The organism is Pseudohongiella sp., assembly GCF_040877505.1.
In the GTDB taxonomy this organism is placed as follows: domain Bacteria; phylum Pseudomonadota; class Gammaproteobacteria; order Pseudomonadales; family Pseudohongiellaceae; genus Pseudohongiella.
Map to the genome: position 1 here is coordinate 57,037 of NZ_JBBDNQ010000013.1, position 57,671 is coordinate 114,707.

47 protein-coding genes and 1 tRNA gene (2 of these 48 only partly in view) are annotated in these 57,671 nt (G+C 55.9%); 19 read left to right on the forward strand and 29 right to left on the reverse strand.

Annotation, left to right across the window (positions count from 1 at the left end):
• A protein-coding gene (locus WD071_RS04220; RefSeq protein ID WP_368047086.1) for a beta-ketoacyl synthase crosses the window boundary here: on the forward strand, window positions 1-1,579 show its 3' portion. 350 nt of this gene lie to the left of the window's left edge; the window shows 1,579 of its 1,929 coding nt (coding positions 351-1,929); its start codon lies off the left edge, out of view; its stop codon occupies window positions 1,577-1,579.
• A gap of 91 nt (window positions 1,580-1,670) precedes the next feature.
• The gene (locus tag WD071_RS04225; protein ID WP_368047087.1) at window positions 1,671-1,886 is read left to right on the forward strand and encodes a dodecin; all 216 of its coding nucleotides are present in this window, start codon (window positions 1,671-1,673) and stop codon (window positions 1,884-1,886) included.
• Window positions 1,887-2,136: 250 nt separating this feature from the next.
• Here WD071_RS04225 and WD071_RS04230 read toward each other — a convergent pair whose 3' ends face one another.
• The 5 genes from WD071_RS04230 to WD071_RS04250 all read right to left on the reverse strand — a co-directional run bounded on the left by WD071_RS04230 (window position 2,137) and on the right by WD071_RS04250 (window position 5,774).
• Window positions 2,137-2,643: a periplasmic heavy metal sensor gene (locus tag WD071_RS04230; protein ID WP_368047088.1), complete on the reverse strand. Its 507-nt coding sequence runs from the start codon at window positions 2,641-2,643 to the stop codon at window positions 2,137-2,139.
• A complete protein-coding gene (locus WD071_RS04235) occupies window positions 2,643-3,107 on the reverse strand; it encodes a hypothetical protein (RefSeq protein ID WP_368047090.1) in 465 nt (154 codons plus the stop codon). Before WD071_RS04235 ends, WD071_RS04230 begins: the two co-directional genes overlap by 1 nt.
• The gene (locus tag WD071_RS04240) at window positions 3,104-3,775 is read right to left on the reverse strand and encodes a sigma-70 family RNA polymerase sigma factor (RefSeq protein ID WP_368047091.1); all 672 of its coding nucleotides are present in this window, start codon (window positions 3,773-3,775) and stop codon (window positions 3,104-3,106) included. The genes WD071_RS04235 and WD071_RS04240 overlap by 4 nt, the downstream gene beginning before the upstream one ends.
• A gap of 23 nt (window positions 3,776-3,798) precedes the next feature.
• Window positions 3,799-4,176, reverse strand: a complete 378-nt coding sequence (locus WD071_RS04245; protein ID WP_368047092.1) for a hypothetical protein — start codon at window positions 4,174-4,176, stop codon at window positions 3,799-3,801.
• 71 nt (window positions 4,177-4,247) lie between these two features.
• Entirely contained in the window at window positions 4,248-5,774 is a 1,527-nt protein-coding gene (locus tag WD071_RS04250) for a fumarate hydratase (RefSeq protein WP_368047093.1), read from the reverse strand.
• An 83-nt stretch (window positions 5,775-5,857) separates the two neighbouring features.
• On the opposite strand from WD071_RS04250, the gene WD071_RS04255 reads away from it, so the two are divergent.
• Window positions 5,858-9,307: a PAS-domain containing protein gene (locus WD071_RS04255; protein WP_368047094.1), complete on the forward strand. Its 3,450-nt coding sequence runs from the start codon at window positions 5,858-5,860 to the stop codon at window positions 9,305-9,307.
• Here the strand turns inward: WD071_RS04255 and WD071_RS04260 are convergent.
• Together WD071_RS04260 and WD071_RS04265 are read right to left on the reverse strand one after the other, a co-directional pair.
• Window positions 9,287-9,994, reverse strand: coding sequence for a response regulator (locus tag WD071_RS04260; RefSeq protein WP_368047145.1), 708 nt, complete (start codon window positions 9,992-9,994; stop codon window positions 9,287-9,289). The two genes, WD071_RS04255 and WD071_RS04260, sit on opposite strands and share 21 nt — an antisense overlap.
• 172 nt (window positions 9,995-10,166) lie before the next feature.
• Complete coding sequence (locus WD071_RS04265; protein WP_368047096.1) at window positions 10,167-12,470, reverse strand: TonB-dependent receptor; 2,304 nt, start codon at window positions 12,468-12,470, stop codon at window positions 10,167-10,169.
• A gap of 149 nt (window positions 12,471-12,619) precedes the next feature.
• Between WD071_RS04265 and WD071_RS04270 the strand changes: the two genes are divergently transcribed.
• Genes WD071_RS04270 through WD071_RS04280 form a run of 3 tightly spaced genes read left to right on the forward strand, consistent with a single transcriptional unit; the run spans window position 12,620 to window position 16,807 of the window.
• Window positions 12,620-13,924, forward strand: a complete 1,305-nt coding sequence (locus WD071_RS04270; protein WP_368047097.1) for a GntP family permease — start codon at window positions 12,620-12,622, stop codon at window positions 13,922-13,924.
• A gap of 40 nt (window positions 13,925-13,964) precedes the next feature.
• Window positions 13,965-15,581 (forward strand): long-chain fatty acid--CoA ligase, encoded by a 1,617-nt coding sequence (locus tag WD071_RS04275; protein ID WP_368047098.1) that lies wholly within the window; start codon window positions 13,965-13,967, stop codon window positions 15,579-15,581.
• 26 nt (window positions 15,582-15,607) lie between these two features.
• On the forward strand, window positions 15,608-16,807 hold the full coding sequence (locus WD071_RS04280) for a homoserine O-acetyltransferase (protein ID WP_368047099.1): 1,200 nt from the start codon (window positions 15,608-15,610) through the stop codon (window positions 16,805-16,807).
• A gap of 433 nt (window positions 16,808-17,240) precedes the next feature.
• Here the strand turns inward: WD071_RS04280 and WD071_RS04285 are convergent, their stop codons facing one another.
• The gene (locus WD071_RS04285) at window positions 17,241-17,408 is read right to left on the reverse strand and encodes a hypothetical protein (RefSeq protein WP_368047100.1); all 168 of its coding nucleotides are present in this window, start codon (window positions 17,406-17,408) and stop codon (window positions 17,241-17,243) included.
• Between the two features lie 13 nt (window positions 17,409-17,421).
• On the reverse strand, window positions 17,422-17,574 hold the full coding sequence (locus tag WD071_RS04290) for a class IIb bacteriocin, lactobin A/cerein 7B family (RefSeq protein WP_368047101.1): 153 nt from the start codon (window positions 17,572-17,574) through the stop codon (window positions 17,422-17,424).
• A gap of 299 nt (window positions 17,575-17,873) precedes the next feature.
• On the opposite strand from WD071_RS04290, the gene WD071_RS04295 reads away from it, so the two are divergent.
• Window positions 17,874-18,641, forward strand: coding sequence for an enoyl-CoA hydratase (locus tag WD071_RS04295; RefSeq protein WP_368047102.1), 768 nt, complete (start codon window positions 17,874-17,876; stop codon window positions 18,639-18,641).
• Here WD071_RS04295 and WD071_RS04300 read toward each other — a convergent pair.
• A complete protein-coding gene (locus WD071_RS04300; protein ID WP_368047103.1) occupies window positions 18,608-19,366 on the reverse strand; it encodes a molecular chaperone DnaJ in 759 nt (252 codons plus the stop codon). The two genes, WD071_RS04295 and WD071_RS04300, sit on opposite strands and share 34 nt — an antisense overlap.
• 11 nt (window positions 19,367-19,377) lie before the next feature.
• The gene (locus WD071_RS04305) at window positions 19,378-20,130 is read right to left on the reverse strand and encodes a VWA domain-containing protein (protein WP_368047104.1); all 753 of its coding nucleotides are present in this window, start codon (window positions 20,128-20,130) and stop codon (window positions 19,378-19,380) included.
• Between the two features lie 167 nt (window positions 20,131-20,297).
• On the opposite strand from WD071_RS04305, the gene WD071_RS04310 reads away from it, so the two are divergent.
• Genes WD071_RS04310 through WD071_RS04320 form a run of 3 tightly spaced genes read left to right on the forward strand, consistent with a single transcriptional unit; the run spans window position 20,298 to window position 24,326 of the window.
• On the forward strand, window positions 20,298-20,888 hold the full coding sequence (locus WD071_RS04310) for a (2Fe-2S)-binding protein (protein WP_368047105.1): 591 nt from the start codon (window positions 20,298-20,300) through the stop codon (window positions 20,886-20,888).
• Entirely contained in the window at window positions 20,885-23,326 is a 2,442-nt protein-coding gene (locus tag WD071_RS04315) for a xanthine dehydrogenase family protein molybdopterin-binding subunit (protein WP_368047106.1), read from the forward strand. The genes WD071_RS04310 and WD071_RS04315 overlap by 4 nt, the downstream gene beginning before the upstream one ends.
• A 10-nt stretch (window positions 23,327-23,336) precedes the next feature.
• A complete protein-coding gene (locus WD071_RS04320) occupies window positions 23,337-24,326 on the forward strand; it encodes a xanthine dehydrogenase family protein subunit M (protein ID WP_368047107.1) in 990 nt (329 codons plus the stop codon).
• Between the two features lie 66 nt (window positions 24,327-24,392).
• On the opposite strand, the gene WD071_RS04325 is transcribed toward WD071_RS04320, so the two are convergent.
• From WD071_RS04325 to WD071_RS04355, 7 genes are all read right to left on the reverse strand, one after another.
• Window positions 24,393-25,928 (reverse strand): DUF4153 domain-containing protein, encoded by a 1,536-nt coding sequence (locus WD071_RS04325; protein WP_368047108.1) that lies wholly within the window; start codon window positions 25,926-25,928, stop codon window positions 24,393-24,395.
• 132 nt (window positions 25,929-26,060) lie between these two features.
• Window positions 26,061-26,441, reverse strand: a complete 381-nt coding sequence (locus tag WD071_RS04330) for a winged helix-turn-helix domain-containing protein (RefSeq protein ID WP_368047109.1) — start codon at window positions 26,439-26,441, stop codon at window positions 26,061-26,063.
• Window positions 26,431-26,949, reverse strand: a complete 519-nt coding sequence (locus tag WD071_RS04335) for a hypothetical protein (RefSeq protein WP_368047110.1) — start codon at window positions 26,947-26,949, stop codon at window positions 26,431-26,433. Before WD071_RS04335 ends, WD071_RS04330 begins: the two co-directional genes overlap by 11 nt.
• Before the next feature lie 225 nt (window positions 26,950-27,174).
• A complete protein-coding gene (gene modC, locus WD071_RS04340) occupies window positions 27,175-28,242 on the reverse strand; it encodes a molybdenum ABC transporter ATP-binding protein (protein WP_368047111.1) in 1,068 nt (355 codons plus the stop codon).
• On the reverse strand, window positions 28,239-28,925 hold the full coding sequence (modB, locus tag WD071_RS04345) for a molybdate ABC transporter permease subunit (protein WP_368047112.1): 687 nt from the start codon (window positions 28,923-28,925) through the stop codon (window positions 28,239-28,241). Before modB ends, modC begins: the two co-directional genes overlap by 4 nt.
• A gap of 29 nt (window positions 28,926-28,954) precedes the next feature.
• Complete coding sequence (gene modA / locus WD071_RS04350) at window positions 28,955-29,755, reverse strand: molybdate ABC transporter substrate-binding protein (RefSeq protein WP_368047113.1); 801 nt, start codon at window positions 29,753-29,755, stop codon at window positions 28,955-28,957.
• On the reverse strand, window positions 29,752-30,564 hold the full coding sequence (locus tag WD071_RS04355; RefSeq protein WP_368047114.1) for a TOBE domain-containing protein: 813 nt from the start codon (window positions 30,562-30,564) through the stop codon (window positions 29,752-29,754). The genes modA and WD071_RS04355 overlap by 4 nt, the downstream gene beginning before the upstream one ends.
• A 183-nt stretch (window positions 30,565-30,747) precedes the next feature.
• Between WD071_RS04355 and WD071_RS04360 the strand changes: the two genes are divergently transcribed.
• From WD071_RS04360 to WD071_RS04380, 5 genes are all read left to right on the forward strand, one after another.
• Window positions 30,748-32,208, forward strand: coding sequence for an NAD-dependent succinate-semialdehyde dehydrogenase (locus WD071_RS04360; RefSeq protein WP_368047115.1), 1,461 nt, complete (start codon window positions 30,748-30,750; stop codon window positions 32,206-32,208).
• Window positions 32,209-32,336: 128 nt separating this feature from the next.
• On the forward strand, window positions 32,337-33,596 hold the full coding sequence (locus WD071_RS04365; RefSeq protein ID WP_368047116.1) for an aspartate aminotransferase family protein: 1,260 nt from the start codon (window positions 32,337-32,339) through the stop codon (window positions 33,594-33,596).
• Window positions 33,593-34,537 carry a D-2-hydroxyacid dehydrogenase gene (locus WD071_RS04370; protein ID WP_368047117.1) on the forward strand — a complete coding sequence of 315 codons (945 nt, stop codon included), beginning with the start codon at window positions 33,593-33,595 and terminating at the stop codon, window positions 34,535-34,537. Before WD071_RS04365 ends, WD071_RS04370 begins: the two co-directional genes overlap by 4 nt.
• Before the next feature lie 37 nt (window positions 34,538-34,574).
• Window positions 34,575-35,981, forward strand: coding sequence for an amidase (locus tag WD071_RS04375; RefSeq protein WP_368047118.1), 1,407 nt, complete (start codon window positions 34,575-34,577; stop codon window positions 35,979-35,981).
• 58 nt (window positions 35,982-36,039) lie between these two features.
• On the forward strand, window positions 36,040-37,245 hold the full coding sequence (locus WD071_RS04380; protein ID WP_368047119.1) for a pyridoxal phosphate-dependent aminotransferase: 1,206 nt from the start codon (window positions 36,040-36,042) through the stop codon (window positions 37,243-37,245).
• A gap of 24 nt (window positions 37,246-37,269) precedes the next feature.
• Here WD071_RS04380 and WD071_RS04385 read toward each other — a convergent pair whose 3' ends face one another.
• The 5 genes from WD071_RS04385 to WD071_RS04405 all read right to left on the reverse strand — a co-directional run bounded on the left by WD071_RS04385 (window position 37,270) and on the right by WD071_RS04405 (window position 46,073).
• Window positions 37,270-39,318: an acetyl-CoA hydrolase/transferase C-terminal domain-containing protein gene (locus WD071_RS04385; RefSeq protein ID WP_368047120.1), complete on the reverse strand. Its 2,049-nt coding sequence runs from the start codon at window positions 39,316-39,318 to the stop codon at window positions 37,270-37,272.
• The gene (locus tag WD071_RS04390; RefSeq protein WP_368047121.1) at window positions 39,315-40,940 is read right to left on the reverse strand and encodes a GTPase family protein; all 1,626 of its coding nucleotides are present in this window, start codon (window positions 40,938-40,940) and stop codon (window positions 39,315-39,317) included. The genes WD071_RS04385 and WD071_RS04390 overlap by 4 nt, the downstream gene beginning before the upstream one ends.
• On the reverse strand, window positions 40,927-42,048 hold the full coding sequence (locus WD071_RS04395) for a YcjF family protein (RefSeq protein WP_368047122.1): 1,122 nt from the start codon (window positions 42,046-42,048) through the stop codon (window positions 40,927-40,929). The genes WD071_RS04390 and WD071_RS04395 overlap by 14 nt, the downstream gene beginning before the upstream one ends.
• Before the next feature lie 113 nt (window positions 42,049-42,161).
• Window positions 42,162-43,760, reverse strand: a complete 1,599-nt coding sequence (locus WD071_RS04400; protein WP_368047123.1) for an isocitrate lyase — start codon at window positions 43,758-43,760, stop codon at window positions 42,162-42,164.
• A 99-nt stretch (window positions 43,761-43,859) separates the two neighbouring features.
• Entirely contained in the window at window positions 43,860-46,073 is a 2,214-nt protein-coding gene (locus WD071_RS04405) for a malate synthase G (RefSeq protein ID WP_368047124.1), read from the reverse strand.
• Window positions 46,074-46,262: 189 nt separating this feature from the next.
• Between WD071_RS04405 and WD071_RS04410 the strand changes: the two genes are divergently transcribed.
• Together WD071_RS04410 and WD071_RS04415 are read left to right on the forward strand one after the other, a co-directional pair.
• Window positions 46,263-47,834, forward strand: a complete 1,572-nt coding sequence (locus WD071_RS04410; protein WP_368047125.1) for a DUF3612 domain-containing protein — start codon at window positions 46,263-46,265, stop codon at window positions 47,832-47,834.
• Between the two features lie 261 nt (window positions 47,835-48,095).
• Window positions 48,096-48,707 carry a class I SAM-dependent methyltransferase gene (locus WD071_RS04415; protein WP_368047126.1) on the forward strand — a complete coding sequence of 204 codons (612 nt, stop codon included), beginning with the start codon at window positions 48,096-48,098 and terminating at the stop codon, window positions 48,705-48,707.
• A gap of 15 nt (window positions 48,708-48,722) precedes the next feature.
• On the opposite strand, the gene WD071_RS04420 is transcribed toward WD071_RS04415, so the two are convergent.
• Window positions 48,723-48,807: transfer RNA gene (locus tag WD071_RS04420), tRNA-Leu, on the reverse strand.
• Between the two features lie 95 nt (window positions 48,808-48,902).
• Window positions 48,903-49,682 carry a hypothetical protein gene (locus tag WD071_RS04425; protein ID WP_368047127.1) on the reverse strand — a complete coding sequence of 260 codons (780 nt, stop codon included), beginning with the start codon at window positions 49,680-49,682 and terminating at the stop codon, window positions 48,903-48,905.
• Window positions 49,683-49,906: 224 nt separating this feature from the next.
• On the opposite strand from WD071_RS04425, the gene WD071_RS04430 reads away from it, so the two are divergent.
• On the forward strand, window positions 49,907-50,494 hold the full coding sequence (locus tag WD071_RS04430; RefSeq protein WP_368047128.1) for a superoxide dismutase: 588 nt from the start codon (window positions 49,907-49,909) through the stop codon (window positions 50,492-50,494).
• A gap of 72 nt (window positions 50,495-50,566) precedes the next feature.
• Here WD071_RS04430 and WD071_RS04435 read toward each other — a convergent pair whose 3' ends face one another.
• From WD071_RS04435 to WD071_RS04450, 4 genes are all read right to left on the reverse strand, one after another.
• Window positions 50,567-52,906 carry a catalase gene (locus tag WD071_RS04435; protein ID WP_368047129.1) on the reverse strand — a complete coding sequence of 780 codons (2,340 nt, stop codon included), beginning with the start codon at window positions 52,904-52,906 and terminating at the stop codon, window positions 50,567-50,569.
• Window positions 52,907-53,201: 295 nt separating this feature from the next.
• Window positions 53,202-53,663, reverse strand: a complete 462-nt coding sequence (locus WD071_RS04440; RefSeq protein WP_368047130.1) for a hemerythrin domain-containing protein — start codon at window positions 53,661-53,663, stop codon at window positions 53,202-53,204.
• A 340-nt stretch (window positions 53,664-54,003) separates the two neighbouring features.
• Entirely contained in the window at window positions 54,004-54,588 is a 585-nt protein-coding gene (locus tag WD071_RS04445; protein WP_368047131.1) for an outer membrane beta-barrel protein, read from the reverse strand.
• A 165-nt stretch (window positions 54,589-54,753) separates the two neighbouring features.
• A complete protein-coding gene (locus tag WD071_RS04450) occupies window positions 54,754-57,324 on the reverse strand; it encodes a TonB-dependent receptor (protein WP_368047132.1) in 2,571 nt (856 codons plus the stop codon).
• A 185-nt stretch (window positions 57,325-57,509) separates the two neighbouring features.
• On the opposite strand from WD071_RS04450, the gene WD071_RS04455 reads away from it, so the two are divergent.
• A protein-coding gene (locus WD071_RS04455) for a hypothetical protein (RefSeq protein WP_368047133.1) crosses the window boundary here: on the forward strand, window positions 57,510-57,671 show its 5' end (the start). 294 nt of this gene lie beyond the right edge of the window; only the first 162 of its 456 coding nucleotides appear in the window; its start codon is at window positions 57,510-57,512; the stop codon falls past the right edge of the window.

A 57,671-nucleotide genomic window follows, 5' to 3' on the forward strand; every position in this document is an offset into this window, starting at 1 on the left:
TCTGATCAAGCGCCAACAGCTGCCGGATCAGATTCCATTGGGATGGCTGATCAGCGATGCCGGCAATGGACAGGTGCGGGTGGAAGTCCCCACGGCCATGGAGGTGATGACCGCGAACTACCGTCCTTCGCCGGTCAACTCGGCAGGTCAGTTACCCAGTGGTTTCGACCCAAAGGACCTGTATCAGTCCCGTAACCATCCGCGCGGACTGCAACTGACGGTATTTGGCGCCAGCGATGCCATTCAGTCCATGGGCATTGATTGGCAGACTGTACTCAAGCATGTACCCGCAGATCAGGTCAGTGTCTACGCTGGCAGCAGCATGAGCCAGCTCGACTATGAAGGTAACGGTGGTTTACTGCAGGCACGCCTGCTGGGCAGAAAAGTATCATCCAAACAATTGGCGCTGGGCTTCGCCGAAATGCCTGCCGACTTTATCAATGCCTACGTATTGGGGAATTTAGGGACAACCGGCACCAATGCAGCAGCCTGTGCAACCTTTCTGTACAACCTGCGCCAGGGTATGCGGGATATTCGCAGCGGTACCCACCGCCTGGTGATCGTTGGCACATCCGAGGCTCCGCTGGTGCCGGAAATCATGGACGGCTACACCACCATGGGAGCGCTGGTAGACGATGCGGCATTGCTCGCATTGGACAAACACAAGGGGCTGACCGAACCTGATTACCGTCGCGCCTGTCGCCCTTTTGGCAATAACGCCGGATTCACCCTGGGCGAATCGGCCCAGTTCGTGATCCTGTGTGACGACAAACTGGCACTGGAAATGGGCGCCAATATCCATGGCGCAATCAACGACGTTTTTGTCAACGCCGACGGTTACAAGAAGTCCATCTCCAGCCCGGGTGTGGGCAACTACATCACGATGGCCAAAGCCATGGCTGCGACCAGCCAGATAATCGGTGAGAAAGGTCTGCAGCAGCGCAGCTATGTGCAGGCGCACGGCACCGGCACGCCGCAAAACAGGATAACCGAATCACATATATTCAGTACGCTGGCGAAAACCTGGGGCATTGAACACTGGCCGGTGGCAGCTTTGAAGACTTATATCGGGCACTCACTGGCGTCAGCATCCGCCGATCAACTGGTAGCCAGCCTGGGTGTGTGGCGATACGGCATCATCCCTGGCATTACCGGTACCGAGACCATTGCTGATGATGTACACCAGGACCATCTCGAGTTCCTGTTACAACACAAGGAGGTCGGCACCCAGGGCATGGATGCAGTCCTGCTCAACGCCAAGGGATTTGGTGGCAACAATGCCACAGCATCGGTGCTGGCGCCGCATGTCACGCATAAAATGCTCGCGCGCCGTCACGGCGCTGAGGCAATGAAAAACTGGCAGGTACGCAATGAATCGGTGCAGGAAAATTCAGCTGCCTATGATGAAGCGGCTCGCCGTGGCAGCGCGGATATCATTTATCGTTTTGATCACAATGTGCTGGATGCCAGCGCACTCTCCATAGCCCGTGACTCGATGCAGATACAAGGTCATTCACACAGCATCGCGCTGCAGACTGAATGTGCCTACAACGATATGCTGGATGATGACCAAGGCTGATCGCGGTTTATCGAGCCGGCATAGGTTGTCACTCTGAAGTCTGAATCGGGATATGTTACAGTTGATGTACACACTGGAACACGGAGCAGTTATGTCAGATCATCATAGCTACAAAAAAATCGAAATCGTTGGCTCATCGACCCAGAGTATTGACGATGCGATTCGCAACGCCATCAAGGAAGCCAGCAAGACCACAAAAAATCTTGAATGGTTTGAAGTTACCGAAACCCGCGGCCACATCGTTGATGGTGATGTCGGGCATTTCCAGGTCACCCTGAAAATCGGTTTCCGGATTGAGAACAGCTAATTCCGGAACCGCAGCAACTTCATTGTGCATTTCTAAAATTGCCCGATTTCGAACTGCGAGTTGGCTGCACCGAGCACCTCCACGATGCAATCCCTCCAACTGGAAGGTATCTGGTACTCCGAACCCGCCTGGTATGGAAAAGCCTGAACCAGATCATAAATCTGCTGGCTGACGTAATATTACTGCCTGGAGATGAGATATGTCGATTCTGCGGGCATCGGCTGAAGGACTGTGTGCGTTTGCCGATGCGCTAGTTGTCATCATCGCCCGCAGGCCTGTCTTCCCGGTCGCCGCCCGAACGGCGAAAACCGCTGCCATCGGTCGGATTGCGCCGTCCGGACATGAAGCGGAACACCCGACTGCGTTGTTCCGGGGCCAACTGACTGATAACAGCCAGGGTGTGCTCATGTGACATTTCCTGGTAGCGCAGGTTGATCTGACGCAGCTCCTCAAATGCAGCCTCTATGGCCTCGTCGTCCATCGGATCCTGAACCAGAAGTTGATTAACGTTGCGCTGGGCACGGAACATTTCGCCTCTGACCGGCCTGAGCGCTTCACCATATTGTTGCAACTGGGGGCGCAATGAAGCCTGCATCTGCGGCTCCAGGTCCCGCAGTATCCAGCCCAGGCTGGGCGGCGTTGAGGGTCGGTCGTGACGCTCCAGCATACGCGCACCAATGGCACCGATGAAAAACAGGTTCAGTGCCAGCGATGCCACCAGTGTCCACAGCAACGCTCGCCGTTTATTGATAACCATTACAGAATCTCCGCGTAATCGCTGAGTGAGATCAGATACAGTTCTTCTTCCACTGTCATTGCCTGAGCCTCAGGTACCAGCTCAACTTGAAAACCCACCAGCAAGCCGATCACCAGCGGCAGACACGCCGCCACTGCCGGTCGCCATAACTGGTGCAACACATGACCCGGGGACGGCAACAGCCAGGCTGCCAGACGATCGATCCCGCCTCGCCTTCTGGCTGGCAACGCTTGTTGCAACAGCCGGGTTTCCAGAGCGGCAAATGCAGGCAGCTCAGACGACTGCAACCACTGGTCGAGTTGCCGGGCTTCCTGCAACATGGCTCCTGCATTCACGTCGTTATCCAGAAATGCCAGAGCATCGCTGCGTTCCGCTTCCGGCCAGCGCCCGGAGTCCGCACCATACGACGCCAGCAACTGGGCAAAACGTTGTGCTTTCCATTCCTGCTGCCTGTCTTTGTTCATGAATGCCTCCCGGTATTGGTGGCTCTCTTGCCGGCCGCCTGCCAATGAGTTTTCAGGCTGCGTCGAGCACGCGCCAGCAACGATTCCAGAGCGTCAACGGTTACATCAAGAATACCGGCGACGTCCCTGTTGGATAAACCCTGATAATGCGTCAGCACCAGAGCACTGCGTTGACGTTCCGGCAAATTTAAAAGCGCCGCATGTAACAATTTATGTTCTGCCTCCTGGTCGAACACCTCATCGACTGCCTGTTTCTCATCAACAAGGTCATCACTGAGCTCACCGGCAAGCGATGCTTTGCTTTTCCGCATAAAATCGATACAGAGATTGTGCGCGATGCGGTGCAGCCAGGTCGTCAGTGCAGCTTTGCCGGACTGCCAGCGCACTGCCTGTGTCCACAAGCGCAAAAACGTCTCCTGTGCGATATCTTCAGCTTCGCTTTCATTGCCCAGCATCCGGTACGCATAGGCAGCGATGGGTCTGGCATGCCGCCGCACCGTGTCAGCGTAAACCTGCTGATCACCGGCCACGATAGCAGCCATTGTTTCCTCGTCCGTCAGCATCCTGTGTCCATCAGCGGCCTGTTGTCTCTGTCCCCTGGCGCGAGGCTCTGCCCGATCGGCAGCACTACTGGCTGCACCACTGGCAGAGAGTATTGCAGAACTCATGGTACTAAAGTCGCACCGTCATCTCACTGCGCATCGTGATCATGCGCACTGTCTGGCTGCTCGCCGCGCTGGCGCATTTGTTCACGCATCCGCTCGCGCATCTGTTCACGCTGCTCCGGCGTCATGTTCTGCATGCGTTCGCGCATCTGCTCCCGCTGCTCCGGCGACATCTGACCCATGCGCTCGCCACGGGGCGGCGCCATGCCACGCATTTGTCGGAACTCTTCAGGTGAAAGCACGCCATCACCGTTGCTATCAAGCCGGCTGAAGCGCTGATCGAGCTGTTCATCGCTGAGGCCACCGGCCGCAACGCCAGGACTGTCACTGCCCTGGCCGTGGGCTGCCGCCGACAGGCTGACACCAAGCACCAGGATACCAAGCAGGTTATTTATAGTTGCCATCGTGCGCACTCCGAATGTGGTTGATTCGAAGGCTTATACGGCTCCGGCCCGCATACCCGTCGGTTTAAATACTACGTCACGGTAACGGGCTGCGCCTCAGCGATGCGGGCTTGCCATTCTGCCGGGCCGGTACGGTGCACCGAGGTGCCGTTGACGTCAACAGCCACAGTCACCGGCATATCCTCCACCACAAACTCGTGGATAGCCTCCATGCCCAGATCCTCAAACGCCACTATTCTGGAATTGCGGATGGCTTTTGATACCAGGTAGGCAGCACCGCCGACGGCCATCAAGTACACCGCCTTGTGCTTCTGAATGGCGTCAATCGCGACCTGTCCCCGCTCCGCCTTGCCGATCATGCCCAGCAGGCCGGTCTTGGCCAGAATGGTTTCGGTGAACTTGTCCATGCGGGTAGCCGTTGTAGGCCCGGCCGGACCAATCACTTCATCACGCACGGCATCAACCGGCCCCACGTAGTAAATGAATTTGCCTTTCAGGTCGACACCTGCCGGCAGGGACTCACCACGATTGAACATTTCCACCATGCGCTTATGAGCCGCATCGCGACCGGTCAGCATCTTGCCAGACAACAGCAGCGTTTCACCCGGTTTCCAGCTCTCGATGTCGGCCTGTGTCACAGTATCCAGATTCACGCGGCGCGCAGTGGGGCCAGCATCCCAGGTAATCTGCGGCCAGTCTTCCAGTTTCGGCGGTGTCAGATGTGCCGGACCATCGCCCTTGAGCACAAAGTGCGCGTGGCGGGTAGCGGCGCAGTTCGGGATCATCGCCACCGGCAATGATGCCGCGTGCGTCGGGTAATCCTTGATCTTGATATCCAGCACCGTGGTCAGACCGCCCAGCCCCTGAGCACCAATGCCCAGTGCATTGACTTTGTCCATGATTTCCAGACGCAGCTCTTCCACGCGATTCTGCGGGCCCCGGGCGCGCAGCTCATGAATGTCGATGGGGTCCATCAGTGACTCTTTTGCCATCACTGCCGCTTTTTCCGCCGTGCCACCTATACCGATGCCGAGCATTCCCGGCGGGCACCAGCCGGCGCCCATGGTCGGAACCGTTTTAAGCACCCAGTCGACAATGCTGTCGCTGGGGTTGAGCATGGCCATTTTGGATTTGTTCTCGGAACCACCACCTTTGGCTGCCACGGTCACGTCCAGTTCATCGCCGGGTACCACTTCCATATGAATCACGGCTGGCGTGTTGTCTTTGGTATTTCTGCGCGCGCCCGCCGGATCCGCCAGAATGGATGCACGCAGCACGTTGTCGGGATGCAGGTAGGCCTGACGCACGCCTTCGTTGATCATGTCCGCCACACTCATGCTGGCATCCCATTGCACATTCATGCCGATTTTGACAAAAACCGTGACAATACCGGTATCCTGGCAGATCGGACGCTTGCCTTCGGCGCACAGCCTTGAGTTGATCAGAATTTGCGCCATGGCATCTTTGGCCGCCTGGGACTCCTCGCGCTCGTAGGCTTCGTTGACCGCCTGAATGAAATCCAGCGGGTGATAATAGGAGATGTACTGCAACGCATCAGCTACACTCTGAATCAAATCGTCTTGTTTGATGACTGTCATTTACGGGTTCCCGACTGGCTTGAAGGACAAAAACGGCATAAATTCTACCATAAAGGCTCCTGCTTGAGGCCCTGATACAACGCATGTTACCCATTTCTCTGGTCCTGATCGCTGCATTTACCTACCTGGCACTGTTGTTCACCATTGCTTCGCGTGGCGAGCGCAGCACCCGGGCGGGGCCTCGTCCCTGGCGCTACACGCTGGCGCTGGGCGTTCACTGCACCACCTGGGCATTCTACGGCACGGTAACCCAGGCTGCGCAGTACGGCTGGTGGTTTGCGCCGACGTATCTGGGTGGAATCTGTATCTTTCTGTTTGCCCACCAGTTCCAGATGAAAATGCTGAATCTGGTCAAAGAACAGAACCTGACCTCAATTGCGGACCTGATCGGCTCGCGCTATGGCAAGTCACACTGGCTGGCAGCCTTTGTAGCCATCATCTGCCTGATTGCGCTGGTGCCCTACATTTCTTTGCAACTGCGCGCCGTTGCGGCCAGTTTTGCCGCCGTTACGGGCATGGAAGCCAGTGCCGCGCCCTGGTTTCTGGATCTGGCCGCTGCGGTCGGCCTGGCCATGATCGGTTTTTCCATCCTGTTTGGCGCCCGCCGTCTGAGCCTGGCGGAACAACACCCGGGATTGATGGATGTTGTCGCCTTTGAATCCATTGTCAAACTGATCGCTTTTTGTGTTGTTGGCCTTTTTGTTACCTACCAGCTATTTGATGGCGTTAACGACCTGATCCTGTCGGCTGCTGCCAGTGAGCAGGCCCGCGCCATGCTGGAACCCGAAACCAATGGGGTATACATCTATGCCACACACATGCTGCTGGGCGCATTGGCGATGTTCGTGCTGCCCAGACAGTTTCAGGTCAATTTCATTGAGAACACCAGCCCCGAGGAACTTAAAAAAGCGCGCTGGGCATTCCCGCTGTACCTGTTTGCCATCAACTTTTTCATCCTGCCCATCGCCCTGGCGGGTGTCATTCTGGCGCCGGATGCACGCATGACTGACACGTTTCTGCTGACCTTACCAATCCTGGCCGACAGGCCTGACATCAGCCTGATCGCTTTTATCGGCGGCCTGTCTACGTCTACCAGCATGGTCATCATGGCAACGCTGGCGCTGGGCATCATGATGTCCAACGACGTGATTACCCCGCTGTGGCTGCGCGTGCGACGCGGCGGCAACCTGATCTCGGACCTGACACCGCAAGGCGTGCTGCTCACACGCCGTCTGACCATGGTAGTCATTGTTATCCTCGCCTACGTGTACCACAAATTGACTGAAGGCGGACTGCCACTGGTGAGCAACGGCCTGATTGCCATGGCTTTGTTATCGCAACTGGCGCCATCGATGTTCGGCGGCTTGTTATGGGTCAAAGCCAACCGGGCCGGGGCCAGCGCCGGCCTGCTGGTCGGCACGACGGTCTGGGCCGCCCTGCTCTTGCTGCCCTCGCTAAATCCGACACAGCCACTGACCGACAAAGCCATCAGCGACGGCGTCATATTGAGTCTGGGCGCCAATGTTCTGATCTACGTGCTGGTGTCCCTGCTTTCCCGGCAGACATCGGCCGATCAGCAACAGGGGCTGAGGTTTGCGCGGCCGAAGCACAAGGCCTTTGCCATCGGCCATGAGCATGCCGGCAGCCTTGAGCGTATAAACAGCCTTGAGCATATAAACGGCCTTGACCAAACAAACAGCCCTGCACAACAGGTTACCTGGGGACGGTTGCGCTCGGTGCTATCACGCTTCATGGATCCGAAAGATGCCGAAGGTCTGAACCGGCGCCTGGGACTGAGCATCGCCGACGTACCCGAGCAGCGTCTGGTGCACCCCATGTTGCTGATTCGGCTGGAACGGGAGCTGGCAGGCGCCATCGGCAGCTCGGCGAGCAGGTTGCTGATCGGCAGCCTTGCCCGGCAATCTCCCGTTGCGGTCGAAGAAGTCGTGGATTGGGCATCCGAAGCATCGCAGCTCTACCGCTTTAACCGTGAGCTGTTGCAATCCTCGGTCGAAAACATACCGCAGGGTATCAGCGTCATCGACAAGGAACTCAGACTGGTCGCCTGGAACCGGCGTTACCTGGAAATCTTTGAATACCCGGAAGGATTGATCCGCGCAGGTGTGGCGGTAGAAGAGATCCTGCGCTTCAATGCCAGACGCGGTCTGTTCGGACACCCCGACTCGGATGTGGAGGACGAAGTCAAAAAGCGTCTGTCCTATCTGCGCAGTGGCAGCCGCTACCGATACCAGCGCCGACAACCCTCCGGCCAGGTGATCGAACTGCAAGGCAACCCGATGCCCGATGGTGGTTTCGTGACGACCTACACCGACATCACCGAACTGGTGACAACCCAGAACGAACTGCAGCAGATCAACGCTGAACTGGAGCTGCGGGTAGCAGAGCGAACCGAAGCATTGTCGGTCGCCAAACAGACTGCCGAACATGCACACCAAAGCAAATCCAAATTTTTTGCGGCAGCCGGTCACGACCTGATGCAACCGCTCAATGCCGCCAGCCTGTTCTGTGAGATGTTACTAAAACGACTTAAACATGATGACATCAATCTCGCCATGCAGATTCAGCAATCCTTGCAGAATGCTGAGGAGCTGCTGACCATGCTGCTGGAAATGACCAAACTGGAATCGGGCAAACTGCAGCCTTACAGAAAAGATGTTCCGCTGTGGGATATTCTCGCCCCGCTGAACGCGTCTTTTGTTTTACTGGCACAGGAGAAAGGGCTTGAGTTCAGCATTCGCCCGACTCAGGTGGTGGTGCATACCGATCAGAAAATTCTACAACGTATTCTGCAGAACCTGTTAAGCAATGCTGTCCGTTATACCCAGCATGGCAAGATCCTGTGTGGTATCAGGCGAAAGCCGGACAACCGCATCGAGTTGCAGGTCTGGGATACCGGGCGCGGTATTCCACCTGAAAAATTTAATGAAATATTTATGGAGTTCAAGCAACTCGATCAACATGATCACAACCCGGGACTGGGTCTGGGGCTGGCCATTGTGGATCGCATGTGCAGGCTGTTGAACATACCCATCCGCCTGGAGTCCCACCTGAACCGTGGCACCTGCTTCGCCCTGACACTGCCGGTCAGCAGCTGGCACAGCCCGGCCCTGAGCAGAACGCGACAATTGAGCGACAGCTCGCAATGGGCACTGCCGGAGAACACACACGTGCTGCTGCTCGACGATGACCCCGCCATTCGTGATGCATTATCATCACTGCTGCGAGAATGGGGTGCATACGTCTCCGCCTGTGGCACCATCAGGGAAGCGCTGCAACTTGACCGACGCCCCGATCTGTTACTGATCGACTATCACCTGACTGACCAGCAGGTAGGCACCGATGCCATCGAGCAAATAAGAGCGCACTGGGCCCGTGACATACCAGCCATCCTGAGCACCGCAGACCCGAACGAGACCATTCGGGAACAGGTCGTGGAAGTCGGCGCACATTTCCTGCCCAAACCAGTCAAGCAGGCGGCCCTGAAACGTCTGCTAAAGGGAATCGGGTTCTGACAAAGCCTCTTCATCATCCGCACGCAGCATGTCATGAAAAAGCACACCGGCCTGCGTTCTGTTGATGACACCCAGTTTACGCAAAATGGCAGACACATGCTGCTTTATGGTGGTCTCCTGAACATCCAGTTCGTAGGCGATCTGCTTGTTGAGCAAACCATCGGCAATACAGCGCAGCACCTTGAACTGTTGAGGCGTCAGTTGCCCCAACTTGCGGGCAAACTCCTGATGCAGGGAATTCTTCTCGGCCAATACGGAACTCTGCAAGTGAGCGGGCAACCAGTTGTCGCCGCCCAGCACCGTTTCCACAGCACTGACAATATCAGGCATGGGGGCTGACTTGGGGACATACGCGCTGGCCCCGAAACTCATGGCACGCTCGACCACATCCAGCTGTTCGTTGGCAGACACAATGACCACCAGTACATCGGGAAACTGGTTACGAATGGCGGTCAATCCGGTCAGGCCCTGATTACCCGGCATATTGAGGTCCAGAAATACCAGCTCAATCTGTGGATGTTGCAGCAACAGGTTCTGCAAGGCAGCAAAACTTTCCGCCTCCAGCACCTCGCCTTTCAGCGTCGCCGCCAGCGCATGCCCAAGTGCTGCTCGAAACAAGGGGTGATCATCGGCAATGATTACCTTGGCGGGTATCTCGCTGTCGGCTGGAGTGGATCTTTGGATCATGGTGATGCTGGCTTCCGATTGAGAGGGCATGGGATCTAAACCTAATACAAGCCAATAAAAAATGCCACCATCACAACAGTGATGGTGGCACAAGGTCATGGAGAGGAAATCCTTCGACCAAACGTTTACTGCTCCTGAGGGCAGTTGCCCAATTTTTTATCTGCGGGCTCGATTACCGGCCAAAACGATAACCCAGTGACAGACTGATGGTGCGCGGTGCACCGTAGTAACCGATCAACGTGGTATCACCACCCAGTCCTGGCGCGTAGCCATTGGGCAGCGACGGATCCGCCGCACCCAGGAAGGCATAGTTACCAACCAGGAACTCTTCATCGGTCAGGTTTTTGCCGTGCAGACCCAGCGACATCTTGCCATCGGTGCTGGTCCAGCTGACACCCAGATTGATCAGGCCGTAACCGTCCTGCTCCAGCACGTTGCCCAGCTCGGTCAGGCTGTATTCGCTGCGGTAACTGTAGTTGCCAGTGAACACGATGTCACCAGTAGACACTGGCATGTCATAGTTGAAACCGAGGTTGACGGTCTGCTCCGGGGTATTGGTGATAACAAAGTCATCGGTGATATCGATCCGGTTCAGGTCAGCGTCAAAACTGAAAACGTTACTGAAGTCCGCATCAATCAAGCCCACGTTACCAAACAGGCTCAGGTTGTCTCCTGCGAGCCAGGTAAATTCGAATTCCAGACCCTTGGCTTCAGACTGACCGACATTGCCCAGGCGCTGGTTCAGCGCCGCATTATCGTCCGGATCAGGAATGACGGATATGTACTGACGGTTTTTGTGATCCAGCATAAAGGCCGCAGCGTTCAGTCGGAATGTGGAAGTCAGATCAGTCTTGACCCCAATCTCATAGGACTCCACATCTTCCGGATTGGCCGCAGGTTCCGCAGTGGTGGCCCGGGGGTTGAAGGTACCGGACTTAAAACCTTCACTGTAGCTGGCATAGATCATGGTATCCGCATTTGCCTGATATTCCACACTGACACGCGGTGTCACTTTCGACCAGTCAGCGCTGTCATCCAGCACCACCGGCGTACCCACAGAAGCACCGCGGGTATAACCCGGCACCCAGCCCGACTCCGGATATACCGTATCGAAAATCAAACCATTGCGCACCACGGATTCCTTGTCGTCCTTGGTGTAGCGGATACCACCACTGACGCTCCACTGATCATTAAAGCGATAGGTACCATCGGCGTAGACCGCCGTGCTTTTGCTGTTGCTGCAACCTGACACCTCACGCGTCAGGCCCGGCGCGCCCAGCGACTGACCCAGCTCTTCGAGAATCGCGTCAAATACGCCACACGACTCTGAATCAAAGTAGTACAGGCCCGAAACGACGTTGAAATTATCAGCACGGTAGTTGAGCTGGAATTCCTGAGTAAACCATTCGTCTTCATAGATCGCGGGCACATCGAAAATGCGCAGCGGCGTATTGTCGAAATCGATGTTTACCGGTGAGTAGTTTTCACGCTGCGAGGTAATCGACTTTAGTGTCGTCGAGTTATTGACATCCCACTGCACAGTCAGGTTCATGCCCTCGGTTTCCACCTTGTTGCTGGTAGGCAGGCTGGTGTAGGAGTCATAGATGCTGTCTGGCACCGGCGCCTCATCAGTCAGCAGACTTGGCAACAGACGGTAGCCACCTTTGGAGTTAGAGGTGTCTTCGGTTTTGTCGTAACCAAACTGCACAAATACATTATCCGTTGGGGTGTATTCCGCAGTGATTCTGTAAGCCTGCAGGTCTTTGTTGTAGTTTTCCACATCCTGACCCGGCAGGTCGCTGATCAGGAATTTGCCAAAACCATCGCGGTTCAGATTGGCATAACCAAAACCCAGATAAAAATTATCTGTTACCGGCACCTGTCCCACCAGCTTGAGATCACGCTGACCGTGCGTACCGCCCGTCACCGTGGTGGCCAGCTCAGACTCACCGGTCATGCGCTGGGTGACATACTTAAGCGCACCGCCGACAGTGTTCTTGCCGTACAAAGTACCTTGCGGCCCGCGCAGCACTTCAACACGCTGCACATTAAGAATATCCAGCACGGCGCCTTGTGGACGGGCAATGTAAACATCATCAATATAAATGCCCACACCCGATTCGTAGCCCCACAGCGGGTCTTCCTGACCCACGCCGCGGATGAATGCGGTCAGCGTGGAATTGGTCGCCCGGCTTTCCTGCAGCGTGGTGTTGGGTGAAAACTGCTGTACTTCGAGAATGGTTTCCAGGCCGCGGTCGGAGATTTCGTCCGCGCCAAGGGAGGTCACTGCCAGCGGCACCTGCTGCATGTTCTCGACGGTGCGACGCGCGGTGACTTCGATGCTTTCCAGAATGCGGCCTTCCGGCTGCCGCTCTTCCTGTGTTGATTCCTGTGCCAGCGCGGGGAGTGCAAAACCACCCATGGCTGCCGTCACTGCCATTGCGCAGGCTGAACGTTTGAATTGTGTGTGTTTCATTGGACGAGCTCCCCTTGGAATTTTTATGACTCGGCCGCCACCATACTCCAACTGCGTCCTGTTGTGACCTGTACCATAGTACTATGGGTTGCATCGCAGCATTCATGAACAATAGCCCCCACCTAAAATAACGAATCAAAGGGGATGTCATGTCAGATGTAGTCAGTTTAGTGGGCCTGGTAGGCGGCCTGGCATTACTCATAGTGCTGACATTGCGCGGCTGGAACCTCTTCATCAGCGCCCCCATCTGCGCCCTCATCGTGGCTCTGACCAGCGGCATTCCGATCTTTCTGGCTGAGCAGAACTTTGTTCAGAGTTACATGTCCGGTTTCACCGGTTTTATCGCCTCCTGGTTCTTCATGTTTCTGCTGGGGTCAATCTTCGGAAAATTCATGGAGGACACCGGCGCAGCCGACAGTGTCGCCGGCTGGATTACCGGTAAACTGGGCAAACAACGCGCGGTGCTTGCAGTAGTCATCGCCTGCGCGGTGTTGACCTACGGCGGCGTCAGTCTGTTTGTAGTGGCCTTTGCGGTTTACCCCATGGCCCTGAGTCTGTTCAAGGAAGCAAACCTGCCGCGCCGGTTTATACCGGCGGCACTGGCGTTTGGCTCCGTGACGTTCACCATGACCTCGGCGGGTTCGCCGGAAATCCAGAACTGGATCCCGATGGAGTATCTGGGCACCACGCCTTACGCCGCCTGGGAAGTCAGTCTGATTGTTGCCATCTTCATGGCGGTGTTCGGCTACTGGTGGCTACAGCGCATCATTGGCGCCGCCGTCAATCGTGGCGAAAGCTTCCAGGTTCGCGCCAACGACCCGCAGCTGCAGGAGCGTCACTTGCCTCATCCGGTAACAGGCATGCTTCCCTTGATAGTCGTTCTGGGACTTTCGTTTTTTTATCATGACACGCTGCAACAAAACGCACTTATTGTAGCCCTGCTTGGCGGCGTACTGACATTGATGGCCATCAACTGGCGTTTCTTTTCCGACATCCAGGTGGCGCTGGGACATGCAACCACCGGCGCATTGATTGCCATCGGCAACACCGCCGCTGTGGTCGGATTCGGTGGCGTTGCACGCGTCACTCCGGCTTTTGATATCGCCGTACTGGCAGTGACATCGCTGCCCGGCAACGAACTGGTCGGCGCGGCAATCGCCGTCAGTGCGATCGCCGGTTTGACCGGATCAGCGTCGGGCGGCCAGGTCATCGCCCTGCCCGCCGTGGCACCGCATTATCTGGATATGGGCGTCAACCCCGAACAACTGCACCGGGTGGTGGCCATCTCATCCGGGGCGCTGGATTCTCTGCCACACAACGGCTATGTAGTCACCACGATTCGCGGCATCTGCAATGAATCGCACAAGGATGCCTATTGGGCAGTCGGCGCGGTGACCGTGATCGTGCCGCTGATGGGCCTTGCCCTGGCACTGTTACTGTTCACTTTATTCTGAACCGATATACCCACAACATGAATTCCCGCAGGAGATGTAAATGCTCGGCAACATGATGGACACACAGTTATTGATCATTGACCTGCTGCGCCACGCCCGCAACCGTCATCCGTCGCAGGAAGTTGTTTCACAACGTCTCGAAGGCGACATACACCGCAGTACTTACGCTCAAATATGGCAACGCAGCAACCAGCTTGCACATGCATTGCACGCACTCGAAATCAAATCCGGCGATTGCGTCGCTACCCTGGCCTGGAATACCCACCGCCACATGGAACTGTATTACGCTGTCTCTGGTATCGGTGCGGTTTTGCATACCGTCAACCCCCGTCTGTTCAGTGAACAGCTTGAATACATCATCAACCATGCTGAGGATCAGTATGTGTTTGTTGATCTGTCTTTTGTCGAACTGCTGGAGCCACTGCAGGACAAATTGACCAGCGTAAAAGGGTTTATCGTCATGACGGACCGGGCGCATATGCCAGAAACCTCGCTCGCACCACTTTATTGTTTCGAAGAGTTGCTGGCATCACAGCCAACTGACTATGACTGGCCTCGTTTTGATGAAAACAGCGCTGCCGCACTGTGTTATACCTCCGGCACGACCGGCAACCCCAAAGGCGTGCTGTATTCCCACCGGGCCATGGTACTGCATGCACAGGCAACGGCTTCCCGTGAACTGCTGGACCTGAACCCCGACACTGTCCTGCTGCCCATGGTGGCGATGTATCATGCTGGTGCCTGGGGTGCACCTTACGCAGCGCCACTGGCCGGTTGCAAACTGGTGTTACCCGGCGCGGGCATGGATGGCGCCAGCATGTCAGCGCTTATCAATAAGGAGGGCGTCACCGTCGGCCTGGGTGTCCCCACCATCTGGCTGACATTGCACAATTACTGGGCCGAACAGAAATTGAACAACACGACCCTGCAACGGGTTTGTGTCGGCGGCGCCGCCTCGCCCCTGGGCATGGTCAAACTGTATCAGGAGCGTTATGGTATCTACTGGCAACCCATCTGGGGCATGACTGAAACCGGGCCCCTGGCAACCTCACTGCCAGCGACACCGGACATCATGGCGCTGCCTTTGCCGGAACGATACCAGTTGCAAATTTCCGCCGGGCGCGCAGCATTCGGCGTCGAGATGGCGCTGTTTGATGCCGATGATCAGCGCGTCTGCCATGATGGTGAAGCAACGGGCGAATTGCGCGTGCGCGGGCCCTGGATCAGTTCTCAGTATTACAGGAACGAAGATCTCAGCGCGTTCCCGGACGGCTGGCTGGCCACCGGTGATATCGCGGTGATCGACCCTGCCGGCATCTTGCGTGTGGTTGACCGCAAAAAAGATGTCATCAAAAGTGGTGGTGAGTGGATCAGTTCGCTGGAGATCGAGAATATTGTCAGTCAGCACCCGTCAGTAAACGAGTGCTCAGTGATCGGAGCCAGACATCCAAAATGGGATGAACGCCCGGTGCTGGTAGTGGTGGTCAACAAAGGTGCCAGCGTCTCGCACCAGGATATCGTGGGCTTTCTTGATGGCAAGATCGCACGCTGGTGGACCCCGGATCAGACCATTTTTGTAGCCGAGCTGCCCAGAACAGGAACTGGCAAGGTGTTAAAAAACGAACTGCGTGAACGCTACGGCAATGTACTGGCGTGAATATTGTTAAAAAAAGGAAAAAGATCATGCTGAGTCTTAAAAAATTCGTCGCCCCGACCCTGCTGGCATTGATGTTCAGTGCATGCACCTCGTTCTCGCTGGCGCAGAACCCGGATGGCCTGGTCGAAAAACAGGTTTTCACCACGCACAACTTTACTACTTACAACGGCCAGCAGATAGCAGAAGTCAATGTCGGCTGGGAGGCATATGGCGAGCTTAACGACACCAGAGACAATGTCATTCTGATCACGCATTTTTTCTCCGGCAACAGTCACGCGGCCGGACGGTACACTGCAACAGATGCGCTGCCTGGCTACTGGGACGCGATCATTGGCCCCGGCAAGGCAATCGACACCAACCGTTATTACGTCATCAGTTCTGATACGCTGGTCAATCAGGAGCCGCACAACCCGATGGTGACCACTACCGGTCCGGCGACCATCAATCCGGCTACAGGCGAGCCTTACGCACTGGATTTCCCGGTGGTGACCATCCGGGACTTTGTTAACGTACAGAAAGCCCTGCTTGACAGTCTTGACGTGGAGAAACTGCACGCGGTTGTTGGTGCGTCCATGGGCTCACTGCAGGCACTGGACTGGGCCACGGCCTATCCGGACTTTGTCGAGCGCGTGATTTCCGTGATCGGCGCCGGCGCTGCAGATCCCTGGACCATCGCCACCCTGCAGCAGTGGGCCAACCCGATTATCGCCGACCCGAACTGGAGCGATGGCAACTACTACGATGGCGATGCGCCCACAGACGGCCTGCGCCAGGCGCTGGGCATGGTCACACTGCAGGCCATGCACCCGCTGATGTTTAATCAGATCTACGCCAACAGCTCGGCCCGGGAAACCGCACCACTGCATGACATCCGGGAAAATTTCAGTGTCATCAATCAATTGAATGCGGCAGCTGAAACCCGCACTACATTCGCTGATGCCAACCACCTGCTCTATCTGGTGCGCGCCAATCAGTTATTCGTGGCCGGTTTTGCCGAAGATCTCGCCACCGGCCTGGCCCCGGTCACCGCCAAAACCTTGTTCCTGCCCGCCACCAATGACCTGTTACTTCAACCCTACCTGGCGCGTGAAGCGCACAGCACCCTGCAAGCGCTGGGCAAGGAAAGCCACTACGAAGAAATTGAGGGGCCGTGGGGACACCTGGACGGGGTTTATATGCTGGAGCAGAAAGCTGAGCTGATATCTGAATTTTTAGGTACAGATTGAGTGGAACTCCTGTAGGTATCAATATTCAAGTCAATCCAATAATCGCCTAAAATTCATGCCGGACAACGCCGAAGCATAGCGCCGTAATAGTCGGGAGAAAGATAAACAATGCCCACAACTCTGCAACAAAAAAATAGAAAAAACTCTTTTCCATACCAGTGAAATGCATCGTGATTGCCGCAAAGATGTGGGCGAACGCCATATTGATTACCAGCACTACAAGAGACAGTTCCATACGTAATCCACAGTGGTTACAACCAACTGATATGTCGTAAAGTGCCATCATTCTTTGAGGAATAGAGAGCTTTTTGTCGCATGATAGGCAGCGCCGAGTAAATATAAAAGTCATTAACAATGATCCAATAGATTCATTTTAGTCAAATATCAAACGAGGCGGCTGATCAATTCGCTGATAAAGCCGCCCGTTTGTTTACTAGCTATTATTTTCGAGGTAAGCACCTGTGGCACCTGTTAAAGCGCCCGTGGCAACAGCGGCACCTATTTGACGAGCCGCATATCGGACTGTCACATAGGCAGCCATGACTAGCACAGGATTGCCACCTGCCACCAGATTGACCTCTTCTTTTGAAAGCTCTCTCATATCTCCTCCTTGATCAAGAATCAGAAACGACGTCATAAGCAAAATACGCTGCAGCCGTGCCGCTCACTGTAGCAGCTGCCCAAACGACCCCTTTAACCACGGCGGGCGCTAAAAAGAACCCACCTCCGCTAACTTGTTGAATCTCCTTTTCGTCAAGCACTTGCATAACCATTCCTCCGTGAAACAGATTTTTATGATCGACTCGATTACACAGCCTTTCTCTTGCAAGCGCCGTCACTTGCAAGCCTGAGCAGGCGAGTGGCCTGCGTACGGATCGCGATTGGCGACCTGAAAATATTTAAGCACAATGCAATCGAGGATTCCTGCTTCTCTGGCACAGAGAACTTATGCCAGTTCCAATATGTGCGGCAGCTCACAAACTGAAGCCATTCAGGGTCCCTACCCAAGGCCCGGCACTTGCTCTACAATCGGGATCAAATCCAACCATCAATACGAGCCTTAATCATGATTTCCTCACCCGATCCGCATATCATTTATCAGGTCTCCCACGGTGTCCTGGTGTTACAGATCAATCGCCCCGACAAGAAGAACGCGCTCACCCAGACCATGTATGCGGCCCTGGCACAGGGTATCGTGGCAGCGGACAAGGATGACGATGTAAACGTTATCCTTATTCGCGGCACCGAGGACTGCTTCACCAGCGGCAACGACGTCAACGATTTTGTGAAAACGCCGGACTCGGGCACCGAACGGCCTTCAGTGCAGTTCATGAAAGCCATCGGCCATGCCCGAAAACCGGTGATCGCTGCAGTGGGCGGGCTCGCCATTGGCATCGGCACAACCATGCTGCTGCACTGCGACCTGGTTTACGCGGCGGAAGAGTCATTCATGCAGTTGCCGTTTACGCGTCTCGGCCTGTGTCCGGAAGCCGGTTCGAGCCTGCTGTTACAGCAGATTGTCGGTCATCAGCGCGCCAGCGAATTACTCCTGCTGGGCGAGCGTTTCTCGGCACAAAAAGCCAGGGAATACGGTATCGTCAATGAGGTACTGCCCGCAGCCGGGTATCTTGAGCACGCCATGAACAAGGCACACGAACTCGCCCGCCTGCCTGCGGATGCGGTACAGACCTCCAAGGCGCTGATCAAACGCAATCAGGCAAAGCCGCTGGATGACATCATTACAACCGAACTGACAGAGTTCGCCCGCCTGCTGCAAACGCCAGAGGCACAGGCCGTTTTTCAGGCATTCCTCAACAAAAAGTCGCGCGCCTGATTAATGCGCTGGGCCAGGTAGTCCGAACCGCCCCGATCGGGGTGCATTTTCTGCATGAGGCGGCGATGGGCAGCGGTGATATCTTCACGCGAGGCGTCGCTGCCCAGGCCCAGGATCTCCAGCGCCAGCGACTCCGTCATCAGCGAGTCGCTGCCGCCGGGCCGTGGTTGTTCGGAGGTGTCAGCTTCCGCATGCGCCTGCCAGTCGGGGAACATGCGATCCAGATAGGCTTCCAGCAATTGAATGGAATCCGGATCCTGGCGACATTCGCTGGCCAAACCAAGCAGATCTTCGAGTGACAAGGTGGACAGGCGCTTGCCGGCAAAACCACCGGACAACACTTCACCATCCATGGCACCGGTACTGTGCGTCAATTCCATCGCCAGCCAGCGCGTTTTGATTGATGACACACCTGGGCCAGCCGAGCCACCGCGCGATGCTGTTGACTGAGTTTGGTATTTTGGCCGCAACATCGGCAGAATCCGCATCAGCCAATGGCCATTACGCAGCAGAAAGGTCAGCAAAAACAGAAACGGCGCTGCCAGCGCCTGTGCCGGCAAACGCCCCATCACGATCAATACCATGATGACCAGGAGCGCAGCGGTCATGCCCACCAGCCATTTGAACTGACGCGCCGTCAACGAGTAGCGCTGACTGATACGACGCAACCCCCAATAGGCAAGCAGGGCCAGCAGCAGTGGCGCCAATAAACGAAGGATAATCAATTAGGGAGCCCTCAACGCGACAATTGGTGACCCAGCAGTTTCACGGCCGGATGCGCTTTTTTGCTGAAATCCTGCAATGCCTTCAGGCCACCACTGGCATAAACAGCTACCGCTTTCAGCAAATCCCGCAACTGGTCAGCGCTGTTGTGATCAAACGGAGAATAAGCGCCGCCGGAAAGCCGCGCCATTTCCACAAAGCAGCGTCGCGCCGTCGCCTCTGATCCTTCCTGAAACATGAACAGAGGCACGTTCAACAAACCCAGCTCTCCGGCGCGCTGGCACAGCACATCCATGCTCTCTTCCATACAATCGCCAATGTAAACAACAGCATGCACTTTGCTGCGCCGGGTCTCAGCTTTAACGTGGTCCAGCAAACGCTCAATTTTGGTAATCCCGGCCTGGCAACGTATGCCGGTCATCTGCTGCAGCAATTGCCCGGTTTCCAGATACCAGTCGCTGGCATGGAACTCGGCAAAGCCACGAAAGTAGCACAATTGGACCTGCAATCCTCCCAGTGACTGCGCGCTGCTGAACATCTCCGCCTGCAGTTGCATGGCCTGATCCCAGCTGGCTTCGCGGCTCGCGGTGGCATCCAGCGCAAACACCAGCCGACCGGCGGCATTTCCGGTCTGCACCGGCGGCATGGCAGCGACTTTCTGCAAAAACGCGTCCAGTTCCGGCCGCGAAGCCACCGCCTTGGCGTCAGAGGCGGGCTTTTCGTCGGATTTGCTGCCTGATTCGAACAATTTTTTGATATCTTTCATAGTGACGATGATTGTAGCTGAATCAGAACTAATTGTGACATTTCACCTTTTGAACTTGAACAAAAGTCAAATGCGGCCTACCCTTAGGCCTTGGAAGATAACTTACAACAGTACCATCAGTACTGCTTACCTCCATCAGTCACTAATAATAAGTGGAGATCCTACCCGTGACCCCTAAACTCACACGCAGACGATTCATCAAAAGCGTGATATTTTTCGGAGCAGCCGCGTCCAGCGGCGCCGGATTCTATCTCGCAACCGCAGCGGCTCAGCGGCCGGCTGGGGGCGTTGAACGCCTTTTATCGCTTAACGTCAACGGACGTACCCGCCGCGTTGACGTCACGCCGCAGGAAACGCTGGCGCATACCCTTCGTTACAAACTCGGCCTGACGGGAACCAAGCTCGGCTGCAACCGGGGTGAGTGTGGCGCCTGCACGGTGACCGTGGACGACGTCACCAATTATGCCTGTTCAACATTGACCCACTCGGTCAAGGGACGCCAGGTAGTGACAGTTGAAGGCCTGCGCGCCGCTGATGGCACCCTGCACGCGGTGCAGCAGGCGTTCATTGACGAGCTTAGCCCACAGTGCGGTTTCTGCACACCGGGCCAGATCATGTCTGCCGTCGCACTACTGAAGACGAATCCACGGCCATCCCGCGAAGAAGCACGCCAGGCGCTGTCTGGCAACCTGTGTCGTTGTGGTGCTTATGATCACTATCTGAATGGCGTGATGCGCGCCTCGGGGCAATTGTCATGACCTATAAACATATTGGTAAGAACTTCACTCCGCCGGATATCGAAGCCAAAGTTACCGGCGCCGCCCGTTATGCAGAAGATTTTAAAAAAGAAGGTATGGTGTTTGCGCGACTGTTGACCAGTCCGCTGCCGGCCGGACGTATCGTCAGCATCGACTACTCAGAAGCACTGGCGATGGAAGGCGTGGTTGGCATTCTGACCACTGAAGACCTGCCGCAAGCTGCGCCGCCCGCCAACCCGGCGCTGGCGTCAGACATCATTACCTACGTAGGTCAGCCAATCCTGGCCATTGCCGCGGTAACGGAAGAAATTGCAGAAAATGCGATTGAAACAATCCGCATCGAGTTCGAGCGTCGACCCTTTGTTGTCGACCCGCTGGATACGCTGGTAGAAGGTGGCGCAAACCCCTACCCAACTGGCAACACGCTGGTGCGTAATGCCGGCGATGCCGCTGCGGGCACCACTGCCTCCGGTACTGATGTAGGCGAAGTAAAATGGAACCGGGACGCAGTCAGTGCCTTCCGCGCCGGCCGCATTCCGGAAGGCGTCAACTTCCCGGAAGAATGGGCATTTGGTGACATCGATGCAGAGTTCGCCCAGTGCACCAGTATTGTCGAAGAGCAGTTTGTCACCATCGGTCAGCCTCACCATGCGCTGGAGCCAAGAACCGGCATGGCGTACTGGGAAAATGGCCGCTGCTACTTTCACGGTTCCCTGCAGAGCCACACCATCGGTATAGCACCGCTGGCTGGCATGCTTGGCATTGACCCGGCCAACCTGGTGTTCATCAACGAAAACACCGGTGGCGGTTTCGGCGGCAAAATCTTCCCGTACCCCATCATGGCGGTATCAGGCCACCTGGCGCGCAAAATCAATCGCCCGGTGCAGCTGCGTATCACCCGCGAAGAAGAGTTCTACATCGGTTCTGCCCGCTCCGGCATGCAGGGTCTGATGAAACTGGGTATCAAGCAAAACGGTGACGTGGGCGCGGTCGACGTTGTCATTATCGGTGATGCCGGTTCGGGCGGCGGCGCCAGCAACAGCTCCGCAGCCGAACACATCTCCCTGATGCTGCAGCCGGCAGCCATGCGTTTCCGTGGCGTGACACTGTACACCAACACTACGCCGCGCGGCGCGCAGCGTGGACCCGGCCAGAATGAGATGGCGGCCGTACTGGCACCGATTTTTGACAAAGCTATTCGTCAGGCCGGTCTTGATCGCATGGAAGTCCGACGTCAGAACGCGCCGGTCAGCGAAGACCTGATTGGTCCTCGCCGTGGCGCGCTGACCAGTGCCTTCTTCCCGCAAGCCATTCAAATGGGTGCGGACATGTTCAACTGGGATGAGCGCATGCAGCGTTCCGGCCAGCGCAACGGCAACAAGGTAACCGGTATCGGCCTGGGCATGGGTTATCACTCAGCCGGCGCCAGCGGTTACGACGGTTTGTGCCGTATCGGCACGGACGGTCGACTCTACCTGCACACCGGTGTTGGTAACCTGGGCACCTACTCTTACGCATCTGTGGTGCGTACCGCAGCAGAAGTATTAAAAGTGGACTGGGACAACTGTGAAATTGTTCGTGGCAACTCTGACCTGCACCTGCCTTACAGCACCTATCAGGCCGGCAGTAACACCATGTTCACCGAAGTACGCACTAACTTTGTGGCAGCACAAGATGCCCTGCGCAAACTCAAGGAGATTGCTGCCGCGGAACTGGGCGGCGCAGCCGACGATTACGATATCGACGGCGAGCGTGTATTCCTGACCAGTAACGAAGAACAAGGCATGACCTACGCCGAGGCGGCACAACGTGCAGTCGAGCTGGGCGGTGAGTACAGCGGCGAGACCTTCCCGGATGAACTCAATGACGTCACCAAGCGTTCTGTGCAGGGTCTGGCCGGTACCGGCCTGATTGGTGTTGCCAAAGACACCCGTCACCAGGGCACTGTGCCGTCCATGACCATCGGTTTCATGGAAATCGAACTGGATCTGGGTACCGGTAAGTATGACATCGTTGACTATACTGCTGTCGCAGACTGCGGCACCATCATCCACCCACTGGGTTTCCGTCAGAGCATGAACGGCGGCGGAGTCTGGGGCGTGGGTCTGTCAGGCTACGAGCGTCATGTTTACGATCCTCAGAACGGACTGTCGGCCAACGTTGGGCTGTATCAGGCCAAGATCCCGACCTACCTGGATATACCGGCTGTCACCAACAGCGCCGGGCTTGATATCCCCGACCCACAAAGCCCCATGGGCTCACGCGGTGTCGGTGAACCATCCCAGGGCTGTGCAGCGGCGGCGCTTTCCAGCGCCATTTCCGACGCGCTCGGTGGCCACTTGTTCAATCGCGCCCCGGTTACCGCAGACATGATCATCAATCATGTTGCGCAACTGGACCACTTCAACACCGGCGACCTGAAAACGAACACATTCTGAGGTATAAACTATGCCAGCTTATGACAACATGCCAGCTATGGAGCTCTATCAGCCGGTGCAGGTTGAAGATGCTCTAGCCCTCGCCTCCCGCCTGGCGGACAGAGGATGGTTGCTCGGTGGCGGTCAGGACACCTACGGGTGGATCAAAGACCGCGCCAAGCGTCCGGAAGCGCTGATTGACCTGAACGGCATCGAATCGATGCGCGGTATCCGGGAAACCAGTGACGGGATCGAAATCGGTGCCCTGGCCACACTGACCGAAATCGCCAGCAACCCGCTGATACGCGAACGCTATGAATTGCTTGCCAAGGCCGCATCCGTGGTTGCCAGCCCGCAGATACGCAACGTCGGCACCATCGCCGGCAACGTGTCGCAGGATGTGCGCTGCTGGTACTACCGCCGCGGCCTGGATTGCTACCGTGCCGGTGGTAACCTGTGCTACGCCGATACGCCGGAAGCACAGAACCGCGAACATGCCCTGTTCAATGCCAGCCGCTGCGTGGCGGTGACACCCAGCGATACCGGTCCTGCACTGGTCGCTCTGGAAGCACAGATGGTCATCAACCGCGAAGGCGGACAACGCGTCGTCGCAGCCGAGGACTTCTTTGTCGGCCCGGCCATCAACATCACACAAACAACCGTGATGGAGCCAGGAGAAATCCTGACAGCTGTGCGAATTCCGGCCAAATGGGCTAATGCAGACTTTTATTACGAGAAAGTCGCGGACCGCAATGTCTGGGATTTCGCTTTGGTAAGCATTGCTGCGGTCATGCGTACTGAAGGTGGCAACATCCAGGACTCACGGCTGGTCTGTGGCGCCGTAGAATGCACGCCGCGTCGTCTACGCTCTGTAGAGAACGCAATTCAGGGTCAACCGCGCAATCAGGCTACCGCCGACATGATTGCAGGCATGGCCAGTGAAGGCGCTCAGCCGCTGACGCACAACCACTACAAGATGCCCTTGATGGACAATCTTGTGCAGCGTGCGCTGACAGCGTAAGCCAAATAAAAAGCCCGGTTGCAGCCATCAACATGACTGCAACCGGGCTTTTGTATTTCTGACGCCTCAACAAACCTTGAATATCCCCACTTCCTGCTGAGGTGTTACTCTGGTCATCAAATTCTCCAACGCCTGATCAAAAACCGTTTCCAACTTCTCTCTGTTCAGATCCACATGGCGCTGCGCCCTGGCACGACTGGCGTTCCACTGCCGCCAATCGCCAGGCTCCTGAATCACGGGCCATGCCTGACTCAGTGATCTGCCCAATTCGCATTGTACCGACACCGGAAGCTCATCAAAATGTTTCAGAATCACCGGCACCGCATCCCCATCCAGACCTACCAGATACTTTACATCGACTGAGCTATCAGGTTCAGCCAGCACCCGCCCGATGTTGATTTCCGCGACTATGGACACCGGGTTCAGAGCGCCCGCAGCCAACAAAAGAAGCGTGCCGAATAGTACAGAACCAAAGGCAAAACCCTGGGGGCGGCCACGCAGTACCGTCAGCGCAAAGCCCACCAAGGTGACCGCCAGCCACAGCATCAAACCCAGCGCCAGCAACCTGTCCAGTGTCAGGCCGAACGCTTCCACATACAACAACAAACGCTGCAAGGCAGAGACCATGATGATCAGCACAAGCACCACCATCACAACGGCCAGCGGCCGAAAAATCCGCACATCGCAGCGCAATCCTGCCATCGCAAGCAGTATCAGCAGCGTCAGCGCTGCCACCCCAAGCATTTCAAAAAAACCGCGTCGCGCGTACTCTGCCAGTGTCAGACCGCTGGTTTGTTCGATGATCTCACGGCCGCCAAACAGGTAGCTCGCCTGCAACACTACAAATACCAGAAACAACAGCACCAGCGATCCCATGACAATCACGGTTTCTTCGCGGCCCAGGCTGAGCTGCTTGGGGACATCGATCTGACCCGGGTCAGGTTTGCGCAGCACCATGGCCAACAGCCCAAAAGCCAGCACCGACATTAGCGTCATGGTGATCAGGTGTTCGACGGCATTGAATGAAAAAATCTCCGACACTGACGACAGGTACGCACTGAAACGTGCATCAGCCGAACCAAATAGCAAGGCAAACACCGACACCACAGGAGTCGCCAGCAGCAGACCTGTGATCACCCCTCGGACGCTGCTGCGCGGCACCAGCGCCGGATCAACCTCGCTTGCGGTTTGCCAGAGAGATTGCAGAAGCAGCACGGGCAACTTTAAAGTCGTCCAGGGATAATCAAGCACAGCGATTCCATAGCGTTCTGACGCGCGTTGCTGCAATAACCCGTTGACGCCGCAGCTCAGCAACACCAGCAGCATCATGGGAATCATCACCGGCGTGGAGCGGTAAAACAACAGGAAGGCCGCCGCCAGCGCAAACACTGACCAGCAAGACGGTAATCGCGTTCGATTTTGCAACCGGGACAACGCGTGCACTGCGGCGATGAACAACACCATCCAACACAAAAAACCGGCGCTCCTCAGGCCCTGCCTGAGCACCAGCAGGTCAGCTGCCACGCCCAGCGCGACGGCCAGCATCGCCGCCCAACCCGCCCGGTTGATGCCGGACGTTGATCCCATGTCTGTCTGTATCATATCAAGTCACCCCAACATAATTTATCTATAGAAAGTACTTTGCAATACAAAGTTTATTAGCAAACAGAAATTTGTTAACTAATGAAAAGTCATTAACCCATAAAAAAATCATTAACCGATAAAAAAGCCGGGCTACTTTTTCATCACCGCAATCAATGCCTCCATATGGACGACATATTTGTTCAGGGCCTTGCGACCGGTAGCGTTCAACGTGTACTCGGTTCTGGGCACCCGTCCGTCAAAACCTTTATGGCACTCGATATACCCGGCCTCTTCCAGTTTACGGGCATGGGCACTGAGATTACCGTCGGAGATATTCAGCAGTGTTTTCAATTCGGTAAAGCTCATGGTTTTGTGGCTGGCCAGGGCGCTGACCAGCCCCAACCGCGTTCGCTCATGGATCAGGTGATCAAGATCGCCACTGACACGGACCGCGCTACCGCTTTTTTTCGCCGATTTTGGCGGCAGCACTGCCTGCGCGTCCGGGTTTTGTGTTTTTCGACTAACCGCCATGCTGCCTCCAGATCCAACCACCAAAAACAATGTGAAATCCGCCAAAACCCAGCGTCAGCAACAGGTCCGATGACACCGGCGCGAACAGTTCACATGCCGCCAATGCAACGAACAGTGCACCCATGACCGGAATGGCGCGCACTGACCAGGCGCCAGCTGTCATCACTGCCGCCCCGTACAAGCCAAGCCAGATCCCAGGTAGCAGGGTCACTGCATCCTGGAGGAAAAATGCCAGGGTCAATAACCCGCCCACACTCATGGTCGGTAAAAACGCCAACAGCAACTTACGCCCACTGGCGCTGAATACCGATTTCCCCTGATCGGCAGTCTTACGCAGCATCAGGGTAAATGCGATGCTGCCTGCAATCACCAGCTCCGCCATCCACACCATCATCCAGGCTGCGTCGCTGCTTTGCTGCGCGGCCAGCCAGGATGCCAGCAGTGCAGACAGCCCGGCGGCCACATAACCCTTACCGGACACACCAGTGAACACACTCGCGCCTTCCATGGTATCCCGGATATACCGCAGGTTCTCCTCTGCGCGCCGGTTTAAAGAAACCGGTTCTGATGGCCTGGGCCCAGTCTTTTTAGCACGAGTCTTTTCAACAAGAGTCATTAACAGGCTGCTTCCAGTTTGCAGTATTTGAAAGTACTTTACCTGACAAAGTTATTAAGTCAACAGATAAGTTGTCAACCTTTGGCCAGCCAGCGATGACTGGAGGCAGAATGTGGTTCAGCGCATCAACGCCACAGACTTGATCAAAGCAAAAACACGCTGCCCCGCAGCCAGACCCAACTGCTGCGCCGACCATGGAGTAATCTCGATCAACAGTGTCTGGCCGTCCTGCATGCTTGTCTCCAGCAAGAGTCTATTACCTGGCAATTCATGCAACTGCCGGATAGTAACCACCAGGTGGTTGCGGATACTGATACGGGCCGGGTCATCCAGCGCTACGCTGACATCACGCGCCAGCACACGCAACCTCGTTGACCCTGACACCGTTTCATCCGGCGCCTGCACACGCAGTTGCGAACCGCGCTCGCCAAACAGATGCAAGCCGTGCGCGTCCATCGGTCCCAGGTGACCTTCAAGCACCGACGACGGCCCTTCATCGGCAAACAGCGGGGAATCGGGCCTGGCCAGGGCCTGCTGTAAGGAGCAAATATCATCAATGCGGCCATCGCGCATGAAAACTACACGGTCAGCAAGTCGCTGTACTTCGTCAGGGGCGTGAGTAATCAATACAACAGGAACACCTGATGTCTGTGCCAGTCGGGACAGAAACGGCATGATTTCACGTTTGGTCTGGGTATCCAGTGCTGCCAGCGGCTCATCCAGCAACAACAGCTGCGGACTGCAAAGCAATGCCCGCCCCAGGGCCACGCGCTGTTTCTGCCCGCCGGACAGCTGATCAACAGCTCGTGTCAGCAGTGACTCCAAACCCAGCATGGCGCTGACTTCATCCAGCTGCAACCGCCGCAGTGCCCTGGGTGTGCGCCTGTAGCCGTAGAGCAGGTTGCCGGCCACGGACAGATGCGGCAGCAAACTGCTTTCCTGGAATACCAGACCAATCCGACGTTTCTCAACAGGCGTCCAGCCAGCATCGCTCTGCCAGCACTGATCACCAAATCTCAGCTGCGCTCCCGGTACACGCTCCAGGCCGGCAATAATGCGCATCAGGGTAGTCTTGCCGCAGCCAGATCGACCAAACAGCGCCGTCACGCCCTGTGCCGGCCATTGCGTGTCGACACTGAGCTCGAAATCGCCGCGACGCAGTTGTGCCCGAATCTGCAGGTTCATACCCTGGCCACCTGAAAGCGTCGGTTCATGCTGTACACCACAAACAATACCAGGAACGAAAACACCAGCAGCAATAGCGACAGACGATGTGCTGATGCATAGTTCATGGCTTCGGTATGATCATAGATCAGCACCGACAATACTTTGGTTTCGCCGGGAATGCTGCCACCCAACATCAGGATCACACCAAACTCACCCACGGTGTGCGCAAAGCTGAGTGTGGCGGCAACAATAAAACCACCACGGCACATCGGCAGAATCACGGTAAAAAACCGATCAATCACGCCGGCACCCAGCGTTGATGCGACTTCTACGGGACGTCGGCCCAGATTGTTGAACGCCTCCAGCAGGGGTTGGACAGCAAAGGGCATTGAGTACAGGACTGAGGCCAGCAGAATACCCTCAAAGGAAAACGCCAGATGGCTGAACCCCATGCTCTCCAGGGTTGCGCCGATCGGACCACGGGGGCCAAGTGCCACCAATAAATAGAAGCCCAGCACTGTAGGCGGCAAGACCAGTGGCAGCGCCACGATTGTCTGCACCACAACACGCAGTGCCGACCTACCGCTGGCCAGCCACCAGGCCAGTGGCGTGGCAATAATCAGCAGAATCAGGGTGGTCAAAAAACACAGCCTGAGCGTCAGCTGTATAGCCTGCCAATCGGCGGCACCCAGTTCAAACATGAGTGTGGTCACTTTGTTGTATCACAGCGTCAATCATCGACATCAAATCCGTTATCTCGAAATATCGCCCGGGCGGCGGGCGTGGCTAAAAACCGGGAGAATGCTTTGGCTACGTCGTTGTCTGCACCCCGCCGGGTGATCACAAAACCTTGCTCAAGTGGCTCATGCAGGGCAGCGTCAATCAGATAAAAACCAGTGGAAGCGAGCCCGGGTTGTACTGCCAGAGACAAGGCAATCAGGCCAACATCCGCCGCACCCGATTGCGCCATCTGCGTCACCTGCGAGATATTTTCACCGAATACCAGTTTGTGTTGTACCTGGCTCCAGATTCCGGTGGCCTGCATCGCTTCGCGAGTGCGTTGGCCATAAGGTGCGATCTCGGGCTGCGCAATGGCAATACGTTCAATCGCGCCATCAACGAGATCTCGCAATGTCAGCCCGGAGGCGTCGAGGTCGGCGCTCCAGAGCACGAGCCGGCCCCAGGCATACACCCGGGGTTCGGAGGCAGCGTAGCCCTCATCAACAAGCCGCTGCGGATACGCCATATCCGCCGACATAAAAAAATCGAAGGGTGCGTCATTGATGATCTGCGCCGTCAGCCTTCCGGATGAACCGTAGATGACTGATACCTGATGATCCGTGTGAATGTCCTGATAAGCTTCAACAACATAATCCAGCGCTGGCCGCAGCGATGATGCTGCGGCCAGCGTCATCTGCTGGGCAGACGAAACGGATGCAAACAGACCGGCAAGCATTGCCAGCGCAATCAACCGGACGGCTTTTGTAATCCCTGACTTAATAACCTGTGGTTTCACGACCCGAGGTTTCATAGAGAAACACCCAGTATGATATGCGACGCCTTGATCAGCGCGCAGACCTGGCTACCCTCTTGCAACCCCAACTCATCCAGGCTCTGCCGCGTGATGATCACCGCCAGCGTATTGCCGCCCATCAGTGCCAACACAACTTCGGCGTTGACGTCGCCCTCCACTATCCGTGTCACACTGCCACACAGGCGATTACGCGCCGAGGTGCGAATGTTGTCATCGCCCATGGCAAGGATGATCCACGACGCCTTAATGATGGCCTGCACTTCGCGGCCCGGCGCCAGCCCCAGTTCCTGAGCACTTTCCCGGGTGACGATGGCATGCAGTGAGTCGCCGCCGGTCAGCCGCAGATTGACCTCTGTGCTGACGCCACCATCGCGCAAACTTTCCACGGTGCCCAGCAGCATATTACGGGCACTGCTTTTCATACTCAGCCTCCTCATCAGCATCAGCGATTCATCCAGGTCTCCCGCTGCCTTGAGCTGCGCCATGAACTGGCCGTGCAGACTCTGCAGCCGCGCCAGATCATCGACCACTTTCCTCCCGGTTGCGCTCAGCTGAGCACCGCCGCCGCCGCGGCCACCATGCTGGACCTGCACCAGAACCGCACCGGCAACATTGTTCATCGCGTCCACTGCGTCCCAGGCCGCCTTATACGTCATGCCTACTGTTCTGGCAGCACCGCTGATCGAGCCGGTGCCGGCGATGGCTGTCAGCAGAGCCAGGCGACGCGGCGATATTTCCCCCATATCCGTTGCCAGGGACAATGGAGCGATAAACTCACCTACCGGTATTCCACGTTCGCGTGTCATAACAATTCACTTTGTCGTAACGGTTACTGGCACACTGCCAGGCACGTGATATATACAAGACTATATCTTGGGCAACATGATATATAGCAAACTATATATTGCAAGTATTTTGCTGCCGCCCAGCCGTCTTGACTCTGGGTGCAGGAGCGTGGACGATGGATGAAAGCGTCAGAGGAGTCTTTTATGGCACAGCTCAATTTAAAGGAACCCCGCCTGTTTCGTCAGGCCTGTTATGTTGGTGGGCAGTGGCTGGCAGCGGACAGCGGCCGGACACTGGATGTGGATAATCCTGCTAATGGAGAGATCATTGGCCAGGTGCCGGACTTCAATGCAGAAGACACCACCGCTGCCATTGACGCTGCGCAATCGGGCTTTGAGCAATGGCGTCAGCTTACCGCCAATGAGCGCAGCGAGAGTCTCTATCGCTGGTATGAACTGATGCTCTCACATCAGGACGATCTTGCCGCCCTGATGACACTGGAACAGGGCAAACCTCTGACAGAAGCCAAGGGCGAGGTGCAGTATGCTGCCGCCTTTATCAAATGGTTTGCCGAGGAAGCACGTCGCGCCTACGGCGAAACCATTCCCGGTGCCAAAACAGGCCAGCATATCATCGTGACGCGCCAGCCGGTCGGCGTCAGCGCCGCGATCACGCCCTGGAACTTTCCCGCCGCCATGATCACCCGCAAGGCAGGTGCTGCGCTGGCAGCTGGCTGCTCCATGATCGTCAAGCCCGCCGAGGCGACGCCCTATTCCGCGCTTGCGCTGGCCTGGTTAAGCGCTGAGGCAGGCATTCCGGCAGGGGTGTTCAATGTTGTCACCGGTCAGCCGGAAGCGATTGGCAAGACACTGACCAGCAGCCCCGTCGTGCGCAAACTCAGCTTTACCGGCTCCACCGGGGTTGGGCGCAAACTCATGGCACAATGTGCCGAACATATTCAGAAGATATCCCTGGAACTGGGCGGTAACGCGCCCTTTATTGTGTTCGACGATGCCGATCTGGATCAGGCAGTGGCGGGTGCCATGGCCTCGAAATTCCGCAATACCGGTCAAACCTGTGTCTGTGCCAATCGCTTCCTGGTGCAGGACGGCGTTCACGATACGTTTGTGGCGAAACTGGCCGATGCCATGAAGGGCCTCAAGCTGGGCGATGGTTTTGAACCGGGCGTCAACCAGTCGGCGCTGATCAACGCTGCCGCAGTAAAAAAAGTCCGGACGCATTATCAGGATGCGCTGGACAAGGGCGCCCGTCTGGTTTTTGGCAGCGCCCCAACCGGCGACAACGGCAACTTTGTAGCCCCCCTGCTACTTACCGGCATCACGCCCGACATGACCTTGTGCCACGAGGAAACCTTCGGACCACTGGCTGGCATTATCCGCTTCAACATCGAAGAAGAAGCCATTCGCATGGCCAACGACACACCCTATGGCCTGGCCTCGTATTTCTACAGCCGTGATGTCCACCGGGTCTGGCGTGTCGCCGATGCACTGGACAGCGGCATAGTCGGGATCAACGAGGGTGCCATTTCCAATGTCACCGCACCCTTTGGTGGCATGAAAGCCTCCGGGCTGGGCCGCGAAGGCTCCAGGCATGGCATGGAAGAGTATGAGGAAATCAAGTACCTTTGTATGGGCGGGGAATAAAATCGCCCCCTTCAGTCAAATCCAGCACAATTCTTGCAGGGTCCAAATCTTGTAAAGTTAAAATGAAAGCAAATTCTTGAAAGAAGTAGCCGACGCAGATCCCGGCTACCATAACAGGAGTGATATATATGAGCCACCTGTCACCTTTACTCGGTCAATCCAGCAAAGTTTGTGTCGATCACGGCAAAGGCAGTTGGGTCTACGACAATCAGGATAATGCTTACTTGGACTTTACCTCCGGCATTGGTGTCACCAGTACCGGTCATTGCCACCCCACAGTTGTACGGGCCGTTCAGGAACAGGCGGGCAAAATCATTCATGCCCAGTATACCACCGTGACCCATGAGCCCATGCTCAGGCTCAGTGATCGCCTGATTGGATATATGCCAGGCGAACTGAACTCGGTGGCCTTCAGCAACTCAGGCTCTGAAGCCGTGGAAACGGCGCTGAGGCTGGTTCGTCATGCCACCGGCCGCGCCAACGTCATCAGCTTTCACGGTGGTTTTCATGGCCGTACCATGGCCGCTGCGTCCCTGACCACATCAGCCACCAAGGTACGTACCGGTTTCCACCCGATGATGGCCGGGGTGGTTTTCGCCCCGTTCCCGCACCTGTATCGTTATGGCTGGGATGAACAACGTGCCACCGACTTCTGCCTGCGGGAACTGGACGAAATCTTCAAAACCCAGACCGCACCCGGTGATACCGCGGCCATTCTCATTGAGCCGATTCAGGGCGAATATGGTTATTACCCGGCGGGCAAGGCCTTTATGCAGGGCCTGGCCGAGCGCTGCCGCCAGCACGGTATTCTGCTGATAGCAGACGAGATTCAGGCGGGCTACGGCCGCAGCGGCAGGTTCTGGAGCCTGGAGCACTTCGACGTGGTACCCGATGTGGTTATCACCGCCAAGGGGCTGGCCAGTGGTTTCCCCCTGTCGGCCATCGCCGCTACCGAGGCACTGATGAAAAAGGGTTATCCGGGCTCCCAGGGCGGTACTTACGGCGCCAATGCCGTGGCCTGTGCTGCCGCGCTGGCCACGCTCGATGTGTTCGAAGAAGAATCACTGGTCGCCAATGCCAGGTACCGCGGCGAACAAATGTACCAGCGGCTGAGCGTGCTGCGTGACAGGCACAGCTGGATGGATGACCTGCGCGGCAAGGGCCTGATGCTGGGCCTGGAAATTGCCGACGGCCCCGATCAGCCACGTCCGGATATCGCCGCCAGACTCACCGCGGCAGCAGAAGCCAAGGGCCTGCTGTTGCTGCGCTGTGGCACCAGCGGTCAGATCGTGCGCTGGCTACCGCCGCTGGTGGTCACCGAAGCGGAAATTGACGATGCCGTGGATCGCTTTGACGCGGCGGCAAAGGAACTGGCACCGACGTTATGAGCCACATTGCCGTACTGACAGCCCCGGATGAACCCGATCTGCCAGGTCTGCAGAACCTGCCTGCTGACACCCGCGTTGAGCATGTGCGTGACGAGAAGACGTTGCGCAATGCGCTGGAAAACGCCGATGTGCTGGTGGTGACCGATTTCCGCTCCGACCTGTTGCAGCGTTGCTGGCCAGAGAATCCCGCGATACGCTGGGTTCATGCCACCAGTGCTGGTGTTGATGCCCTGATGTTCCCCGCGCTGCGCAGCAGTGATATCCCGGTCACCAACGCCCGTGGCATATTCAACCGGGGTATCGCCGAATACGTGCTGGGTGCCGTGCTGATGTTTGCCAAGGATACTCTGGGCAATCTGCATTACCAGCGCCAGCGCCGCTGGCAACATCGCGATACCGCGCTAGTTGATGGCCAGCGCATCCTGATTGTAGGCGCTGGTTCCATCGGCTCGACGGTTGGCCAGTTGCTCAGTGCCGTTGGCATGGACGTGGTGGGCACCGCGCGCAGCGAACGCGAAGTGGCAGGATTCCGCCGTGTCTACGCTCAGCAGCATCTGCCTGAACTGTTGCCCGACGCCGATCATGTTGTGATCACCGCGCCCCTGACACCGGACACCGAAGGTTTGTTTGACCGAAAGACATTGGCCTTGATGAAACCCTCAGCCTGTCTGATCAATGTTGGCCGCGGCGCCATCGTCCGCACCGACGCGCTGCTTGACGCGCTGACCCGTGGCGCGCTGGCCGGCGCCGCCCTCGACGTTCTGGAGCAAGAACCGTTGCCCACGGATCATCCTCTTTGGCAGCAACCAAACGTCATGATCTCAGCTCATATGGCGGGCGACTTTATTGGCTGGCGAAAAGCGCTGGGGGAACAGTTCATGGACAACTTCAAACGCTGGCAGGCCGGCGAACCATTGCACAATATCGTAGACAAATCGTAGTAGTTACAGTCGTGCATGATTGAAAGGAGATTAGCTGATGAGCCAGGAAATTCCGCGTATGACTGCAGTCGAATTGCTGGGACGCTATCGGGACCACAGTCTGTCACCGGTGGAAGCGACCACAGCCATGCTGGACCAGATTGAACGCCTGGATAAAAATACCAATGCGTTCTGCCTGGTGGATCGCGATACCACACTGGCATTTGCCAGGGAATCCGAACAGCGTTATCAGAAGAACGAACCCCGGGGCCTGCTTGACGGTGTGCCGGTTGCTGTCAAGGATGTGTTTCTGACCCCCATGTGGCCTACCCTGAAGGGATCTAAAACCGCCGATCCCGACTCGACTCTCAACAAATCGGCACCCGCCACAGCAGCCCTGGCCCGCAACGGTTATGTGCCCGTTGGCAAGACAACAACGCCCGAGTTTGGCTGGAAGGGTGTCACCGACAATCCCGTTGACGGGGTTACCAATAATCCCTGGGACATCAGCAAAACCGCCGGCGGTTCCAGCGGCGGCAGCGGCGTAGCCGTTGCGTTGGGCATGGCTCCGCTGGCCCTGGGCACCGATGCCGGCGGCTCCATCCGTATTCCCGCCGCCTTCTGTGGCATCGTTGGTCTCAAACCTTCCTACGGTGAAGTCCCGCACTGGCCCACGCCGCCCTATGGCAACCTGGCTCATGCCGGTCCGATGAGCTGGACAGTGGCGGATTGTGCCTTGATGATGAACGTGCTGACCGAAGCCGACCCGCGCGATACCCAGGCAGTGCCTCGCCGCAATATAGACTATACCGCCGAACTGGGCCGCAGCATGAAAGGCCTGCGCATTGCATACAGTCCAAACCTGGGCTTTGTCGACGTCAATCCGGAGGTGGAAAAATCGGTTGCCGAGGCGGCGAACATCTTTGCCGGACTCGGTGCTGAGGTGGTGCGTGTGGACCCGGCATTCAGTGATCCGCTGGCCGCCTTTGGCCACCTGTTCTACAGCGGCGCGGCCAACGCCATCCGCGATCTCGGCCGCCGCAAGCGCGAGTTGATGGATCCTGGCCTGATCGAGGTTGCTGAAAAAGCCTCGCAGCTGAGCATGCTCGAGTACCTTGCCGCAGTCAATGAAGCCAATGCCCTGCGTGAGCGCATGGCAACGTTTCATGGCAAATACGACCTGCTGCTCACCCCCAGTATACCCATTACCGCCTTCAAGACCGGGCGCGAAGTGCCTGAAGACTGGCCCAATACCCGCTGGCCTACCTGGACGCCGTTTACCTATCCTTTCAACATGACAGGTCAACCAGCGTTATCGGTCCCCTGCGGCTTTGACCGGCAGGGGCTGCCTATCGGTCTGCAGGTCGTTGGCGCGCGCTTCAACGACGCTCTGGTGCTGGCGGCCGGTCATGCTTACCAGCAGGCCAATCCATTGACCAATCATCGGCCAGCTCTTTTTTCCTGATCAGCTTTTGAAGAACGTATTTTCAAGAACGATCTATCAGAACAGCGAGGAATGACACATGCCGTTGAGCAAAATGGATTTCGATTTCTACGAGTCCGAAGATCCGATCTGGAACCCGGCGTTGATGGCCATTCCGATTCCGGGCATCCGCAAGATGGTCAACCTGGCCGCCGAGATGGACGACGTCATTCATCTGTCTATTGGTCAACCCGACCTGCCGGTGCCGGACCACATCATCAATGCAGCCATCGAGGCCATGCAGCGCGGCCAGACCGGCTACACCATGGACGCAGGGCTGCCAGAACTGCTTGAGTCGCTGGCTATCTATTATGGTGAACGCAACGGCCGTACCTTGACCCCTGACAATATCATGGTCACCACCGGCGCCACCGAAGCATTGTACCTGGCACTGACGGCGGTCTCCGCCCCGGGTCGGCATTTCATCATTCCATGCCCGGCCTTTCAGCTTTACGGCCCACTCATCCGGATGAACGGCGGGGAAGTCACCGAGGTGAAGACCCGCGCGGAAAATAATCACCAGCTGGACCCTCAGGATGTAATCGACGCCATGGAACCGCATACTTATGGCATTGTGCTCAATTCACCCAGCAACCCGACCGGCACCGTGTACCCACGGGAAACACTGGAAACCATCGTCGAGGAAGCCGCCTATCGTGGCATCCAGATTATCAGCGACGAGGTATATGACCACCTGATCTATGATGGCAAGGAATATCCATCGGTACTGTCTTGCTGCAGCGATCTGGATCATGTCATTGTGGTCAGCAGTTTCTCGAAAAGTTACAGCATGGCCGGCATGCGGATCGGCTGGATGATTGGCAGTCAGGGCGCAATCAAGAAGCTGCGCCGCTATCACATGTTTACTACCACCGTGGCCAACACGCCATGCCAGTGGGCAGGTGTTGCTGCCCTGCACGGCGGCAACGAATTCATTGACCATATGCGCGCCGAATATACCCGCCGCCGCGATCGCCTGGTTGAACTGGTGGAACAGACGCCGCATTTGACCGGCTACCGGCCGGACGGTGCTTTTTACCTGTTCCCCTCGCTGCCCGAAGGGGCGAATGGGACCAACGTTGCACTGCGCCTGCTCAAGGAAACAGGCGTGTGCACGATACCGGGAGAGACCTTTGGCAGCCATTGCAAAAATTCTCTGCGCCTGAGTTATTCAATTTCCCTGGAGCAGATTGAGGCTGCGTTCGCGCGCATCATTCCCTGGATGGAGCAACAAAATTTTGACTGACAGGCGATGGGTACCAGGTGCCCGTCAGAGGACACCCGTAGCGGTTTCGCCGAGCGCGCACACCAGCAGCCGCCGCTCCAGTCTCGCCTTCAGCCCTTCAGGCGACGCCAGCGCCATGCGCGTCAGCAAGACATCATAGCGGGCTGCGCGGCCACCTTTCAATAAAGCGCGCATCGTCGTCAACATTGTTCCGGTGGTGGTTGCCGTTTTTGCTTGCAACCATTTCAAAGCACGCGCCAGCACCAACTCGTCATCAGTGAAATCGTGGCCAAACGGAAACGCGGGAAACAACTCGCGATTGTCTGCCTGCGCAAACAACTTGTTGATTGCATCCGGGGTGTTTTGCTGCCACTGCGAGGGAATTTCAAAATCAGCTTCAATCTTGCCCGCCTGCTTGGCCTGCGCCAGCAGTTTCGGTTGAAACCGGGCATCCGCAATAGCGATCAGCCGACGATAAACCTCCTCGTCGGGCTGCCCCCTCAGATCGGCAATGCCGTACTCGGTAATGACAATATCCCGCAGATGCCTGGGCAGGGTGCAATGTGCATAGCTGAAGACAATATTGGAGCGGGTTTTGCCGTTCTTTTCGCGGGTACTTCGCAGGGTGACGATGGAGCGGGCATCGGGCAGTTCATGTGCCATGGCTACAAAATTGTATTGCCCGCCAACGCCGCTGAGAACGCGCCCATCTTCCAGTCCGTCGGAGATTGCTGCCCCGCTGAGGGTATGCATCATCGCCGAATTGATAAACCGGCTGTGGATCCGCTGAGCAACTTTAAGTCGCTGATTGCCGAAACGATGATCAAACAGGTCATTGGTGAAATTCACACTGGTCATACAAATCTGGTCGCGCTGCTTCGGAGTGAGTTTGTGCAGTTTTTCATAAAAGGCCTGTGAACCCAGAAAAAAACCGCCGTGCATGACCACCCCGCCCGACGCTGATCTGTTATCAGTGGGTGGTTTTTCGCTTCCATTGTTCAGCGCTTCCTGCAGCGCGACATCGTCGTATACCTTGCGCGTAAGCACACCAGTCTCGATCAAGTGGATAAAACCTTCCATCATCATTTCGCTGCAACCGTAAAGGCCCTGAGTAAATGGACCGGTACCACCACACTGCCGGGCAACCGGAAAACGCTGGTCCATCTCAAGTTGATCGTAGAAGCCTCGCCATTGCTGGTTCTGCTGATGCCGCAAAATTGTACTGTGTACCAGCGCAGTCCCCAGCGAGCCGATGCCAACCTGCAAGGTACCACCATCTCGCAATAGCGTACTGGCATAAAAACCAATCAGGTGATCCTGCGCGCTGACTGCGCTTTGGGGGACGGAAAACAGCGGATACTCTGTGGACGGACTATCCAGCACCACGTCAAAAGTCTGCGCTGCCACCGCCGCGTGATTACCCATATAGGGTAGCGCTGCATTGCTCTCTGCCACCAGTGCGACAGGCACGCCATTGGCCTGACGCTGTTGCAACAGGGGAATCAGATCCAGCGTCAGGTCAGGATTGCTGCTCAGGCTGAACATCTGCTTTTCCCCAGTCCTGCCGCTTGCCAAACCAGGTGAAGAGTCGGGTGCAGAGTCGGGTGCAGAATCAGATGAAGAGTCAGGTGCCACCATTTGTGCAATAACATTGAGCCCTTGCGCCATCAAGTCGCGCACCGCGTGCGTGTAATTGCTGCAGACATAGTCACGCTGTTGCTGCGACTGATCAAGAAAACTGCCTGCCTGAAAGAAAAATTCCGATACTTTGACATTGTCAGGCAACTTCCCGGCCGCAGCGTCGCGGGCATATTCAAGCTCGGGAACCTTGCCGTACAGTCGCTCCAGAAAAGGCTCAAGAAAGCGGCGTTCCATAGCCGAACTGCTCTGCGGTATCTGTAGCGAAAGACCGGTGACGATATGCAGTTTAAGTCCGGCATCCTTGCACGCTCGTCGATAAAGAGCGTTGGTAAAGCGCAGAGGTTTACCAACGCCCAACGGCAAGCCCAGCACAATATCGTGACCCACCCGGTCGATGACAGCCTGAACAGCCTCATCGCTACCCGACACCTGCATGGGTCCGTTTGCTGTCATGAATCGTTTCCTTTGCCTTGGTTTTTTGTGCTCTGGTTTTTTGTGCTCTGGTTTTTTGTGCTCTGGTTTTCTGTGCCCTGGTTTCCTGTGCCTCCATTCCCTTTTGTAATGCGACTGCCGGCCATCACGAGTCCTTGTTTGATCCCCCGCCCGCCTTTCCTGAGCTGACTTCCGAACCGACTTTCGCGGGATGCCCCTTCCACCCGCCGCCGATTACGCTGCACGCGTTTTGCCTCCGGTAACTCTGCACATAAAGCATCATTGACCTTGTCCAGATTCCAGGGCACCGGCCCAAGGCTGACCGGTAGCACCGGCAGACCTGCCATATCTTTACCGATTGCGGTCACCGCAGCAGCGATGGTTGCCTGTTGGGCAGCCGAGGGCTGACCCTGTGCAGCGACCAGCTGATCCATGGCCGTAACAACCACCAGCACCCCGGGCTTGCGACGTCGGGGGTGAGATTCGAACCAGGCATCAAATCGTTGTTGCAGGCGTACATCCAGTTCACGGGCGGGACGATTGCCGCGAATCGCCCATACCACCAGGTCAGCCTGCGTCATTTCCTTGAGCATTCTGTCGAAATTCCGGTTCGCGCCATCCAGCCCCTCACTGTCCAAAAAATGGCACGCGATACCATCCAGTTCCACCGGATAGGTGACCAGATCCGGCGTGGTAGCAGCTGCATCCGTCTCCGCGCGATCGGTCGCCAGCAGGGCATTGATGAGGGTCGATTTGCCTGCGCTGGTCTGGCCCAGAAACAGGACTCGCACGGGCATGTCAGGCAGCGCCATGCGTTCGTCGTCTGCCTTGCTGGTAGAAAGCTGTATCTGCATCAATTCTCTGTCAGAAAAGCGCAATCGGCCAGAGTAAAGCTCGATGGCAGCGTAGGCGACTTCTTCCAGGAGCACAGCCTGCATGACGCCCATCATGTTCTCGGTCACATAACCGGAGTTGCCACCGGAGACTATCTGTTCGAGCTCACGCAGAATCCCGGCGGCCGGGTTGAATGCAAACCGGGCCACACGGCCGCTGCCCTGCGCAACCTTCCACAACACGTTGGCTCGGTTGCGCTGGCGCCACAACCAGTAGAGTGTTGCCAGAGAAACCTGGTCAGAAAACGGTAATTTGCTGCGTAGGTGTTCGCGATAACGTGAGGCGGTGGATTCGAGCAGCAGCAATGCTTCTGGCAAAGTGAAAGCCAGTGCGCTCTTGTTTTTGCCATCCAGCCCGGCAGCAACTTTGTTCACTACCGCCAGTGCGTGTTCGGGCAAATCCTCCCAGGGCAATGCTGTGCGGGTAAGCGCTGAAATATGCTGCCCGACATCAGCGAAAACGGCTTTTTCTGACGGCAGCCAGTCAGGATCGGGTTCTACCGAAAGATCCGCCGCGCCAGCATCGGATTCAGCCTCTGTCCGCCAGCGTCGGCGCAGAATATGACGCAGCAACAGCACCGCCGCACTGATCAGCAGACTGGCAGCAAGAAACCACAGAATCGCGTTGTGTTGCAGTAACCACAGAAAACCGAGCAGAATCAACAGTCCAAATGGTAAACCCAGCACAAAGACCACCAGCAGATGATCCCAGCGCAAAAACGCCCGGCGCAATTTTTCATTTCCTGTCACGGCGCGCCCTCCGCAAAGCATCTGTGTACAGGGCCCGCAATTCCTGGGTGTCGATGGCCAGCCCCTGTTGGGTGCGGTGGAGGTAGAACGCTGCCGCTCGCCCCAGGGCATAGGTAGCGGCAAAACTGATGGTGCCCGATGCGGCAGCGCCTGCCGTCTGCCCGTATACCGGAATCAATTTGGCCAACTGACGAACAGCGTAACTGGCACCAAACCTGACAGCGACACCTGTGCCCAAGGCTACCGTAAACTCGGTCATGCGCGCCCGTGTCCATTCCACCGCGTAATGTTTGCCCAATGTGCGCAGCATGGCTGCCTGCAGCGTTGGCACAGTGACGGCACCCACGACCGGTGCCACATCAGATGCACCTGCAGCACTGGCATACCAAAGCACCCTGGCACGCAGCCCGGCGAAAGCCCGGCGCTCGGCATCACGGCGCTCCTCACGCGCCAGCAGCAAGGCCACTTCGGGCATGATGTCATCCAGGTGCGTTACCAGGGTCTCGATACCGGTGTCGACCTCGGCAGCCTGATCAGGCAGGAGAATGGTTTCGACGTAGGCCAGCGTCTGATCTGCGGCTTTCTCGAATGCCTGCTGGACCTGCTCACGCGCGCGGAACCGGGCCTGCTCATCAGGCAGCAGATCGGCACCGTTATGCACAATAACAATAGGCGTTTTCGGTCGACGTTTGCGTACCGCCGCAATTGCTGCAGACACCTCGCCCTGAACCGGATCATCCAGGCGCGCGACAGCCAGCAGCACATGGCTACGCCGTTCACAGGCGTGCAGGTCATCCGCGGGATCGTACCCCGACTCGCCCAGGCCGCGTGTATCCAGAAATCGCATGACAGGCAGATCTTCAGGAAAATTGAGCATGGCGGCGGTGCGGGTACAGGGCTCAAAGCCATTGCCCACTTCCGCTTCGCTCAGGCCAGTCAGCGCCTGGATCAACGATGATTTACCGGCGCCGGTTTTGCCCAGCAGCCAGATGACCGGCAGAGTATGACTGAGCTGATCGGCTGTACTGGCCTTGACGCCTGGCTCATCGACGCCATTGCCATCGCTCTGGGCAAGCATCTGCCAGAGGCGCTCAAAGTATCGATTCATGAGTGGTCCGTGTACTGGTGCATGGCTAACATGGGTGTTGGCACCAGTATACGCACGGAGGTGGTGGGGTTGCCAGCGGCGCCGTTCGCCGCCGGCTCATTCCGACAGGCGTTTCAGCCAAACTGGTTCATGGTGTTATCCTTGCCTGACGCCTTCAGGGCATTGCTACCCGAGAAGTACTCCTTGTGGTTGTCGCCAATGTTGGAGCCCGCCATATCCTGATGCTTGACACAGGCCAGACCACGACGGATTTCCTGGCGTTGAACTTTACGCACATACGCCAGCATTCCCTGCTCACCGAAGTAGTCCTTTGCCAGATCATCCGTGGACAAAGCCGCCGTGTGATAAGTCGGCAGGGTAATCAGGTGATGGAACACACCCGCCATCTGCGCGGCATCGCGCTGGAAGCTCTGAATACGGTCATCAGCCTCCTGTGCCAGGTCGCTTTCATCATAGTCAACGCTCATCAGCTTGTCGCGCTGGTACTCAGACACGTCGCGCCCTGCTTCTGCCCAGGCATCGAATACCTGTTGACGGAAGCTCAGGGTCCAGTTAAACGAAGGGCTGTTGTTGTAGACCAGTTTGGCCGTGGGTTCAATTTCCCGAATTTGGTTGACCATGCTGGCAATTTGCTGCAAATGCGGTTTTTCGGTTTCGATCCACAACAAGTCCGCTCCGTTCTGCAACGAGGTCACGCAATCCAGCACCACGCGTTCGACGCCGGTGTCCGGCTTGAATCGCACCAGCCCATTGGCCAGGCGTGTCGGTCTGATATTGGTGTTACCCCGGCGCAACAACATGTCACCTGACTGCAACTGATCCAGTGAGGTGATCTCCTCACCATCAATAAAGGCGTTATACTGGTCATTAAGGTCGCCCGGACTTTGAGATACCGGAATTTTCTGGGTCAGGCTGGCACCGAGTGAATCAGTACGCGCCACAATCACGCCATCCTCAACACCAAGCTCCATGAAGGCATAACGAACCGCATTGATCTTGGCCAGAAAGTCCTCGTGCGGCACGGTGACCTTGCCATCCTGGTGGCCACACTGCTTGGCATCGGATACCTGGTTTTCGATCTGTATACAACAGGCGCCGGCTTCGATCATTTTTTTCGACAGCAGGTAAGTTGCCTCTTCATTACCAAATCCGGCATCAATATCGGCGATGATGGGCACGATGTGGGTCTGAAAGTTGTCGATTTTGTTCAGAGCAGCTTTTTGCGCCACCTGATCTCCCGATGCGCGCGCTGCATCCAGGTCCTTGAACAGATGATTCAGTTCACGCGCATCAGCCTGACGCAGGAAGGTATACAGTTCTTCTATCAGCGCTGGCACAGCTGTCTTTTCATGCATGGATTGGTCGGGCAACGGGCCGAACTCGGAACGCAGCGCGGCAATCATCCAGCCGGACAGGTAAAGGTAGCGCCCCTTGGTGCTCTGAAAATGTTTCTTGATGGAGATCATTTTCTGCTGCCCGATAAAGCCGTGCCAGCAACCCAGCGACTGGGTGTACTGACCGGGATCCCGGTCATAGGCGGCCATGTCTTTCCGCATGATGCCTGCGGTGTAGCGGGCAATATCCAGCCCGGTCTGGAACCGGTTCTGCAATCGCATGCGGGTAATGTAGTCAGGGTTGATACCGCGCCATGCATCCCCTTTTGCTGCGAGTGTGCGGTTGGCCTGGTCCATCTGTTGCTGGTAAGTTGTCATAGTGCTTTCCTCTCAATAATATTGTTGTGACTGTGCTTAAGGGTTAAAGAGTTAAGGAGTTAAGGAGTTAAAGAGCCAAGGACTAAAAAAAGTGACACCTCAAGGTCGGCTTTTAGCCAGAGCGCGATAGTGGTGCAGAATAAATTCGGTATAGCCGTTGGGCTGGCTCTGACCCGCAAAGATCAACGCTTTGGCGGCCCGGAAGGCCAGACTGTGCTCAATATCCGTGGCCATGGGCCGGTAGGCGGCATCATTCAGATTCTGTTGATCCACCACCACAGCCATGCGCCGCAGCACACTCAACACCTGATGCTCGCTGCAGATACCATGCAGTAACCAGTTGGCAACATGCTGGCTGGAGATACGCAAGGTGGCCCGGTCCTCCATCAGACCTTGCTGATGAATGTCCGGCACTTTAGAGCAGCCGACCCCGTGATCAATCCAGCGCACCACGTATCCCAGAATTCCCTGAATATTGTTTTCCAGTTCCCGGGCAACGGCTTCGTCGGTGAGTGCATGCCCGGCAGGCATCAGCGGTATAGTCAGCATGTCAGCCAGAGCAGCGCGCGAACGTGAACGCAGCGCTTGTTGCCGTACCGGAACATTGACCTCATGATAATGCAAGGCATGCAGGGTCGCGGCGGTGGGTGATGGCACCCAGGCAGTCGTTGCACCGGCCCGCGGCTGTGCAATCTTGCTGTCCATCATGCCGGCCATGTCATCGGGCTTTGGCCACATGCCTTTGCCTATTTGTGCCCGGCCAGGAAACCCACAGGCCAGTCCGACATCCACGTTGTTGTCTTCATAGGCGCGGATACAGGCCTGATCCTTCAGCTGAGTTTTGGGCAAAAAAGCGCCGGCGTGCATGCTGGTGTGAATCTCGTCACCAGTACGGTCAAGAAATCCGGTGTTGATGAACACCACCCGTTCCTTTGCGGCAGCGATGCAGGCCATCAGATTGACTGACGTGCGCCGCTCCTCATCCATAATGCCCATCTTGATGGTGTTGGGCGGCAGCTTGAGCAGATCCTCCACCCGCTCAAACAAGGTGACGGTGAATGCAACTTCCTCAGGCCCGTGCAGTTTCGGTTTGACAATATAGATGCTGCCACAACGGGAATTGCGTAACGCACCGCTGCCATCCAGCGACGCAACCAGTGCCGTCACCACAGCGTCAATAATGCCCTCTGGCACTGGCTGGTTGTTTGCATCGTGCATCAGTTCGCTGTCCATCAGCAAACCCACATTGCGAATCAGCATGAGAGCACGGCCCGGTAATTGACCCTGTGTTCCATCCGCAGCGATGAAGGTTTTGTCCGGGTTAAGTTTGCGCAGTCGGGATTTGCCGTCTTTGACAAGCTCTACGCTGAGGTCACCACGCACCAGGCCCAGCCAATTGTGGTAGACCTCCAGCTTGTCATCGGCATCAACCGCCGCCACCGAGTCTTCACAGTCCATGATAGTGGTCAGCGCCGATTCCACCTTGATATCCTGAATACCTGCCTGCGCCTTACTGCCAATGGCACCCGTGCGATCAAACTCAATGTCTACATGCAATCCGTGATTACACAGAATGATTGAATCAGGTTGCTCCGGGGATCCTGTCAGCCCTGTCCACTGCCCGGGCTGGCGCAGTGCGGTACGGGTGCCGTTGACAAGTTCGACCACTAGCCGGGCCTCGTCAATCAGGTAAGCAGTAGCCTGATGGTGCGACCCATCAGCCAGCGGAAACGCACGATCAAGAAAATCCCTGGCATAACGAATAACCTCAGCACCGCGTTTTGCGTTGTAGCATGAGCCTGCAGCCAGCTCCCCCTCATCAGGAATCAGGTTGCTACCATAGACGGCGTCATACAGGCTGCCCCAGCGAGCATTGGCTGCATTCAGTGCAAAGCGGGCGTTCTTGACCGGCACCACCAGTTGCGGGCCGGCTATACAGGCTATTTCGTCATCCACTGCCTGCGTGGTGATGGCCACGGCGGCCGGTTCGGGCAGCAGGTAGCCGATTTCCTGCAAAAACCGGCGATAGGCGTCCGGGTCATGCGCCGGGCCTGTCCCCTGCCCCGCTTGCTGCTGATGCCACCGATCAATCTGTCGCTGCAGGTCATCCCTCCGCGCCAGCAAGTCCCGGTTGCGTGGCGTCAGTTCCGCGACCAGACTTGCGAAGCCCTGCCAGAATGCAGGAGCGTCCAGGTCGGTCAAGGGTAATACCTGTTCTGTGATGAACTGGTAAAAACGTGGGTTGATGGCGCCCGGGTATAGCGAGCCTGATAGCTGTTGCGTGGCTGTTTGCAGTTGCGTGGCTGTTTGCATGCCGATCTCCGTTTAATCCGTTTCCATCCGTTCTGTCAAAGTGACACCGTGGTGGATTGCTTAAGACCGGCACAGTGTATAGAATTAAAATTAATAATTTGACAATTAAAATTTCACATTGTTAATTTCACAAAATAGCACCTGTCAGCAGTAAAACCGCGCCAGGGCCTGAATCGAGGGTGGGATATCATGAAAAGCCATGCCAGTCTGATGCGTCAGTCACACTTTTTGGGCACCAAAATTCGCAATCTGCGCAAACAACACCATCTGACCCTGGAGGACCTCTCTGCCCGTTGCATCAAGATTGACCCCGAGGCGGCCCCTTCGGTGTCCTACATCTCCATGATCGAACGCGGTAAGCGCGTGCCGGGCAAAGACATGTTGACTATCATTGCCGCAGTTTTTCAGAAAGAGATTGACTGGTTTATGGACGATGCCGTGTCAGAGGCGGCGATCACACCCGTCAAATCGGGCCACGGCGGCATCAGCGGCATGGCACTGGAACCAGGCTTCTTGTTCAGCGACAACATCCTGCAGATTGCAATTCCGGAAATGCTGGCCCAGACCGGTACCACCGGCCGTCAGTTTGCCCATCTGCTGATACGGGCGCATCAGGAGCACCATCGCAATCATTTCCCCGATCTGGAGCGCGCCGCCGAGGATATAGGCCTGAAACGCATGCCTCTGCATGTCGATGATTTAATGGCTATCGTGGGAAAGCTGGGCCTGACCATCAAGTGGTTTACCCGCACCCCCAAAGAAGTCCTGGATGAAACCGGGGCCCGCTCAAAAAGTACCGTTCGTTCCTTTTTTGATCCGCCCGGCACGCTCTATCTGAATGAATTGCTGAAGGCAGAACCCGCAAGGTTAAAATATGACCTGGCGCTACATATCGGACATTGCACACTGCACAACAAAGATGGACTAAAGAGTGTGCTGCTGGCGGGCCGGAACCAGAGCAATACCGGCAGCACGAACAGCGCAAAATCCTTTCAACCTGACGCCCAGGATATTCTTGGCGCTTGGCGTGACTTTGAATGCAGCTTCTTTGCCGGCGCCCTGCTCTGCCCGCGCATCCCGTTCCGACAATTGCTGGAGCGTAACAGCTACGAAGTCAGTGTGCACAGACAACTGGACGTTTCACCCTCGGTGGTGATGCGACGGATGACCGCGGTATCTTCCTACCCGCACTGGCACTATTTTGATGCTTACCCGCCCGGCACCCTCAAGGCGGTCTACCGCGGCAACGGCATCCCGCTGCCATGGGGCAATATGCGTCTGGTTGAAGATCCTTGCCAGAACTGGTCAGTGTTCCGCATGATCAACAACGACAGCGCCGACAGCTCAGCGCAGATATCCGTTCTGGAGACCAGCAATGGCCCCCGAATATATTGCTGCGAATCAGTCAACGTGGAAGACATGGCCGGCAATCCCCATGTCCTGTGCGCCGGCATTGATCTGAACCCGGTGCTTGATACCCAGGGCCGTGCGGCCAGCGAACTGGCCGCCAGTCTGAAAGAAGCCTGCGTCAGGGGCGGTGGCAATGCCGACATCCCCACCTCCATCCGCAAGAATCTGCTCAGTGCTGCCAGGATACTCAACATTGGCTGGATAGAGCGTGGCATCAGCAATCCGGCACGGGTAATCTGCTCACGCGGGTCAGTGTGCCCGCGCACGCCAGCCTGTTATCCGGCAGTTGAGTCGCCTGATACACTAACGGTAATGGAGAAGATGCAACAGGCGATTCGGCAGGAGTGTTAACAGGACTGTTTGATTGCAAAGCGTGATACACTTCAGAAATCGGGTCTTTTTATTCAAGAGTTTGCAATGTCCGTGAGTGTCATATCCAAAGCTTTCCAGCTCGTAAACTGGGGACAACTTTCTGTCACCCGAACTCATTGTCCCTTGTGCGATACTAGGCGATTTTTTGTAAAACTCGATTCAACAGATATCGCCATCAGGTGCCTTTCCTGCCAAGCGTCACTCGTCACACTTTCTCTTGTAAATGTGCTTCGAAGTGCCGTGGATATCTCTGAAAGCTCAGTTTACGAACTCTCTGCCAGAGGGCCTTTGGTTAGCTACCTGAAAAAGGCCTGCAAGGACCTGACCTGTTCGGAATTTTTTGATGACATAGCGCCCGGTTCCTACAGGAATGGTGTTGTATGTCAGGATGTACAGCAACTGACTTTCAAAGACCAGACTTTTGATGTGTGCACCTCCCTGGAGGTTTTCGAGCATGTTCCGGCGGACGACAAAGGCTTCGCCGAGGTATATCGGGTGTTAAAGGACAAAGGAATTTTTGTCTTCACCGTGCCTTTGGACTTGAGCGCCGATACATTGGAGCGGGCCACACTCGGCGTGGACGGCAAAATCGAACACTTGACCTCACCGGAGTATCATATCGACCCCCTACGCAACAACGCCCCGATACTCGCGTTCAGAACTTACGGCCTGAACATCGTGAATAGTTTGATAGCGGCAGGATTTCAACGTGCAGAGATTCGACAAAGTAAACTGTTTAGTCCTTGGGGGTATGCAAGGCCAGTCGTAGTAGCGTATAAAAAATGGGCGCCCGACCATGAATTACAGTCAGACCCATTGCTTGTGCACCATGCCACTGGATCTATCGGGTAAGCAGAGGCCTGATAATGGTGCGGACGGGGAGACTCGAACTCCCACACCTTGCGGCACTGGAACCTAAATCCAGCGTGTCTACCAATTCCACCACGTCCGCCTGCGATACCGGGGTCCTGTCCGCTGCTCTTTCATCTGCGGGCCCCCGGCACGAGGAGCGGCGCATTATACCCAGTTAATCAGCGCCTGTCAGTGTCAGTTTGCGCGCATGTCCTCGATTTGCTGCTGCAGGCGCAATACCGTCTGATTGACCTGCAAGCGGTATGCGTCGATCGCTTCAACGGCTTCTTCCACCCGCATCAGACGGTCATTCAGGCCGCCTGATGCGCCTTCCGCCGTGCTTATCTCCGCGCGCAGGTTCACTACTTCCTGAGCCACACCACGCATCTCCTGGACCGTTGCATTCATGGTGTTGACACGCGAGGCCAGCCCTTCCGAGGCCTCACGCAGGTCGGCGATGCTGCGGCGGGTTTCTTCCACCAGATTGGTGGTCTGCACAAGACGCTGGTTGGTCTCCTCAACGGCAGTCAGATTCTCCTGAGATCGCGTCTCGGTGATCGCGACGCGACCGGTCAGATCGGTCACATCTGCGTTGGTAGCATTGCGTGCGGCCCACAACTTATCGATCTCGGAAAAATTGAAGTCAACCCGCTCAATAATATTGCCCGTGGTCTCCTCGGCAGAATCACCTACCATGGCCAGCCGGTCCTCAAGATCCATGATCCGGCTGTTGGCCTGATCCATGCGCCTGAGATTTTCCTCATATACTGTATACGCCAGCCCCGCACCCGTCAGAATAGCCAGGCTCAGCACACCCAGCATGATACGGACCGGCCAGGTGCTGACTTTGATGGTTTCGGCGTAACTGACATTTTTTACCAGATCAGGCTGTCGACGCGCCTGCTGACGGTCTGCAACCTCATCCCGGTCGGGCACCATTGACGGTATATCACCCAGATCATCATTGTCTCGCATCGTTCTTGTCCTCAATGCATTGGCACGCTTGCATACGCTTGGCGTGTATTGTAGACGCAATGCAGGTCCGGCGGCAAAGCCTCTCTGGCCCTCTTTATTTAGCCTCGCTGAGGGCTCGCTGTGATCGAGCTAAGGATTTGTCTGCCTTGAAACACCGGGCGTTGTGATTTATGCTGACAGACCATGTAAACATGACTTTTATTCATGGATTTAACGAGGTTTGTATGAAATTAGAATTGCCCGCTCTACCCTTCGCAGCCAATGCGCTGGAACCGCATATGTCTGCTGACACACTCGGGTTTCACCACGGTAAACACCACAAAACCTATGTAGACAAAGGCAATGAGTTGCTGGCGGATGCCGGTGTAGACGCTGACAATCTGGAAGACCTGGTCCGTGCCAGCGCCAAAGTCGGTGGCCCGCTGTTTAACAACGTGGCCCAGGTCTACAATCACACGTTCTTCTGGAACAGCATGAAACCTGCAGGCGGCGGTGCTCCAAGCGGCGCCATTGCCGACAAGATCAATGCCGATTTCGGCAGTTACGACGATTTCCGGAAAGAGTTCGTCGCAGGCGGTGTCGGCCAGTTCGGCAGCGGCTGGGTCTGGCTGGTGCTCGATGGTGGCAAGCTGAAGATTGCAAAAACACCCAATGCTGAAACCCCGCTGACCACAAGCGCCAAACCCGTTCTGGTCTGTGATGTGTGGGAGCACGCCTACTACCTGGACTACCAGAATCGTCGTCCGGACTTCCTGGCAGCGTTTCTGGATAACCTGGTCAACTGGGATTTCGCCAACAAGAACCTGGCCTGATTGCAGCCCCCCGGACTCCGCTGCGCCCTCTTCCCGGGGAGCGCAACGGAGTGCGTCCGGGGCAGATGTTAATCAAATCCCCGGACGACCATGATGACGGTGCTTGGCCACGGCTGCGATGAATTGTTTGTTCACTGTACCGGGGCCTGATTTCGTCTGCTTTTTCCCTTCCCGAGACGATTCCAACACGCCCTCATCGTCACTGCCGTCAGGCAATTTCCGCTGCACTCCAACCTTGTCAAGCAGCGCTGAGGACGCGCCCAACGCCAGTATGGTCTTGCCATGCAAATACTGATGGCTTATAAATTCCTGCACTGCCAACAAGGTCATAAGCTCATCTACGCCCACATCTCCATCAGGCAACACCACGGCATCAAAAAGCACCGACGGTGAATTTTCAAATGTCGCATCGGCCTCCAGCGAGCTGCCGTCCGAGGTTTCCACCTGGCCCAGATGAGCGGCAATAACAACGGTGACCGCACCGGCTGCTGTCAGCGCTGTCATGGTCTCCAGCAAAGCCTTGCCCGCAATACCATCAACAGCGAGCAGCGCGATCTTGCGGCTACGGATGCCACCGTCGCCAGGCAAGGCTGTCAAGGACAGTGCCGGGGATACAGTGACCTCTGGAATCGCCAGATTCGGCAGCGCCAGGGGCATGGCCTGTGGCACCGCCATGCCAAGCCCTTTGGCAACCCCCTCTGCCAGCTCAGGGGCAACATTAACCAGTGATGAAAGCATACGCTTACGAATAGCCGGCACCGTCACCTTGGACAACTCGAACCGGAAACCCCCAACTATATGTTCCTTTTCCCAGTCCTTCTGACTGTTCCAGAACAACGTGGACTGAGTGTAATGATCGGCAAATTTTTCCGGTTTGCCACGAACTTTGTCTTCCTTGACGTTTTGTGGGAAAGACATAAAACCCATGCTGCCGGTCTGGAATGGACAACCGCCGCCAAGCGAGTTGGGTTCGTAGGCAACACGACCCCGATTCAGGGTCTGGCGGTGGATGCCGTCTCGCTGATTGTTGTGGACCGGCGCTATCGGGGAATTAATCGGCAGCTCATGAAAATTCGGTCCACCCAATCTGGATATCTGCGTATCGACATATGAATGAATACGGCCTGCCAGCAAAGGATCGTTACTGAAGTCAATGCCGGGGACGACATGAGCGGTACAAAATGCGACCTGTTCGGTTTCGGCAAAAAAATTATCAGGATTCCGATTCAACATCATGCGACCGACAGGCCGAATGGGAACCAGTTCCTCAGGCACGATTTTGGTGGCATCCAGCACATCAAAACTGTACTTCTCGGCTTCCTCTTCACTGAATATCTGCAGACCCAGTTCCCACTCCGGGAATTCACCTGACTCTATGGCATCCCATAAATCGCGGCGATGGAAATCATTATCCGCGCCCTGTATTTTGGTGGCCTCATCCCACACCAGTGAGTGCGTACCTAATTTGGGTGTCCAATGAAATTTGACAAATTTTGATTCGCCACTCTCATTGACCAGGCGAAAGGTGTGTACGCCAAACCCCTGCATCATGCGATAGCTGCGCGGAATACCGCGGTCAGACATTGCCCACATCAGTGTGTGCGTGGTTTCAGGCATCAGTGAGGCAAAGTCCCAGAATGTATCATGCGCAGAACCTGCCTGCGGCATCCCGTTATGAGGTTCTGGTTTAACAGCATGGATCAGATCCGGGAATTTTATGGCGTCCTGAATAAAAAATACCGGAATATTGTTGCCAACCAAATCCCAATTTCCTTCATCCGTGTAAAACTTGACGGCAAAACCTCGCACATCACGCGCGGTATCAACAGAGCCACGTTCGCCAGCCACAGTCGAAAATCGAACGAAAACAGGTGTGCGCTTGCCTTTTTTGGCAAATGGTGCCGCTCGGGTCACGTCTGCCAGAGACTCGTAAGCTTCAAAATAACCGTGTGCCGCCGATCCTCGCGCATGCACGATTCGCTCCGGTATGCGCTCGTGATCAAAATGCGTTATTTTCTCCCGCAGGATAAAATCTTCTAACAAGACAGGACCGCGCAAACCGGCTTTCAGTGAGTTTTGGTTGTCAGCGACAGGGACACCCTGATTAGTGGTAAGGCGCTGCCCGCTGGCATCCGCACGGACGCGTTCAAGAGACGCAATGGTCGCATTGCAGCCAGCTTCTGCTGCATGCCCGGTCTTTGGGGAAAAGCTTTCTTCAGTCGCCGTGCTGGCGGTGACCCGGCTGCTTTTGGGCGAATTGATATCACCTTGTGGCGGGGACAAGGCATTGTCATGACCGTGCTCCAGCGACTTGTTTTTGTTAAACGGCATCTTCGCAACCAACTCCTGTGTATCCTGGGCCAACGATTCGTTTGCCATTTTTTTGTCTGATGTTGAATTATTTCTGGTCATGAATGCAGCTCCAGTGAGCTCGATCCGCTCGACAGATCAAGCAATAGAAAGTGAGTATTTTTTAGAAATATTTTTATTAGCAACATTTGTCAGCATACGCCGCCTTATCAACTCGCATCGGTGTGCTGGCGCACGGACGCGTCATTCGGGTCAATCCAGCCGGCTACCTGCTTAATTGGTGGTTGCGCCGCAGATAAAAAAAGGCGCACTCTCAATTGAGTGCGCCTTTTTCATTTCACTACGGGCAGCAGTAGTACTGCTTGTAAACGTTGCCGGCAAAAATACACTGCCCGCCTTAGAGACCCGCTTTCATTGTCGCCATTTCCTTGCCTAACGCAGCCAGGTCCAATGATGATTTTTTGACCTTGGGAAACATTTCGTCTTCCTCTTCCTTGACATGATGCTCAATCTGTTCAGAAAGGACCTTTACTTTTGCATCAAACAGGCTTTCATCACCCTTCATGGCTTTAAGTTGTTTTATAAGATCTTTGGCCCCCGCGTGCTCGACAATACCTTCCTTGACCACGCCTTTGGCACCTTTAACCTCTTCAGCGACGGCTGGATAGAATATCTCTTCCTCTAGTGTCATGTGGACAAGCAGCTCTTTACTGATTTTATCAACCAGCTTCTTTTTACCTGTCGCATCCTCGGATTTGAGCTTTTCGAAGTCTGCGAACACTTTCTCCACTTTGCGGTGATCACTCATCAACATGGCTACTGCATCGTTGCTGTCTTTACTATCTGATTTGGCTGTCATAGGAATCCTTTAACACTGCGCGGGACGAAAGCTGGCAAACGAGTACTTAAGTATGATCGCCAGCAGAGTGATGATCGGACTGGGAATGCCGAGAAAAAAAAGGAGTATTGATCGCATTATTTGAATCCTCTTACAGGTTTCAGGTCATTAGAAATGATCACGATGGCTATCAGCTTGATTCACGTCGACTGCCGATAGGCTATGGAATTCTCAGCTATATTCCCTCGTTGGCGGCATCTCTTCGGTGCGCTACTACACGCTATGTTAATCATTTCAGAAAAAAAATGGCCCCGAAGGGCCATTTTTTAATCATTCGTCAATAAGCTTGTTAACGACTGCATTAGAAAGTCAGACGCAGTCCCAGACCCATCAGGTCATCGTCGGAATTGCGGCTGTAAGTCAAGGTGCCCGCCAATGCTGGCAAAAACTGATACACCAGCCCGACACCCGGTGTTGTATCTTCATCGCCCTGGCCCAGATCAGTATGCTTTACAGCAACAACAAGCTCGGCTTCCGGGCTCAGATTCATGCGCGCACCCAGCTCGAACTGCGCACCCTCACTGTCATCGCCAAAAGTAACGCTGCCTAGACGTCCGCGGACATCGTACTCGATGTAGCTGACAGTGCCGTATACACTTGCTGTTTCGTTGCGGCCAAAAACGTAGCCCAGGCCGACTGACTGAATATCACCATCCAGGTCAGCTCCGGGTGAATCGTCATCCAGTCCCAGATCCGTGAAACTGGCCACGGCCAGAATTCTGTCAAAAAATTCCAGGCTGGCATTCACGCCAAACCCGTCGATCTCGACGCCACCAGACTCACCCTGGAGATAGCTGCCCTCAATATAGCTATAGTCAGATGCATCTGCCAGAGCCAGCCCTGGCGCTATCAGACCTGTGAACAATAACGATTTGATATTCTTCATTAATTCTCTCCCCTCATCCATAAAAATGCTGTATACAGCCAAACAGACAGGCTGCGTCGGGAGTATAGCAGAGTGGCAAGGCCGCACGTTCGGTAACCCCAAAACAAAAACCCGGCGGACAATCAGTGATCGTCCGCCGGGCTTCTTTCTGCCGTCAAGTCTGGGTCAGAACTGACCCTTGAAGCCAATGGCAAATGTAGGGCCGTACTCTTCAAACTGATAAGTGAAGTTCTTCGAACCCTGATACAGCTCCAGAGCCTCATCGGTCAGGTTGGTCAGCTCCGCCACCAGTTCAAAGCGCGGGCTGAAGCGGTAGGATGCCGTCATGTCCACCTGGGTGTGCGGCGCCACGTACAGGTCAAACTGCTCGGTGTCGCCCACTTCGCTGAGAAACTTGTCGCGATAGGAGACACTCAATCGTGCGCTGAACAGTTCATTTTCATAACCCACGTAGAAGTTACCCGAACGCTCCGCCGCTTCCGGCAGGGCAAACGACTCACCGGCACGCTCGTCGATTTCCAGATCGGTATCCAGCGCAGTCAGGTTGAGACCGGCCAGAAAACCCATCAGGGATTCATTGAACATTTCGAAACCTTGCTGCACATTGAACTCAATGCCGGTTACTGAGGCTTTGGTACCGTTGATGGGCTGGTCGACTTCGAATCCGGCGAATTCCGGATTTTGTGTGGTGGAGAAGTCAACGATGTAATCGTCTATATCTTTATGGAACACACCGGCAGAGATCACACCCGAGTTGCCGTAGTACCAGTCCGCCAGCAAATCGAAGTTGGTGGATTTGTAGGGATCCAGATCCGGGTTGCCCAGTTCGATTTCCATGTCTTCGCGGTTGATCTGCGAGCGTGGCGAAATATCACTGAAGCTGGGGCGGGCAATGGTGTTGCTCCAGGCTGCGCGAACCACAAGATTATCGACAGGCTCGTAGCGCAGGTGCAGGCCAGGTAACACATCGGTGTATTTTGCGGATACAGAGCGGGCACTGATGCTGAGATCACCATTTTCATCGAACAACAGCTCGTTGCCATCGGCAGTATAGTCAGTGCGCTCGATGCGGGCACCCGCAATCACGCGAACCCGATCCAGATCCCAGGTACCCATCATGTAGCCAGCTGTCACATCTTCTTCAGCGCTGAAATCCTGCGCCGAATTAAGTGCCAGATTCTCTTGCACATCCTGAGGTCGAGCCTTGAAGTCACTGCGATTTCTGTTATAGAAATCAACAAACGCCGATGAACTGATACCCTGACCAAGATCGCTCAATCCATAGGACGGCGCGCCAGTAGTAAACTGTGATAGCAGAACATCCGGCGTATCACGCTCTTCGAATTCGTTAACATCAGCAACTTTGTCCTTGAACCGGCCATCAATACCGGTCTTGACGGTCAGGGATTCGATGCCGAAGGCCATTGGCACTTCCATATTGAGTGCAAAATTGAAATCATCGTCATCGACTGAGATCGGTTCGAGTACTACACGATCGAGCTCATAAAGGCTGTTATCCAGGTAGCCAACGGCAGGGGCACCATTCTCCGTAAACGTATAGTTGGGTATACCCTGACCAAACTGCACGTTGGCTCCCAGCGCGTCACCGGTCTTTTCGAAACGGCCCTCTTTCTCATCCGGTACACGTTCGTCCGTGGTAGATATACCAACGTTATAGTCCAGCGACCAGGTCTGGAAATCATGCTCACCACCGGCAGCAAATGCCAAGGTATCCTGCTCTTTGGTACGGAAACGGATGCGACGCCGGAAACTGTCTTCCGGGATATCGCTGTAAGTCACATTACTGCCATCGTAAGCAGTAATGGTGGCATCTTCAAAAACGAACACATTACGCTGGCGGGTTTCCGCATCACTGAATTCGCTGTACACGGTGTTGGCATAGAAGCGCGTGTTTTCGTCAGCCTGATACTCCAGATTCAGGTTAAAACCAAGACGTTCACGTTCAACAAAATATTTTCGCTCGTTGACTTCCAGCAACGTAAAAACGTCGTCGCCATTAAATTCCAGGAAATCGTAGACCGGCTCAATATTGTCTGACTCCAGTTTTCGGTTCAGGTAGTTCAGGCCAAACGAAATGCCAATGTTGTCGGTGCCGCCGAAACCATCCACCACGTCACTGAAGTTGAACTGAGCCTTGGGGCTGGTTTCACCACTCAGGTCATTGTGGGAGCCTTCCAGGCGGTAGGTGATCTGACGGCCATCACGGTCAAAGGCCGATGCCGAACTCACGTTAATGGAACCACCCACGGCGTCACCGGGCATATCCGGTGTAGGTACTTTGACAACTTCAATACCATCGACAGAACCGGTGGGGATAACATCCAGCGGCACTGCGCGCGAGCCGTCCTCAGGCGTACCGATACGCATACCATTGATAGTCACCGTACTCAAACCGGCGGACACGCCGCGCACGCTGACAAAACGGCCTTCGCCCTGATCGCGGGAAATGGACAAACCGGGAAGGCGTTGCAAAGACTCGGCGACATTCTGATCAACAAACTGCCCCATGTCGTCAGCAGAAATGTAATTGGCTACGGCGTCAGACTCGCGGTACAGGCCCAGCGCCCGGTTGGCTGCTTCACGTTGACCAAACACCGTGATCGTTTCCAGAGCCGGATCCTGTGTTGCAGTCTGTGCGGTGCCGGTGGTGCTCAGACCCGCCAGCATGATGGCAGTGGCCAGTCTGCGACCGGTAAATGGCGCTTGTTTGTTCATTGCATCGCTCCGTTCTTATGTGGGAATCGGGGGGAGCTTAGCGAGCCTTTGTGACGACGCCGTGTCAACACCGTGACGATTATGTGACAGACACAAGAACTGACAGTGACGACACAGTGACGACACAGTGACACGGGCTTGAATACTGCTTGCCAAAGCCCCATCTCAGGCGTATAAGTCCAATCGTGAGTAACCCTGTCATCAAACAACGCCTTCACCCATTACCGATGCTGACAACCAATGCGGGGCTGCGCGCTTTTGCATTGCTTTTGTGTTTTCTGGCCGGTGCATACGGTTATGGCAACACCGTTGACACGCCTGTTGAGGCAGCGTCAGCGACCAACACG

What these genes read in the sequence shown, in the direction of transcription:
- WD071_RS04225 (WP_368047087.1), top strand. Translation starts at nt 1,671, where the DNA reads ATGTCAGATCATCATAGCTACAAAAAAATCGAAATCGTTGGCTCATCG.
- WD071_RS04230 (WP_368047088.1), bottom strand. Translation starts at nt 2,643, where the DNA reads ATGGTTATCAATAAACGGCGAGCGTTGCTGTGGACACTGGTGGCATCG.
- WD071_RS04235 (WP_368047090.1), bottom strand. Translation starts at nt 3,107, where the DNA reads ATGAACAAAGACAGGCAGCAGGAATGGAAAGCACAACGTTTTGCCCAG.
- WD071_RS04240 (WP_368047091.1), bottom strand. Translation starts at nt 3,775, where the DNA reads ATGAGTTCTGCAATACTCTCTGCCAGTGGTGCAGCCAGTAGTGCTGCC.
- WD071_RS04245 (WP_368047092.1), bottom strand. Translation starts at nt 4,176, where the DNA reads ATGGCAACTATAAATAACCTGCTTGGTATCCTGGTGCTTGGTGTCAGC.
- WD071_RS04250 (WP_368047093.1), bottom strand. Translation starts at nt 5,774, where the DNA reads ATGACAGTCATCAAACAAGACGATTTGATTCAGAGTGTAGCTGATGCG.
- WD071_RS04255 (WP_368047094.1), top strand. Translation starts at nt 5,858, where the DNA reads ATGTTACCCATTTCTCTGGTCCTGATCGCTGCATTTACCTACCTGGCA.
- WD071_RS04260 (WP_368047145.1), bottom strand. Translation starts at nt 9,994, where the DNA reads ATGATCCAAAGATCCACTCCAGCCGACAGCGAGATACCCGCCAAGGTA.
- WD071_RS04265 (WP_368047096.1), bottom strand. Translation starts at nt 12,470, where the DNA reads ATGAAACACACACAATTCAAACGTTCAGCCTGCGCAATGGCAGTGACG.
- WD071_RS04270 (WP_368047097.1), top strand. Translation starts at nt 12,620, where the DNA reads ATGTCAGATGTAGTCAGTTTAGTGGGCCTGGTAGGCGGCCTGGCATTA.
- WD071_RS04275 (WP_368047098.1), top strand. Translation starts at nt 13,965, where the DNA reads ATGCTCGGCAACATGATGGACACACAGTTATTGATCATTGACCTGCTG.
- WD071_RS04280 (WP_368047099.1), top strand. Translation starts at nt 15,608, where the DNA reads ATGCTGAGTCTTAAAAAATTCGTCGCCCCGACCCTGCTGGCATTGATG.
- WD071_RS04285 (WP_368047100.1), bottom strand. Translation starts at nt 17,408, where the DNA reads ATGAGAGAGCTTTCAAAAGAAGAGGTCAATCTGGTGGCAGGTGGCAAT.
- WD071_RS04290 (WP_368047101.1), bottom strand. Translation starts at nt 17,574, where the DNA reads ATGCAAGTGCTTGACGAAAAGGAGATTCAACAAGTTAGCGGAGGTGGG.
- WD071_RS04295 (WP_368047102.1), top strand. Translation starts at nt 17,874, where the DNA reads ATGATTTCCTCACCCGATCCGCATATCATTTATCAGGTCTCCCACGGT.
- WD071_RS04305 (WP_368047104.1), bottom strand. Translation starts at nt 20,130, where the DNA reads ATGAAAGATATCAAAAAATTGTTCGAATCAGGCAGCAAATCCGACGAA.
- WD071_RS04315 (WP_368047106.1), top strand. Translation starts at nt 20,885, where the DNA reads ATGACCTATAAACATATTGGTAAGAACTTCACTCCGCCGGATATCGAA.
- WD071_RS04320 (WP_368047107.1), top strand. Translation starts at nt 23,337, where the DNA reads ATGCCAGCTTATGACAACATGCCAGCTATGGAGCTCTATCAGCCGGTG.
- WD071_RS04325 (WP_368047108.1), bottom strand. Translation starts at nt 25,928, where the DNA reads ATGATACAGACAGACATGGGATCAACGTCCGGCATCAACCGGGCGGGT.
- WD071_RS04330 (WP_368047109.1), bottom strand. Translation starts at nt 26,441, where the DNA reads ATGGCGGTTAGTCGAAAAACACAAAACCCGGACGCGCAGGCAGTGCTG.
- WD071_RS04335 (WP_368047110.1), bottom strand. Translation starts at nt 26,949, where the DNA reads ATGGAAGGCGCGAGTGTGTTCACTGGTGTGTCCGGTAAGGGTTATGTG.
- modC (WP_368047111.1), bottom strand. Translation starts at nt 28,242, where the DNA reads ATGAACCTGCAGATTCGGGCACAACTGCGTCGCGGCGATTTCGAGCTC.
- modB (WP_368047112.1), bottom strand. Translation starts at nt 28,925, where the DNA reads ATGTTTGAACTGGGTGCCGCCGATTGGCAGGCTATACAGCTGACGCTC.
- modA (WP_368047113.1), bottom strand. Translation starts at nt 29,755, where the DNA reads ATGAAACCTCGGGTCGTGAAACCACAGGTTATTAAGTCAGGGATTACA.
- WD071_RS04355 (WP_368047114.1), bottom strand. Translation starts at nt 30,564, where the DNA reads ATGACACGCGAACGTGGAATACCGGTAGGTGAGTTTATCGCTCCATTG.
- WD071_RS04360 (WP_368047115.1), top strand. Translation starts at nt 30,748, where the DNA reads ATGGCACAGCTCAATTTAAAGGAACCCCGCCTGTTTCGTCAGGCCTGT.
- WD071_RS04365 (WP_368047116.1), top strand. Translation starts at nt 32,337, where the DNA reads ATGAGCCACCTGTCACCTTTACTCGGTCAATCCAGCAAAGTTTGTGTC.
- WD071_RS04370 (WP_368047117.1), top strand. Translation starts at nt 33,593, where the DNA reads ATGAGCCACATTGCCGTACTGACAGCCCCGGATGAACCCGATCTGCCA.
- WD071_RS04375 (WP_368047118.1), top strand. Translation starts at nt 34,575, where the DNA reads ATGAGCCAGGAAATTCCGCGTATGACTGCAGTCGAATTGCTGGGACGC.
- WD071_RS04380 (WP_368047119.1), top strand. Translation starts at nt 36,040, where the DNA reads ATGCCGTTGAGCAAAATGGATTTCGATTTCTACGAGTCCGAAGATCCG.
- WD071_RS04385 (WP_368047120.1), bottom strand. Translation starts at nt 39,318, where the DNA reads ATGACAGCAAACGGACCCATGCAGGTGTCGGGTAGCGATGAGGCTGTT.
- WD071_RS04395 (WP_368047122.1), bottom strand. Translation starts at nt 42,048, where the DNA reads ATGAATCGATACTTTGAGCGCCTCTGGCAGATGCTTGCCCAGAGCGAT.
- WD071_RS04400 (WP_368047123.1), bottom strand. Translation starts at nt 43,760, where the DNA reads ATGACAACTTACCAGCAACAGATGGACCAGGCCAACCGCACACTCGCA.
- WD071_RS04405 (WP_368047124.1), bottom strand. Translation starts at nt 46,073, where the DNA reads ATGCAAACAGCCACGCAACTGCAAACAGCCACGCAACAGCTATCAGGC.
- WD071_RS04410 (WP_368047125.1), top strand. Translation starts at nt 46,263, where the DNA reads ATGAAAAGCCATGCCAGTCTGATGCGTCAGTCACACTTTTTGGGCACC.
- WD071_RS04425 (WP_368047127.1), bottom strand. Translation starts at nt 49,682, where the DNA reads ATGCGAGACAATGATGATCTGGGTGATATACCGTCAATGGTGCCCGAC.
- WD071_RS04430 (WP_368047128.1), top strand. Translation starts at nt 49,907, where the DNA reads ATGAAATTAGAATTGCCCGCTCTACCCTTCGCAGCCAATGCGCTGGAA.
- WD071_RS04435 (WP_368047129.1), bottom strand. Translation starts at nt 52,906, where the DNA reads ATGACCAGAAATAATTCAACATCAGACAAAAAAATGGCAAACGAATCG.
- WD071_RS04440 (WP_368047130.1), bottom strand. Translation starts at nt 53,663, where the DNA reads ATGACAGCCAAATCAGATAGTAAAGACAGCAACGATGCAGTAGCCATG.
- WD071_RS04445 (WP_368047131.1), bottom strand. Translation starts at nt 54,588, where the DNA reads ATGAAGAATATCAAATCGTTATTGTTCACAGGTCTGATAGCGCCAGGG.
- WD071_RS04450 (WP_368047132.1), bottom strand. Translation starts at nt 57,324, where the DNA reads ATGAACAAACAAGCGCCATTTACCGGTCGCAGACTGGCCACTGCCATC.